Here is a 57,671-nt window from a genome sequence, read left to right on the forward strand (position 1 = left end):
CAGGTACTACATTATATGCGTAGAATGGGCTTATGTGTTGTTTATCCGCGTAAAAAAGTTTGTACTTCTTTTAAGTCTTCTAAAGATAAAGCACATGCTTATTTACTAGGTAAGTATTGGTTTTCCTCTGGTCAGACCAGGCGTCTTTATGGGTTCTGTCGCATCTGTATTTGATTTTGTATAGTTCTCCCCGTTGTCTTCAAATTTGGATATTATGCGGCCATAAGTTTAGAAAAGTTTTCAAAAGTAGATGCTTGTTTTTTAGATCCGATTAATTGTCCTTTTTGGATTATTCTGATATTTTCTATCTAAGGTAATGTTAGACGAGATGGAAACTCTTAAATCCCAACCATGAGGTTTTTATCCGTTTTTTGATAAATCGTATGATCTTTGTTCAAACTCTATTATTACAAGTATTGTTTTGAAATATTTTGAATCTTGTGATCTTGATCTAGTTCTTGTATTTTAGTACATCAAGTGCCGCTTTATTACTACTGATTTTTGTGTCAACTACATGGATGGAGTGTTATTTATATTGATAGCTTACGAAACAAAATAAAGAGCTGGCAGACTTGTCTCTACGTGCGACTAGAAAAAAATCAACTGTAATCTCCATAGTATCTACCTGCTCTATATAAATAAATCCACTTACCATGTTAATTTGACGTAAGTTTCATCCATCCTCCAGCTACTACCAACTGAGCGTTTTCTTTTTCTTACTTCTTGATCTATAAGGGGAATGAACTTAATCACCCACCTTTGTAAAGTAGAATGATCAATATTTGCGCCTCTCATATGCATCATCTCTTCCAAGTCTCTATAGCTTAAAGAAAAACGACATTTCATGTAGACAAATAACAAGATTAACTCCGGTGATGAACAAAATCCTTTAAAATAGCGCAATAATCTACGGGTAATAGTAAACATTTTAGTCAATTTTTGACTAAAATTAATAAAATAACCGCTCCCTTAAAACAAAGGCGACAGAACCCAATAATCTATGGGTAATAGTAAACATTTTGGTCAATTTTTGACTAAAATTAATAAATTAACTGACGCCTTAAAACAAATGCAACAGAACCCATAGAGGAATCAGCTATAGATTGGTTAGCTCCAGATGATCCATATTATGCATTGTTTGCCTACTATTTGTAGTCCCGTATGATCCAATATTGCGTCACTAAATACTATATTTGTAGCAGCTGTAACGGCTTTTAGCTCTTTCTTTAAATCTTCTTCTAAAGCCATACCCCGAATGGTTAGTAACTGGATCGGCGCTTTTATAGAAAGCTTACCATCTGCTTTGGCTTTGCGCACCAATCTAATGATTTCTCTAAGGTGCGCTACTTGATCCAACTGCATTTGACTTAAAGAAAGCCCTAATGCCCATTTAGGCCAATTGCCCCTTTGGTGTATAGAGCCTTTATGTGGATAAAGTCCATGGGAAAGTTCTTCCGTAATGTGGGGCAAAATAGGTGCAAAAAGTTGTAATAGAGCATAAAAGACATGGTAAAGCGTTATAATGGCACTAGTCTGACCTTGATTATCTTGCTCCATGGTATTGTAGACCCTAGTTTTACTAATTTCGATATAATCATCACAAAAAACAGACCAAAAGAATTTTTCTACATACTCTAAAGCCTCTGTATACCCATAGGACAGCCAATGTAGATAGACCTTTTCAGTCAAGGCGGCTAGTGACTGCAAGAGCCATTTATCTAAGGTATGGGTAATCTTTAATAGATTAAACGGCAGTGGCTGATGTAATGCACCTACTTTATCAAAATGACTCAAGAGAAATTTACCAGCATTCCACAATTTAGTAACCAACCGTTTCCCATTTTTCGTCACATGCTCAGAATAGCAAGTATCTACTCCCAAACGGGCATTGGCGGCCCAATAGCGGATTACATCAGCCCCATATGTTTCCAACAACTTTTCAGGAAGGAGCACGTTGCCTTTAGATTTAGACATTTTTTGTTTGTCTGGCGCCAGGCACCATCCATTGATCATAATATTCTTCCAAGGAATACTGTCTTCATGCAAATGAGACTTGAGTAAAGTATAAAAAGCCCAAGTACGTATAATTTCATGGGCTTGCGGCCGCAAATCCATTGGAAACAACTGCTGGTGCCTCTTATAGTCTACACTGAAGTCTTTATGAATCGCATGGGAAGAAAGTTGTGGCGAAATACTACTGGTTGCCCAAGTATCCATTACATCATAGTCTGGTTCTACCTCTTCCCTTGTATAGCCTATGGGTAGATTATGAAGTGGATCTACAGGCAATTCGTCTAATCTGGGTAGCAATATTTTCCCTTCTTCACCAGGTCTTTTAGAATACCAAACAGGAAAAGGAACGCCAAAATAGCGTTGACGGCTAATGCACCAATCCCAAGCAATACCATTGACCCACTCTTCCAGTCTATGCTGCATCGCAGTAGGATGCCATTTTAGTTGATTGATTTTAGCTAAAAGGGCTGCTTTATGCTCAATGGTTCGTACAAACCATTGGGGGGTAGTAAGGATTTCTAAAGCTGCACCAGAGCGTTCTGCGCATTTTACAGATTGATGTATGGCAGTTTGTTTGACCAACAGTGCCTGTTCTTTTAAGATTTGAACAATTTTTTCACGCGCTGTTGTTACCTTTAATCCTTCTAATGGACCAGCATGGGTTATCCTACCTTGTTTATTCAAAATAATGGCAGTAGGAAGTTGATGTTTTTTCCACCATACTACATCTGTTTGGTCTCCAAAGGTGCAGCACATTACCAAACCTGTTCCCTTATTGGGTTGTACCAGTTCATCTGATAAAATAGGGACTCTGATATTAAATATAGGCGTAATCGCATAGGTATGGGCCAAATGTTGATAACGCAAGTCATCCGGATGATAGAATACAGCAACACAAGCTGGCAACAATTCTGGTCGAGTAGTAGCAATAGGAAGGGGTGTTTGCGTTGTTTCATGGAAAAATAGAATGTCATTCATATAGGCCACGCGCGTTTTGTCTTCCATATCGGCTTGTGCCAAAGCGGTACCATCTACTGGATCCCACCACATAGGCTGTGCCCTACGGTATAGCGCACCTTTTTCAAAAAGTGCTAAAAAAGAAAGCTGTGCAAGCTTACGAGAAAGTGGACTAATGGTCTGATATTCTAAGCTCCAGTCAACAGAAAGGGCTATGGATTTAAAAACATGTCTAAACTTTTCTTCCTCCGCAACCACAACTTCCTCACATAATTTTATAAAAGCGGTTCTATCCATATGCGCTGCACGGACCCCTTTTTGTTTTTCTACCAATCGTTCGGTAGGTAACCCGTTGTCATCAAATCCCATGGGATAAAAAATATTTTTACCCAACATGCGTTGAAATCGCACAATAAAATCTGCTTGTGTATAGCTACAAATATGGCCTACATGCAGCTGTCCAGAAATGGTAGGGGGGGGAGTGTCTACGACAAAAGTATCTGCACGGGGTGATGTAGGGTCCCAGCTATATAAGGCTTCTGTTTCCCAAAAGCGCTGCCAATGTTTTTCTCGTTCTAAAAAATTATAATTCTTAGGTAAGGAAGCTATCTTCATTGGTTTTTGGTTGAAAAAAGGTTTATATAGTGGACCGAAAAAACTGGACAATATTTTATAAATTTTGTTTCCGTGTTATTTCTGCTTTATCGTATTGATTTTTTAGATGTGTAAGATAGACGTTCATAGGTTTCTGATATTTAATGCTAGAATGAAACCTGTTGTAATTATATTTATGCATGTAATCGTTAATGCCCTGTTTAATTTCTTTAATATTTTTAAAATCATTTATAAACAAGCAATTATATTTTATTGTTCTAAAAAAACGCTCTATAACTACATTATCAATACTTCTACCTTTCCCATTCATTGATATTTTAATACCATACTTTTTTAACAATTGTATGTGACTATGACTGGTATATTGACTTCCGTGATCGCTATTAAAGTACTCTGGAGCAGGATATTTACCAAGAGCTTCTTCTAAGATATCTGTTACAAGGGTTGTATCCATACTATTGGAGACTTTATAGCTCCATATAGCCTTACTATGCCAGTCTATTATAGCTGCAAAATAGATAAATCCATTGTTAGTTTTAATATAAGTTATATCCCCGCTCCAAACCTGGTTTGATTTAGGTACATAAAGACGCCTGGTCTGACCAGAGGAAAACCAATACTTACCTAGTAAATAACCATGTGCTTTATCTTTAGAAGACTTAAAAGAAGTACAAAATTTTTTACGCGGATAAACAACACATAAGCCCATTCTACGCATATAATGTAGTACCTGGTTTTTACCTATAGACAAACCATCTTCTAATAACTGGTTATATATATAACGGTATCCGTATTCTGGATGATGGCTATAAATATCAGCTATTTTATTGATAAGATCCTTATTAAAACTATCTTCTATAGTAGATTTATAATATAAAAAAGAACGATTAATCGATAATAATTTACATTGTCTTGCCTTAGGTAAATGAGCAAGCTTGGATTCTACAAGACCTTTTTTACTTAATAAGTCCAAGCTCTTTAGCTTTCCCACTGCCCAGTCCCGTTCAACTGTAGTTTTACCTAATGCTTTGGCTAAAGCATCATTTTCATCCTTTAGATGAGCTATTTCATCTTTGTATACACTAACAACTTTAGATGGATCAAAGGCCAAATAGGCATTCTCCATAAACTGATGTTTCCAATTTTGAAGGGTTTTGGTAGTTACTACATACTTAGACGATAACTCTACTAACGTCAATTCTTCTTTTAATAAGTCTAATACTATTTTAGTCTTCTCTACTGAAATAAACTTTCTAACCTTTTTTCTTCCCATTTGATAAACTCGTTTGTGAAACAATAAAACTAGTACAATATGAAACAAAGTATCTAATTTTCTGTCCAGTTTTTTCGGTCCACTATAATCACAAGATTCAAATATTTCAAAACAAATACTTAAATTATAGAGTCGAACAAGATCATAGATTCATTAAAAAACGGATAAAACCTATGTTAGGATTTAAGAGTTTCCATTCGGCTAACATTACCATTACAGGAATAGAAAATATTAGAATCATTCAAAAAGGACAACTAATCGGAGCTAAAAAACAAGCATCTACTTTTGATAACTTTGCTAAACTTATGGCCGCATAATATCCAAATTTGAAGACAAAGGAGAGAACTATACAAAATTAAATACAGATGCGACAGCGCCTGCGACAGAACCATAGTTCAACCCTCGGGGCTCTGTCCATTTAAGTGTGTAAAATATTTTTATGTGTTTTAAATTCTATTTTCGAATTTAATTAAAAAATGTGCTATAGCCTCACTCCAATTGTGAATAGGCATGGTCCACTTTCTGCTCATATAGTTAATAGTTAAATATAAGGTTTTAAAAACAGCTAAATCGTTAGGAAACACTCTTTTATTTTTAGTAACTCTACAGAATTGACTATTTACAGATTCAACAATATTTGTTGTATAAATAACTTACGTATTGCATTAGGGTATTGTAAAAATAGCATCAGATTATTCCAATTAGCATACAAGACTTGGCTATTTGTGGGTACTGTTTATCCCATTTGTTGCCAAAAGTTTCTAATGCCATTAGTGCTTCTTCTTCATTACTGATGTATAAATTGGCTTTAAATCAGAAGATAATGCTTTCCTATCTTTATAGGATACATACTTCAAGCTATTCCTAATTTGGTGAACGATACAGAGTTGGTGATCTGTTTTAGGATATACAGCACCGATTGCATCAGACATACCTGATAAATTATCTGTACAAGCAATGAGCATATCCTGCATACCACGATTTTTGAGCTCTGTCAAATTACCTAACCAAAACTTAGATCCTTCATTTTCACTCATCCATAGTCCTAAAACATCTTTTATCCCTAGTCGATCTATACCTAACGCAACATAGACTGACTTATTTATGATGCGTTTGTCTTGTCTAACCTTAACTACAAAACAATCAAAAAAACAATTGGATAGACTGTTTCTAAGGGACGATTTTGCCATATCTTAACATCTTCAATAACAGAATCTGTGATGTTACTTATCAGGCTTTCACTAACTTCTGCACCATACAATTCTTGTATTTGAAGCTGAATATCTGATAGACTCATCCCTTTAGCATATAAAGATAAGATCTTATCATCTAAACCAGGGATTCTTGTTTGACGTTTAGGTAATAAAACAGGTTCAAAACTGGATGATCTATCTCGGGGGACTTCAACCGATATAACAGCATTATCAGTTATAACTCGCTTACTAGACAGGCCATTATGGGAATTTTCTGAAGCACTACGTCCATACTTGCTATAACCTAGATGGGAATCCATTTCTGATTCTAACGCTTTTTCTACAAGACGTTTGCTTAATTGTTTCAGTAAACCGCCTTGATCAAACAGAGTCGATAGGTCTACCCCTGAGTCTATAAGGACTTCTATAGCCTTGCTTATTCCGTCTTTACATATATCTTTTTTTTCATCGATTTAAGTGTCATTGTTTAGGTAAATATAAACCCTAAAAAATATTTACACACTTACAAATACAGACTGACCCTCGGTGTTATCGATTTTTACAGAAAATAAAGAATACATATCAGTATATTTACCATTTAATTCTAATGCATAGTCGAAAGCAGACTTTCCGTATTCATCTTTTATATCTTTATCTATTCTGTTTTCCTGTAGCAAGCGTTTTACAACATTTATGTTACCTTGCAATGTTGCATGTATCAAAGCAGTCCTTCCTTTGTTATCTATTTCATTCAAACTAGCATTATTCTCTACCAATAAGTTAAGAATATATAATTTATTTTGTTCTGCTGCATAGATTAAAGCAGTTTTTTTATCTTTGTCTTTCAAATTCAAATCTACCCTGTTATTTATCAATAAAGTGGCAATATCTGTTCTTTCATATGTTGGTGCGATTGTATACATCAAAGCAGTCTGATCTGTAAAAGTATTTTTTGAATTCAGATCCGCATTACTATTTATCAACAATTGGACAAAATTTTTATTATTCTGTATTACTGCATGCATCAAAGCAGTTAGTCCTGTAAAAGTATCTTTTATTTCTATATTTGCATGGTTTTTTATCAATAAATTTCCAACATCTACACTGTTATATCTTGCTGCATGTATTAAAGCAGTTCTTCCTCCTGTGTAATCTTTTATATTTATACTTGTTTTATGTTTTATCAACAAACTAGCTGAATCTGTACTATTATGTATTGCTGTATGCATCAAAGCAGTCTTTCCTTTTTTATCCTGTATATCGAGATCTACGTGATGATCTATCAATAGGTTCATAACGTCTATTGCACCTGTCATTGCTGCACACATCAAAATAGTTTTTCCTTCTTTATCTTGATCCTGTTTATTCAAATTTTTATTATTACTTATTAAGCATTTAACATAATCTATATTAGCGCAGGAGCTTTCTGGTTTTACATTTTCTGTCTCTAACGTTCTATCCATTGAAATGATACTACTTATTTCATTTATAGTGTATACATCTGATCTTAATGATCTGTATGGTAATTCTGTACCTATATATGGATGATTATACAGATCGGTTAGATTGTTAAAATTCGTTGTTGACAAATTGGATACTGATCTATTGGTAAAGTTGATACAATTATCTTCAGTTGTATAGGGTACTGATGGCATGTTTGCATATAGTAGTCCAAAACCAGAAATTGCAGCCGTTGCCAACAATCCGGCACCTATAAGTATTTTTTTTTGGTTCCTATTATAGCTTCTTTTTACGTTACCTACAGTAGTTCTATTCATTTCTTGATTGGTCTTTACACAAGAAGAAAAGGTACTTAAACTTAATAGACCAATAGATAAAAATACTTTAGCGTTTATTTTTTTCATATAAATTATAGTTGAATAATTATTTTAAGTAGAATCATTTATTGATATAAATATTTATTTATAATTAATTATGTTATATAACATATTATATTTATTTTTAAATTTTTTATTTCTCTCTATTTTACTTTTAATAATAGCATTTCTCAAATCGTTACTTAACTTTTTATTGTATACTTTTGGAACAGCATCCTTATCTTCTTTAGAAACCTATTCTGAGGCAGCTTCAATCCTACTAATCCGCTCTACCAATTTGCCCATATCTAAAATGTTTTTATTTTTAATGGACTCTAGTTGGAAATACTTTACTGGATCATCTTTGTATAACTTAGATGATAGGAATCTTATCGATATTTTTATTTTGAACTTCTAAGCTTTTGATTTGGGATTGATAGGGGCCAATTAGCTTATTGTTCCTTTACTTAGCAGCCGTTTTAATCTGATCTGAACGACGTAATTATTGATCTATTTCTTTACAACGGCTATTTAAACTTTTAGAAATATTAGCACCTATCAATTTACTACTTTTATTGGTGAAATCATATATGTTTCCCAACAATACTTTTTCTCTATAGCATAAAAAAGTTCTGTCGAGCTCTGTCGCAGGTTCTGTAGCGCTTGTAAAGTATGTCAAAAGATCTTAAAAACCTATTTTTGATATAAATTTTTAGTAAAAAATTATGTAATTTACTTTCAGTATAAAAAATTATAATTCTCAAAAGATAATTTAGGGTGAAAAATAAAATTTTTAGCCTAAATCTTAACAGATGCGACAAACGCGACAGAACTTAAAGGATTTTGTTCTTCACCAGAGTTAATCCTTTTATTTGTGTATATGAAATGTCGTTTTTCTTTAAGCTATAGAGACTTAGAAGAGATAATGCGCATGAGAGGCGCAAAGATTGATCATTCTACTTTACAAAGATGGGTCATAAAGTTTATTCCACTCATAGATCAAGAAGTAAGAAAAAGAAAACGCCCAGTTGGTAGTAGCTGGAGAATGGATGAAACTTACGTCAAACTAAATGGTAAGTGGATTTATTTATATAGAGTAGTAGATCGTTATGGAGATACAGTTGATTTTTTTCTAAGTGCACGTAGAGACAAATCTTCAGCTCTTTATTTTTTTTGTAAGGCTATCACATATAATAACACTCCATCCAAAGTGGTAGTTGACAAAAGCGGTAGTAGTTAACTTACTCTGCATTTCAAATACAGGGCTTAAGATTACGGAATGAATTCCTTAGCTACAGCTAGTTTTCAACTTGAAAGTCTCCAAGTTTATCCTCTATAGATTCATGTTTATCAATATAATCTTTGATCATTTGATCAGTAACATTACCTGAATTTCTTACAAAATATCCAACACTCCATAGGTGTCTTACCCAGTACCGCTTCCTTAATTCTGGAAACTCTTGCTGAATCTTCCTTGATATTTTTCCCTTTAGATACTCAACTACCTTGCTAATACTTTGATAAGGAGGAACCGAAATATAGATATGTACATGATTTGAAGCTATTTTACCTCGTAATATTTCTACTCCATTATCTTTATATATTTCCTGAGTTAAGTTTTTTACTCTTCTACCAATATCACCAACTAATACTTTATAGCGATACTTGGTTACCCATACTATATGGTAAGTACAATCGTAAACTGTATGGCTTGTTTTCTTATAATAATCCATCTTTACAGCCTAAATATGTTCAAACGACGCACTGCAAGTGCGGGGTTTTTCTCCCAAAGTGGGACAATAAAGCTGCACTTGATGCATTAAATACAGAACTAGATCAAGATCACAAGATTCAAATATTTCAAAACAAATACTTTAATAATAGAGTTGAACAAGATCATAGGTTTATCAAAAAACGGATCAAACCCATGCTAGGGTTTAAGAGTTTCCATTTGGCTAACATTACCATTACAGGAATAGAAAATATTAGAATCATTCAAAAAGGACAACTAATCGAAGCTAAAAAACAGGTATCTACTTTTGAGAATTTTGCTAAACTTATGGCCGCATAATATCCAAAATTCAAGACAAGGGAGAAGACTATACAAAATTAAATACAAAGGACGTTTTCTAATACAGAACAAAAATCTATATAGTAGACTGAATATCAGAAGAATGCAGTCCGGTAATAAGCATTATATCTTCCATAGAGTAGCCTTTGGAAAGCATAGACTTAGCTATTTCTAACTTACCCTCTAACTTACCCTCTAGTTTACCTTTTTCTTCTCCTATTCGGATTCCCTCTTCTCTACCTTCTTCTTTAGCTGCTTGTTTCATATAATCTTCTACCGCTTGATTATCCATGATTCGTTTGATCTCTTGTTCATAGATAAACAATTCTTTTTCTGACCAGTTGAATCTATTTAACGCTTCATAGGCGCGTTGGATAACTAAATCAGAGCCTATTAGTTTTTTTAGGTCTTCTTCGCTTGTAGAAGGAGCATGCTTGAAAAAGTAACACCACTTTTCTATAATAGTAGAGAGTGCTTCTATACAACTGATATTAAATTTGGGTAACTCTATAAAGTGAATGAAAAGTCTTTTAATCTCTTTCATAGGTCTTTGCGTCTAGAATAACATGATTAGATAAGTTATCTTTTTTATTCAGGAAATATAACATAATCCGTAATAGCTATAAAGATAACTGCTTTAAGATCTTGGTATCTAGCACCTAATTCCTGACCTGAGTGTGAGTTGCCTGGAATAAGGCCTTAGAGGCATAATACTGCGCTCTTTTTTCAAAACCTTGTTGGGGGGCAACCTTGCATCTCTACTATTATTTTGCTTCCCATATTGGTCTGTGCATAAGACATCTACTACGCTTTCTTTCTTACAGGCAATATCTGGATCTTGAATCGTGGATAGAAAGTAACTTTTTCAACCTTATCTGAGTCCTTAGATTTAGGACATCATTGATAAAGTGAATAAGAATATCTTTATGGTTTTTCGCTACCAAATATTCTTACGAAAGGCTACGTCGTTCTTAGGACTTAAAAAACTTTGAAGTTACCATAGGGATACAGAAGAGATATCAATTATAACATCCAATATAATAACTTTTAGGATTATAGTATAGTGGCCTGAAAAAACTGGACAATAATTTTATAAATTTTGTTTCCGTTTTATTTCTCTTTTATCGTATTGATTTTTTAGATGTATAAGATAGACGTTCATAGGGTTTCTGATATTTAATGCTAGAATAAACCTGTTGTAATTATATTTATGCATGTAATCGTTAATTGCCCTGTTTAATTTCTTTAAATATTTTTAAAATCATTTATAAACAAGCAATTATATTTTATTGTTCTAAAAAAACGCTCTATAACTACTTATCAATACTTCTACTACCTTTCCCATTCATTGATATTTTAATACCATACCTTTTTTAACAATTGTATGTGACTAATGACTGGTATATTTGACTTCCGTGATCGCTATTAAAGTACTCTGGAGCAGGATTTTACCAAGAGCTTCTTCTAAGATATCTGTTACAAGGGTTGTATCCATACTATTGGAGACTTTATAGCTCCATATAGCCTTACTATGCCAGTCTATTATAGCTGCAAAAATAGATAAATCCATTGTTAGTTTTAATATAGTTATATCCCCGCTCCAAACCTGGTTTTTGATTTAGGTACATAAAGACGCGCTGGTCTGACCAGAGGAAAACAATACTTACCTAGTTAAATAACCATGTGCTTTATCTTTAGAAGACTTAAAAGAAGTACAAAATTTTTTTACGCGGATAAACAACACATAAGCCCATTCTTACGCATATAATGTAGTAACCTGGTTTTTACCCTATAGACAAACCATCTTCTAATAACTGGTTTATATATATAACGGTATCCGTATTCTGGATGATGGCTATAAATATCAGCTATTTTATTGATAAGATCCTTATTAAAACTATCTTCTATAGTTAGATTTATAATATAAAAAAAGAACGATTAATCGATAATAATTTACATTGTCTTGCCTTAGGTTAAATGAGCAAGCTTGGATTCTACAAGACCTTTTTTACTTAATTAAGTCCAAGCTCTTTAGCTTTCCACTGCCTAGTCCCGTTCAACTGGTAGTTTTACCTAATGCTTTGGCTAAAGCATCATTTTCATCCTTTAGATGAGCTATTTCATCTTTGTATACACTAACAACTTTAGATGGATCAAAGGCCAAAGAGGCATTTTCCATAAACAGAATCAATTGGTTAACAAGGAATTAATAACTAAAATCAGACAAACCGGGCTTTTAGTCAAATGACCCCTGATTGTTCTATCTTAGGATCTACTCTATTAGGTAATATAGGCTTCTTGCGACTTATCTCATGTAGGGCATCCTGACCACCTAGTTCATATAAGGACTTAAAACGGTAATAGCTATCTCTGCTATAACCCATGCTTTTACACGCTGATGAGATATTACCCAACGTTTTGGCTAACTCTAATAAACCTAGTTTAGGTTTAATTATTTTTTGATGTAAGTTCATAATAGTAGTCTTTGTTTATATCAACACAATTTAACAATTGTCAGATTAAATCCTGACTACTACACAATTTTACAGATGCACATGTTATGGAGGAATATGCCACTAAGTGGTAAGCGCTTAGCGTGCATTTGCGCACGATTTTGCCTAGTATCCTAACTACAACTAAAATTACCAAAATAACTGACGACTTAAAACAAATGCGACAGAACCCTAATAACTTATTCGAAGTTTATGCGACAGAATCCTTTCAGGTTGTACAACAGAATGTATATTAAGCACATACACGAGAGAATGCATACAACGGACTGTAGTAAAGTGAATTCATTGTATAACCTGGCAATTTTTTGATATAGGTAAATAATATTAGAATAATGCATTGTATGAAATATGGTATTGTATAAAAAATGCACCCACATTACTACAAACATATTATTATTCGTGATGTAGTAGATATAACCAAAAAACATTCCAGCAAATAAAAAAGGTATGACCTGATTTATATTCAAGTGATATGCAGTAAACAGTATGGATGTAATAATAATAGATAATAGCTGATTTTTAGTATACCTAAAGAAAATATATTGAAAAATTCCTCTGAATATCAACTCTTCAAAAATAGCAACACGTAATGAATGTACGATTATACCGTTCCATAAAAAATGAGAAAAACTACTATAGGAGCTATCTAGTATCTCTGCTGATAAAAAACCTAATTTTAATAATCTTGATTTCATTGCATATTCTGATATAAAGTTGAAATGCTTATATAAACAATTAATATCAAGTCTATTCCAGACAACCAACATATGTAATATGAATAGTACAATAGTAATTAATGTGCTGGTAAACAGTATACGTATAGAAAATTTACAATTATTGATAATAACACTTCCTAATGGTTTAAGAACATACTTTAAGTATACAATAGGTATTGCTAAACTCCATGTACTTACATTAATATTCGGAATCGCATATATCAACTGTTCACTTAACTTTAGTTGCTCATTTAAACTATATATCAGCCTTTTGAGTATAGCATTTGTGTAAAAATTTAAATAATTAAATATAAACCATATACACAGAAGCATAGCAATATCCCAAATCAAGTCAATAAATGGAGTTTTTTTTGCAAATTTGAACCTGTAAACTATTCTGTGTAAGTGCCATTTTTTAGGAGAATCTTCCATAAAATTCTATAGCGAATCGATTCATAGCTGCTCTCGAATCATGTAAAGCCATAGTCTACTTTTGTGATGACTTCTGTATCGCTAAATACAGGGGGCTCCTTGGATATAGGAAATTATTGTACGCTAATCATTTTTTTGTTTCTTGTAATGTGTGATTCGTAGAGCTTGTTACACTAAACATGTAGGAATAAGTATCGACTTATAGTGAGTTAAACGATTTGAATTATTCAATTCAATGTTTGAAAATTTTTATAATTTTAACAATCATATGTATTTCTACATCCTGTTCTGTGCTGGTTGCCTTGTATTGAGAACTCATCTTGATTGACATCTGCATTTATGGATAACTTAATCAAGTTATCCATAAATGCAGATCACAACTATTAAATTTCAAGATTTTATGTTAAAAATTAAACAACTCACAAATAGAAAGTTGTTAGATTTAAACTTAATCGGAAAACAGAGGTGTAACAAGCTCTACGAATCACACAAATAAGCATTTACGCAATTTTATTTACAAACTTTCAAAATTTATGTAGACAACACATACTTACTGTACATACGAATCCTCTATAGAACATTACAACCAGTTAGATCTCCTTCCCTGCTTACAACATCACCAGTAGAATAAGCTTCCAGCATTGCCCTAGCCCTTTTCTCATTCTTGATTTTTTCCTCCATTTCTCTTTCCCTTTCTCTTAGAACCGATTCTGGAGGCGCAGTACTTATATATTCCTTACGGTAACAACTTGTTTGATTCCCACTACCATTAGATGCACTTTTACCTTCTGTAATTCGCTTCATATGGTCTAAATTGGACGCTATCATTTGATTTTGTATTTCTGTTCTTTCTTCATATTCTTTTTTCATCTTGTTATAATCATTATCATTCATATTCCTATGAATGGATTTACATGAACTTAGCAGCAACAATACGCCTGTTAACCTTTTTAACTTAATCATACTATTTTTAGTTTAAAACTTAGATACAAAATCACATAAAAAATACTTATGGAATCAAAATTATAACATATTTATGTAAATAAAGCAAATTTTTAGGAAAAAAATAGAAAAAATATTTACTTAGTCGTCTTTGAAGTATTATATAATTAATTGTTAATCAATGTAAAAAATATTAAAAAATCAGAGGCCTTTGCTGTAGATAGGTATTGTAATTTTTGTTAAGTTTATAGTGGACCGAAAAAACTGGACAGAAAATTAGATACTTTGTTTCGTATTGTATTAGTTTTATTGTTTCACAAACGAGTTTATGAAATGGGAAGAAAAAAGGTTAGAAAGTTTATTTCAGTAGAGAAGACTAAAAATAGTATTAGACTTATTAAAAGAAGAATTTACGTTAGTAGAGTTATCGTCTAAGTATGGAGTAACTAGTAAAACCCTTCAAAATTGGAAACATCAGTTTATGGAGAATGCCTCTTTGGCCTTTGATCCATCCAAAGTTGTTAGTGCATACAAAGATGAAATAGCTCATCTAAAGGATGAAAATGATTCCTTAGCCAAAACATTAGGTAAAACTACAGTTGAACGGGACTGGGCAGTGGGAAAGCTAAAGAGCTTGGACTTATTAAGTAAAAAAGGTCTTGTAGAATCCAAGCTTGCTCATTTACCTAAGGCAAGACAATGTAAATTATTATCGATTAATCGTTCTTTTTATATTATAAATCTACTATAGAAAGATAGTTTTAATAAGGATCTTATCAATAAAATAGCTGATATTTATAGCCATCATCCAGAATACGGATACCGTTATATATATAACCAGTTATTAGAAGATGGTTTGTCTATAGGTAAAAACCAGGTACTAGATTATATGCGTAGAATGGGCTTATGTGCTGTTTATCCGCGTAAAAAAGTTTGTACTTCTTTTAAGTCTTCTAAAGATAAAGCACATGGTTATTTACTAGGTAAGTATTGGTTTTCCTCTGGTCAGACCAGGCGTCTTTATGTACCTAAATCAAATCAGGTTTGGAGCGGGGATATAACTTATATTAAAACTAACAATGGATTTATCTATTTTGCAGCTATAATAGACTGGCATAGTAAGGCTATATGGATGAAACTTACGTAAAACTAAATGGTAAGTGGATTTATTTATATAGAGCAGTAGATCGTTAGGAGATACAGTTGATTTTTTTCTAAGTGCACGTAGAGACAAGTCTGCAGCTCTTTCTTTTTTTCGTAAGGCTATCAAAGATAATAACACTCCATCCAAAGTGGTAGTTGACAAAAGCGGTAGTAATAAAGCTGCACTTGATGTGTTAAATACAGAACTAGATCAAGATCAGAAGATTCAAATATTTCAAAACAAATACTTAAATAATAGAGTTGAACAAGATCATAGATTCATTAAAAAACGGATCAAACCCATGCTAGGGTTTAAAAGTTTCCATGCTGCTGCAATTACTATAAAAGGGATAGAAAATATTAGAATCATTCAAAAAGGACAATTAATCGGAGCTAAAAGACAAACATCTACTTTTGATAACTTTGCTAAACTTATGGCCGCATAATATCCAAATTTCAAGACAAGGGAGAAAACTATACAAAATTAAATACAGATGCGACAGAACCCCCCAAAGGCCCATCACGCCACGCAACCGCGTTATGGTTTTGATTATATAGAAGTGCTAGGTGCAAGGACCCACAATTTAAAAAATATTGACGTTACTTTTCCACGCAATCAATTGGTGATCATTACAGGTGTAAGTGGTAGTGGAAAATCTTCTTTGGCTTTTGATACCATTAATGCAGAAGGTCAGAGACGATATAGGGAAAGTTTTAGTGCCTATGCACGCGGTTTTTTAGGTAGCTTAACCAGGCCGGAAGTAGATAAAATAAATGGACTCAGTCCAGTTATTGCCATTGAACAGAAAACAACCCATTGGAATGCCCGCTCTACAGTAGGAACTACTACGGAAATTTATGACTTTATTCGTTTGCTTTTTGCACGTGTAGCCGATGCCTATGCCCATACGACAGGTAATAAAATGGTCACCCAAGACGAGGAGCAAATCGTTGCCCATTTATTGCGCACTTTTTCTGGGAAAAGGGTTACCTTAATGGCTCCTATCGTTAAAGGAAGAAAAGGCCATCATGCAACACTTTTAAAACGTTTTATTAATCTGGGATTCAATAAAATTAGGGTTAATGGTGTAATCGTTGAGTTGACGGATCGTCTACAATTGGCCCGACATAAAAAACATGATATTGCTTTGATTATAGATCATATGTGCATAGATGTAAAAGTATTGGATCGCATCAACAATGGATTAAAATTGGCCCTCCAACATGGCAAAGGGACATTATTAGTGGTAGATAGTACGCAAAAGGATTATTACTTTTCTACCTACTTAGTAGATGAAGAGACAGGACTTGCCTATGGTCCACCAGAACCTAGTCTTTTTTCTTTTAATACACCCTATGGGGCATGTCTTACTTGCGATGGATTGGGTGAAACTACCCAAATAGATATAGATAGGCTTATTCCAGATAAAAGCTTAAGCATTCAAAATGGCGCCATTCTACCTTTAGGTTCTTATAAAACCTCACTTTTATTTAAAAAAATAGCTGCTTTACTAAAGTTTTTTCAATGTCAAATAACCGATCCGGTTGAAGTACTTCCTACAGCTGTATTAAATTTGTTGTTATTTGGCAACGTTACAAAATATCGTTCTGCGGTGGTTGCAAATTGCGTAGAACCTTTTGAAGGCATCATCACTGCACTCATCAAGAAACAAGAACGAGAAACGGCTACAGGGCATAGTAGTCCAAAAGAAGAATTGATCTATACCGTTATATGCCCAGATTGCAAAGGAACTAGATTAAACCCAACCGCTCGGTCTTTTAAAATTCAAGATAAAAGTATTGCTGATTTGGTTTCCATGGATCTAGATACACTCAAAAAATGGTTTTCCACCTTATCTACTGCATTGACCCACAAACAGCAAATCATTGCCAATGAAATTATAAAAGAAGTTACCAAACGGTTGCAGTTTTTAATAGATGTGGGGGTACATTATTTACATCTTAATAGAAGTTTAAGTACCTTATCAGGAGGAGAAGCACAACGGATTAGGCTGGCTACTCAAATAGGTACCCAACTATTAGGGGTGCTTTATATCCTTGATGAACCAAGTATTGGCCTACATCAACGGGACAATGGGCAGCTTATTCATGCTTTAAAAAGGCTTAGGGATATAGGGAATACCATATTGGTAGTAGAGCATGATAAGGACATCATGTTGGCAGCAGATTATCTGATTGAAATAGGCCCCCTCGCAGGCATTTGTGGAGGCGAAGTAGTAGCAGCAGGTCCCTTAGTGTCGTTCCTAGCACAGCCTAGCGCTACAGCCGAATTTTTAACCAACAAAAAACGTTTTCTCTTTTCATCCGATCGCAAACAAGGTAATGGTAAAACCTTAACCATTACAGGATGCAGTGGGAATAATTTAAAAAATGTAACCTTAACCATTCCATTGGGTTTAATGATTTGTATAACAGGGGTATCAGGAAGTGGAAAGTCTTCGTTGATTCGCAAAACCCTTTTGCCTATTCTTAAAAAACAGCTTTACAATAGTCAGGTTATACCATTACCGTATATAGAAGCGACTGGATTGGTCTACATTAATAAAGTGATAGAGGTCAATCAGTCACCTATAGGTAGAACCCCCCGTTCTAATCCTAGTACCTATACTGGTATGTTTGTAGATATACGCAACTTTTTTGCAATTCTCCCAGAAGCTAAAATAAGAGGTTATAAGCCAAGTAGATTTTCTTTTAATCTAAAAGAAGGACGCTGCAGCACTTGTGAAGGCGCTGGTATTCAGCGTATAGAAATGGGCTTTCTTCCAGAGGTATACGTAACCTGTGACAGCTGTAAAGGCAAGCGATACAATCGTGAAACATTAGAAATACAATATAAAAGCAAATCTATTGCCGATGTTTTGGATATGACGGTATCAAATGCCATTCCTTTTTTTGAAAGCCATCCCTCTATAGTGGTTAAGCTGCGCACCCTAGAAGCAGTAGGGCTGGGCTACATTACCTTGGGGCAACATGCTACTACGTTATCAGGAGGAGAAGCGCAACGGGTGAAATTGGCCACCGAATTAGCCAAAAAAAGCACAGGAGATACCCTATATATTTTAGATGAACCCAGTACCGGGTTGCACTTTCAAGATATTTTAGCGCTATTGTCTGTATTAAAAAAACTAGTAGACCAAGGGAATACAGTACTAATTATAGAACATAATATCGATATCATAAAGGTAGCAGATTATGTAATTGATATTGGACCCGATGGTGGACGAGATGGAGGATATCTAGTGGTAGAAGGTACCCCAGAAACAGTTGCTAGGGTACCCGAGAGTCATACCGGTTATTTTTTAAAAAAAGAGTTGGGACTGTAAAGTCCTACGCCCAATGGTTGGGAAGGCTTGGTTGCTGCATCACCTAAGTTCGAAATTACAACTAGACTATAGGCACTATTATATTTATTCTTTTATAGAAAATTATTTAGATTCATAGATTATAGAACAGGGGAAAATGCATTTGTATATACAAAATTTGAATAAAGACTCCTTATTTGAATAAAGACTCCTTTTTTCAAGGAAATTTTGGCTGTCTGAACCGGTTTACTTAACTTGTAGTTCTTTTTGCATATACACGTATCATTTGTATGATCAATTATTTATTCCAATCTGCTCCTTTTTATGCCACTCTATTGTTCAGGCGAAGCTGTTTATACCTTATGGTTGCTATATTGGGCGGTTTGCATATAATCCCCATCCATGCAAAATCAAAGAGTAAAGTTAGTATAGATCATAACCAAGAAACTATTGCACGCAACACTTCTGCAAAGCGGAAGTCAAAAGCAATCTTACCCACCTATAAAAAGAAAAAATCTAAAAAAGATTCTTTTGTAAAGGAGCAAATAAGTGAATTATTTCGATCTAGTACCCAGTTATGCTTGTCAGCTGGTTTAATCTTTGGTCTACATCAATTCACCAACAAGCCTTTCGAATTATCTACTTTAGTTGCGCCACTTATTAGTAACCTGGCTACTGATCCATTGAAAGCTATAGGGCGTTCTTGCGCTATGTTGTTTTGTCCTGCTTTGTCCCAGCCTAGATTAAATGAAGCTATAAACTTTAAAAAGCAGTATGAAGTGAGAAAACAGACCTTTTCACCAAGTATGCAAAGTTTTATAGAACAAATATTAAGCGAACATATATGGGCTATACAACGATGGGACTATTATGATCATAAAAGAGTAGGTCTTATTAAAGAGGTATTGCAATTTCCTATAGGGCCTAAGCAGGTTGTGCCTGATATAGCGCTCCTCAACCAATTTATGCGTAACTATCCAGACGAGGTTCGTTTGGCTATTGGTGAATGGGTTGCCACTATAATAGAGGATGCTAAAAGCAGTCAATTGACTAAAAAATCAACACCTGTCATCTTTGTAGGGCCGCCTGGAACTGGGAAAACCTATTTGGCTAAGCAGTTGGCCGCTTTGTTGCAGCTCCCACTCCAATCTATTGACATCTCTAAATATAAAAATATATATGGAAATAGATATTATTCTTCTGATCCTGAAAAAGGAATCATAGCAGAGGCATTGATAAAGTCGCCTAGTCAGGGGCAAAATTGGTCTAATAAAATATTTGTACTAGATGAAATTGATAAGGCCCTAGCCATAGATAAAGATGGCAGATTTCTATCCAACAATGGATCAGAAGTATATAGTTTGTTGCATACCCTTTTAGAAACACAAGAGGTAGCCATACCTTTGTCTCGTTATGACAATGCATGTCCTGATATCTCTCAGTTAAAGATTATTTTGATTGCCAATAAAACTTTTACAGAAACCTTGACCCCAGATAGGGCAGCAGCCTTAGAAAGTCGTGTAAAAATCATCCGCTTTGATGAAGGGTTTACCTTTGAAAAGAAACAAGCCATTGCAACGGCTTATGTGGATCAGCTGCTTATAAAAAAAGAGATAGATCGAACGATGCTAGATCAAAAGATAATAGATGCCATTATAGCAGAAGATGGCCGTATAGGTTTGAAAGGGGTACGTATTTTGCTTAGCGTGATCGATCGATACATAGATACCTTAAAGTCTCAAAAGTTGATCCATGAAATTTCAGGTATACAAATCCCTACTTTTGATGTAAAGAAAGCCTATGCGCCTTATCACCCTACAACAGAACCATTAGTTACATTAAGTGACAAAAAGCTGCCTAATAGGGCCACGCCACAATAGGGGTTCACTAAGCTAAAGCGCCATTTCTAATGCCCTTTTACAACCCCTTTCAACTAACGATTTCTAACCATTTTTGTACATGTCTGCTTCTTTTTCGCTTTCTTCTGTTTGGCTCAAATATTTTCGAAAGGGCTTTATGCACTTGTCGCTATTGGGCCTATGGGGCTGTAAAGACTTTAAAAGTTGGGAAAGTAAATATAGCGATGTACTAAACATTAAATTTGAAAAAAAAATGGATGAATGGGCACCGGACATACCAGAAGACTTGGGTAGTGAAAAACTTTCGGAACTGAAGTTTCACACAGAGCCAACTTTTTCAAAATATTTTAAAAAATTAGCTAATAATCTAAAAATACCCCTCGATCTAAATACCAATCAAATCAGCTTTGAGCTTATAGAGGTTACAGATAGGCAAAACCCGTATCATCAAAAAGTTACTATTTACTATGAAACCACTGTTTCGATGATTTCTCCTCAAGCAGGCGGGCTGCAAATAGCATACCGTATTAAAGATATACAGTTTGATAAAAATACTAAAAAGCCTGTTTTTAAGCATTACACAATCGAACATCCAGTACTCCTACACTCAAAAGACGAAGCATCGGAAACGCATGTTACGCTATATTATTAAGCCATTTCTGGCTCTGTTTTTGTTGGCTGCGGTCCCTGGGTATATAGTGGCCAAGGATCAGTTGCCCCCCCATAGAATTTGGCCCACTACCTGCTACCTTGGCATAGATCTAGCAAAAACTTGTGTGGGTTGGTACGAAAAGACAGGTTCTGCCTGTGAAATCAATGGGTCTATTGATTTTAGCCGCATTCTATTGGATCTAGACTATGGCTTTGGGACCATACAGCGTGACCATAGGAAAGATAAAGGCTCCCTTACATTTTCTAGGGGGAACTATTTTAGAATAGGCTTAGGGTATAATTTTCTAGCTCCTACCATGGACCACAATCAATTTTTTATAGGCTTTCGCTATGCTAGAAGTTTCTTTTATTTTCAATTAGAAAGTAATAAATTGCAGTGCAAACATCCGTCAGATAAGCCGTGTATTGAAAAATGTACCCCACCTAATCGCTTATCCGCTTCCTTAAAGAAACGCCAAGCTGCCCAAGTAGCCCACTGGTGGGAATGGGTAGTAGGCGGGAAGGTATATTTAATGCCAATGCTATCGATTGGTTGTACGGCTCGTTACAAATTCAGTAAAAAACTAGAAAAGCCTCTAGCTACTTTGCCATTTGATATTCCAGGGTTTGGATTAGCAGAATCTGACGATGCTTTTGGTTATAGTTTGTATCTTTTAATACGTATTCCACTACAGAAATCAAAAAAAATATGTCATCAAAACTTTCCGAAGAAAAGTACAACTTAAGCAAATGATGGTTCGCTATATAGCATAATTAGACCCTATTGTATCATGAAAAAATATCTAAAATACTTTTTAGTATGGTTGCTGATTATTCTTGTTGATCAAGGATCCAAGCTTTGGGTATATAGCCATATGTCATTGGGGTTAGACCACCATATTAAAATCTTTGGAGACCTATTTAAGTTTACCTATGTATTAAACTATGGTATGGCTTTTGGATGGCAGTTTAGTTTTAAATATGGAAAATTACTGATTACTTTCATCCGTCTTTTTGCCTCTTTTTACATAGCCATCCATATTCTTCGGTTATTGGCACACGCTGCCCCGCCTATTTGGATTTGGGGATGGATATTGCTTTTAGCAGGAGCAATCGGCAATTGCATTGATAGTGTTTTTTATGGTATTTATTTAAACAATGCACCTGATATAGCCCCAATGAAGTGGTTCCATGGTCAAGTAATTGATATGCTCCATATCGATTTTTGGTCTGGTATCCTTCCTGATTGGATACCTATTTGGGGCGGGCAAGAGGTTTGTGTGTTGCCTATTTTCAATATAGCAGATATAGCTATTTTTTTTGGATTGGGGCTTCTATTCTATGCTTTTAGACGATTGCTTAAATCTCAAAAAAAAGAGCAAACAACCAATTTTATCTTATAAAATATTTTATCATGAAACAGTTTGTGAAGTACTTTTTTGTAATATCCTTGATTGTGCTTGTAGACCAAGCCTCTAAACTTTGGGTATATACCCATATGGAAATGGGGACAGACGGACAAATAAATCTTTTGGGAAATTTCTTAAAACTTACCTATACTTTGAATCCAGGCATGGCTTTTAGCATGCATCTTGGTTTCAAGTATGAAAAAGTATTACTTACAACCTTCCGTGTTTTTGCTTCTGTATATATTTTTTGGTATATCATTCAATCCATAAGAAGAAAGGCAGCTGTGCCTTGGATCTTAGGATGGAGTTTGATTTTAGGGGGGGCTATTGGCAATAGTATAGATAGCGTTTTTTATGGTGTTTATTTGAATAACGCCCCTACGGATGCCCCTATGAAGTGGTTATATGGTCAGGTCATTGATATGCTGCATATTGACCTTTGGTCTGGTCTTATGCCTAGTTGGCTACCTATTTGGGGTGGATATTATGTATATTGCCTCCCTATTTTTAACATAGCAGATGTAGCGGTATCCGCTGGATTAGTAGTTGTTTTGTATGCCCTTCATCTAAAAGATGACACAAATTCTTAATGTTGGTTTTGTTGCATTTGTTTTAAAGAAAGCATTAAACAGGTCTTTCCATTTAATACTTATTAAAAACGTTTTCTATTACTCCAAGATTATTACCTTATTTTAAAGGATAATAAATCAAAAAAACAAGCAATAAAAACTCATTGAAAATGATTTTATTTCTAAAAAAGATGGATACAATCATTTGGATTCCATCAGAGATTTACCTACCTTTCCAGGGGAAAATCACTGGCTATTGTAGGCGGGGCACTTTTAAATGGCTGCACAGCCATTTAAAAGTGGTTGTATGCATGCCATAAAACAAATGGATTAAATTTGCTGATTTCTATCTAAGATAAAACTTAATCTATACATAATGTATATTGATTGATTGATTGATTGATAAAAGAGCATATAAAGTAACCATATAAAAAGTAAAAGTTTTATTTATTCTAAAGCTATATTTAAGATTTTAACCAGCTATGAAAAGAACATTTCAACCATCACTTAGAAAACGAAGCAATAAACATGGTTTTAGAGAGCGAATGTCCACAGCCAATGGTCGCGCTGTATTGGCCAGAAGGCGTGCCAAAGGACGATCCAAGTTAACGGTTTCTGATGAGCTCAGGCACAAGCGTTAATATATCCCGCTTCTCCTATTGGCCATGGGAAAAAACAAATTCCCCAAGTACAATAGATTAGTCAGCCGAAGCTATATACGTATGCTTTTTCAGGAGGGTAGCATTCTTAAGCTACATTCCTGTAGTGTGTTTTACCTACAAAAAAAGAAAGAGCTGTTTTTATATAATAAAGTTCTATTTGCGGTCCCTAAACGAAAAATCCGTTCTGCGGTGCAACGTAATAATGTAAAACGGTTGCTTCGGGAAGCTTATCGGATGAATAAATCCATATTAGATGATGTTTTAGACACTACTGGTTCTAAGTTTGTCTTTTTAATAGGATATGTGTATACTGGAAAAGAGGAAAAGATCCACTATCCTATTTTAAATAGGGAAGTTATTAAATCGTTGGAATATTTTAGATTTTTGCTAAATAGAGAGTTACCTGAATAATGTCCGATAGTGGCTGTTAACGGCTTAGTATAACTTTAATAATCAGTTTACGAGTCTCCTATTATTTGTTATCTAAAAATTTTATAGACGGTTGTGGCGTTAAATCCTTATAAAAGCATATTTTTTCAGCAAAACAACAAGAGGCCTCTATATGCATTTCAACAGTTTTATTTTTCTTCTTTTTCTATTGGTTAATTTATTTGTTGGGATCCGGTCAATTAGACGTCCCCGTAGCCAACATACCCAATCTACTACAGCCAATATTATTGGGGCCATCTTGGCCATAACTTATGGGGGAGAAGTGCTCTGTAATTCGCTTAATATAGATGACTTATTACGGTTGGCAGGTAATACCATTAGCTATTTTATAATAGGGAATTTGCTCGCAAATCGTTTATATCTTTTTTTAAGCAATGGTTCATTAGCAGAAACAATGGGTAAGCTCTATGGCGATCTTATTCGAAAAATTGTAGCCATATGTGGTATATTACATAGCGCAAGCGTAGCGGCCATACAATTCAAACTACTCTCGATTGCTATATGCTGGTTTTTTTCTATTCAAGCAAATTATAGTTTGATTATAGCTGCTCTCTTCATAACGTTTAGTGTTGGGTCCAATAACATACAATCCCTAACGTTGGTACGTGTAGTACGTTGTACTACCTTTGGTATATTATTACCCATGATGGCTTGGACGGTATGGAAACATATGGTAAGTCAGCATCATGCCAATCAAATGCATCTTGCTTTAGCCATTAAACGCTCCTGGAATAGCTTAATTGGCGTTCATACTAATCCACTAGACTATATTTCTTATTTTACTGTTTTTGCTATACCCGCTTTCTATCCTGCTCAGGTAGAGCGTATTGTACTTTCTAAAAATGCCACCCAAATCAAACATTCCTTTAATGGAGCTGGTTTTTTTTCCTTAAGCATAAACTTACTTTTACTATGGGTTGCATTATTGGTACAGAAAGACACTTGTAACTTGATGCTATCAACTGTTTCTTGCGGTACCTTTGCTACGTATATGGAATTAAAACCCCTATTTATGCTAGGGGTTGCAGCTTTAACGATCTCTACAGCAAGTGCAAACTTACATGCAGCTACTGGTTTAATGGCTAATGATTTACCCAATTTATTTAAATGGGTCAAACAACCAGTCCTGTATCAGGCTATAATAGGGGTAATGGCTACACTGCTTTCACTATACACTAAGGATCAAGTAATATGGATGTCTATTATGCTGTTTAAAACGGTTATAAGTGTACCATTACTGCTCTCTTTAATTGGAATTTTCTTTCATCCAGATGCAGTCTTAATCGGTATGTTAACAGGTGGTTTGACGACTATAGCATGGTACTGTTTTGAATCTAATCTAGGTATGCATGGTGTACTCTCAGCCATTGGTATGAATCTACTGAGCAGTATTGCTATTCAAATGGTAAAACGCAAACAGCTGTCCAAGTCATATCACAATATATTGGCTCAAACAATAGTATCCAACATACCACCATTATGGAAGCAATTGTGTAAATATGTTTTGAAAAATATTAAGCAATTTAACCTTTGGGACTATCTTCAAAAACAATTGCCAAGAGATCCTTTGTCTTATATACTTTTTAGTTTTTATATTTTGTTGACAGGTTATGGCTCTTTTTATACTTTTTCCAGTAATCCCGAATGGTACACTACATTAGAATCCTTTGTTCTTATACCAAGCCTCTTTGTGGTTACATTTTTCTTAGTCTATCTGTCGATTACTCCTCAATCATATATCCATAAAATTGCATCAGTAGTATGGCCATTGAGTCATATTTATTTTTTTTTCTTAGTAGGAACTGGTATGGCTATACTTAGTAAATTCGCACATATACATAATATCATTTTTATGATTAATCTAGCCTTAGCTATGTTTATAACCCCATCGGTTGTGGTATGGTTTGGATATATGATAAGTGCGATGATGGCCTGGATCATGTTCCACTATATGAGTAGTATTACATTTATAACTTGCTTCTTAGACCTGAATATAAACATTGCATATGGGATATTTATGCTCTTTCTTTTAATTGGTGGCTTGCTCTACCATAATAAAGGCGTAGAGAAACTTTTATCCATCATACGAGCATTAACTCGTGAAAAAGAGGAACAAAATGCAAAACAATTGTTTAATAAACAACAAGTAGAAGCACTTGCTTATGAAAGTAATTGTATTATATCGCAATTGAATAATAAACTCACTCGATTGGAAAAACCGGAAGAGCGCTTTCTTGCTTATTCAGAACAAGCTATTATGTTAAAAAAGTATCGCAACCGTATTTTTAACCACCTGAAACATAATCTCTATTTAACTACCAATTGGATTAGCATTGACCAATTATTGGCCGAATGTTTCGATGCCATAAAAATGAACAATATATATAATGTGCCATATGTAATTATAGATACCAAACATCTCTATATACAATGTGTTATAGAAAGTATAAGAAACTTGATTATCAATAGTTTATACTCTTGTAGTGCATATAATACCCTACATAACGACCAAAAAAAGGATATATATATCTATATAGATGATACAAAATTAGGTTATCGGTTAACACTTTTAGAGGGTAAGTTACAAAAAATAAGTGCGATTAGCTTGATCATCACAACTGATACACGCTTGCCTGCCATACGCCCTTTATACAAAGTAACAGAAATGGCAGATATTCAAATATTAGATGGAAATGAAGAGAAAACTAATTCAGAAAATCAACATATTGTCCATGCACATTATGGTTACTATGAACGCTTCAATTCTGAATCAGCTATTACCCATTTATATGTAATACCTGTAAACGTAAAGGAAATTACTAATGCATTTGCTACGCTTTCACCTGTGGTCCATACAAAAAGAATGGTCTTAGATCCAATAAGCATCCAAGAAGAAGCAGATTTTTTAGAAAAAGTTAAGCAGAAAAAAGAACTGGACATTGATACCGTTGTAGATGCGCTGCAATTGATTAAAGTTTATTATACAATCCAAAGAAGAAAAACAGGTGAGTTATCTTATTTACATCCTATGGCAGTGGCTTCCATCTTACTGAATATAACAGATGATGCCCATGTTATTATTGCTGGCTTAGTCCATGATGTAGTACAAAATACGCCCCTTACAGAAGCAGGCTTAACCACACTATTTGGCCATTCTATTACACAGATTGTACGGGTTGCAGCTCATTTAGAAAAGGAGCTACCAAGCGAAAAAGATAATTATGCTACCTATATTGAAGCTATAATACGTAATAAAAATCATGATGCTATACTGGTCAGGCTAGCAGATGTGTTGCATAACGCAAGAACAATTTCTGGCCATACGGTTGAAAAACAGATAGAAAAGGCAAGGTTAATCCAAAAATTTTACCTGCCATTGGCCATACAAATGCAGCTAGTGCATATAAGTCACGAATTGGAGCTACATATTCAAAATATATTAAATATAGCCATGGTAAAACACTAATAACAGGATTACCTCGGCTGATGAACAAAATCCTTCTATTTGTGTATATGAAATGTCGTTTTTCTTTAAGCTATAGAGACTTGGAAGAGATGATGCATATGAGAGGCGCAAATATTGATCATTCTACTTTACAAAGGTGGGTCATTAAGTTCATTCCCCTCATAGATCAAGAAGTAAGAAAAAGAAAACGTCCAGTTGGTAGTAGCTGGAGAATGGATGAAACTTACGTCAAACTAAATGGTAAGTGGATTTATTTATATAGAGCAGTAGATCGTTATGGAGATACAGTTGATTTTTTTCTAAGTGCACGTAGAGACAAGTCTGCAGCTCTTTCTTTTTTTCGTAAGGCTATCAAAGATAATAACACTCCATCCAAAGTAGTAGTTGACAAAAGCGGTAGTAATAAGGCTGCTCTTGATACGTTAAATACAGAACTAGATCAAGATCACAAGATTCAAATATTTCAAAACAAATACTTAAATAATAGAGTCGAACAAGATCATAGATTTATTAAAAAACGGATAAAACCTATGTTAGGATTTAAGAGTTTCCATTCGGCTAACATTACCATTACAGGGATAGAAAATATTAGAATCATTCAAAAAGGACAATTAATCGGAGGTAAAAAACAGGTATCTACTTTTGAGAACTTTGCTAAACTTATGGCCGGATAATATCCAAATTTCAATACAAGGGATAGAACTATACAAAATTAAATACAGATGCGACAGAACCATTTTTTCTACATTTTTCAGTTCAGTATTGCGCTCACATTAATGGATAGGTAGTGTTTTCTGACGCACGCATTAGATAGGAAACCCCTTCCTTCAATGGAAGTTCCTCAAAAAGGATGCGATAGATCAGTGCCGTAATAGGCGCTTCCACTTTGTAAAACTGCATAAGTTGGTGGATGACTTTAACCGTTTGGACCCCCTCGGAGACCTCTTTTGCGCCATACAAAATGGCGTTTAGCTTTTCACCTTTTGCCAGACGATAGCCAAGCATATAATTTCTACTAGCTGTACTGCCACAAGTAGCCACAAGATCCCCTAGACCAGCTGGTCCGAACAAAGCAGTTGTGCCGATGCCCATAGTGGTCATAATATAATGCATTTCTGAAATGGACATGGTAAGAAAAAAGGCATATGTATTACATTGGTACCCCATGCCTTGTAGTATACCCGCACCAATAGCAAAAATATTTTTAAGCACACTACACATTTCTACACTAAGGAGATCATGGCTTGTATAGACATGAAACCAATTTTGGCTTAAAAGCTGCTTTCCTATAAATAAGACCTTTTTAGCACCACTGGCAACGACGGTAACGGCTGGATCTTTTTTAACTAAATATCCAGACAAATTGGGACCAGCTAAACAACCAACTTGTCGAACTTTTGTTTCTTGCATGATGACTTCACTCATAGTAGCCAGATGGTTTCTGGTCAATACGCCATCATATCGGACCAAATCTAACCCTTTGGTGCCATGTATGCATATGTGTTCTGGTCTAAGATGTACAGCAATTTCTTGGATTAATCCACGAAATTTAACCGCAGGAACTATTGGAAAAATAACGGAACAAGAACGCAAAACCGTTATCAAATCATCTGTGACCACAATATTAGCTGCCAATGGTTGCGCTGCCATGGTGCGACTTATTTGTCCAGCAGCAGCATGCGCTGCTTTATGCGTATAAAGCAATACTTGGTCTACATTAGCAGCGATTAAGTTTGCAACAGCCGTACCAAATTTCCCGGCCCCTAAAACGGCTACTGGATTACTAAGAGAAAACTGCTTGGAGCCCATAACCAGTAAGTCTATTGTGATAATAAAATAATGTTAAAAGATCTTCAATAAGTAGATTCCCTTCTTTTGTTGCCACTAAAGGTCGTTGGCCATGATAGATCCCCAATTTAGCCAATCCATCTTCGACAATAGCATCCAATGAAGCATTCTTTACAATAGGGGTAAAATCTATTTTTTTTTCTCTATAAAGCCGTTCTAACGCTTGATAGGTATGGCCAAATGCTACCATAAAATCGGTATACTGGATTACAATACGGGGCAGATCCATGGCAAAATTTTGGCTTTTTTGCGCCAGTTCATAGGCTACAAAGGCTACTAGATGACTACTTAGGACGGTATTCATAGCGTAGTACGTTGCTACGATTTTATCGCTCACCAATTTAACATAGCCATCTGACCGCTTTCTAGCAGCCGTTTTGATGGGAAGAGCTAGAAACTGTTGATATAAATCTATTGCTTGACCTTGATGGTCGTAACTATGTCCCTCTATATCTACCCTATTCCCCATTACATCTAATGGTGCGCCTATATTAACGAATATTTCTGACCCTTTAAATAATATATTTTTACTGAACAACAGATTCGTACAACAATCATCTTGTGGACGCATAGAAGGCTCCCCCTCTTTAATTTGGACAGATTCACCTATCAATTGGCAGGCTTCTAAGACACAGTGGTAATTAAGTACTATAGGAAAAATAAAAACTTTCTTCGCACTTGCTCCTTTATTTTGGAAGTTACGTTCCTGCGCCTCAAAAGGGGTACCTAATAACCCTAATTTTAAATCGGATTCTATTGCACCTAAGCGACTACGGGTTCCACCCGGATAAAATAAGGTATGACAGCCCCATTCCAGTATGAGTGAGGCATAATCTTTCTGTACTTGTAAGTAGGGTATGGTCTTTTTACGCCGATCTACCTTATAGGTACCTAGTTTATTAAAAATATAACGAAACCCTTTATGATTAAACAAATTCAACCCTGCTCCCCAGGTTAAAGGAGGTAGTCCCAATTGTTGCATAGCCAACCCTATCACCACAGAATCCCAATTGCTGACATGGGTAGGTACTAAAACAATAGTCCCTATTTGAGCCAACGCCCGAATGGTATCCGTTTGCCCCATCAAATGAAATTTCTCTTGGAACCTTTTGTGTGGAAAGGTGCAACGATCTGCCCCAAAGCGAAAACAATGCGGCTTAAGCAAATAAACAAAGGTATGATGCACACCTTTGGCTATACACTGATAATGGCGGACACTAAAATAACTACAAATTTCCTTTACATAACGTTCTATAACACTTTTTAAAAGCTTCATTGCTTCCATTTTGTTTGCAATGGCAGCTTCCATTCCTTCCCAAAAAGAGCGATCATCTTTAGGATCACAATGCCATGGATCTGAAGCGATTCTGGCTAACTCTCTAGAGGTTGTTTGCGTCAATATCCGGTAAACTACTGTGTCCATTGGATAACGTGCAGACAAAGAGGTAAGACTTTTATCCACTACTTCCCTTAAAAAGTTTTTTTGGTTTTTATGGAGCATGGTAATGGGCCAACGATTGGATTTAGGCTCAACAGCCACAAACTGATCTTGTGTAGACATCCTATATCTTTTTAAGAGAATAAGTCGTAATTTACTGCCCAACCGGCTGGACTAAAAGTTTACTTGATCGTTCCGCATGGTAAGATAATAAGATCAAAATGAATATTTATTATTTTTCAGAAGAAATTAGTTTTAGATTACGACAGAAAAAAAAAATTTCTGCTTGGCTCCAAATGGTTATCCAACAAGAAGGCTACACCCTAATCCAGCTGAACTTTATTTTTTGTCCGGATGGCTATTTACATGCTAAAAATATCAGCTATCTGGGGCATGATACTTTAACAGATGTGATCACATTCAACTATGCCACCGATACAAAAACCATTTTGGGAGATGTGTACATAAGTATTGAACGGGTCAGGGAAAATGCGAAGGCCTATAAACGCCAAATGGCAGCCGAGCTTTATATGGTAATGGTACATGGTCTATTACATTTATTGTCTTATAATGATCAAAAACCAGACGAACAATTGATTATAAGGGAAAAAGAAATTTTTTACCTTATGCAACTATGTCCGAATTTGGCCTTACCACTCTCCATACAGACTACTGTGTAAAGATAGAATCTAGCGCAAAATCTAGTAATCTGATTTTTATCCTAGTATTTAAAAGTTTTAGGGAACAACTTTCTTATTTTTCGTTCTATTTTTTTAGTCCAGGATAAAGGCATATTTTTTTAATTTTTATTAAAATTTAAAAATAGCACTTAAAAAAACAAAAAATAACTTGTAGATTTAAGTGTTAGATAAAAAAGAATCTATACAGACGGAAAATATTACAAATCCGATACCTATAACATAAGGCTTAGTAATCTTTTTGCCTTAAAATAGGCAAAAAACCTATAATCTAGTACCTTTAAGTTTATTTTAAAGAGAATATTTGCTTAATATATTTTTATAAAATATTTCAATCTATATATATGATCGACTATATAAATAACCCTAAAGCAGGTTTTTTATTTTTTATAAATCAGGTTGTCCTACTATTTAGTATTCTATTTTTTGGTAGTAGTTGTTTTGAAGGTATTATTAAAGATAAAGGCAAAAAACCCTATGAATACAACAAAGCAATAGTTTTCGAGAGTTTAAAAAGCAACAATAATCATTTCATCGATCATCTGGATGAAGCAAGAGCCAAACTAGAAGCGAATCGTTTTCAAAAACATGTTGAAAATCAAAAAGAAAATATAAAAAAAAGAAGCAGAAAAGTGTATAACAACAGTATTCCAAGAGGAGGCCATAAGAGAAGGAATTGATCTGCTTTCTTTAAGTGAAGAAGAAGATCTACAAAAAGCGATAGAAGAATCTATAACAACAGTATTCCAAGAGGCCATAAGACAGCAATCTTTCATGATAAAACCCCTTAACATGCCACTTGAATCGTACGGATTCGAGTACTACGACTACCTATCAGGATTAGCAGAAGAAATGGAAGGATCAGGCAACCCTACTAAAATTGAACAGGCAAAAAAATTAGAGTACGGTTAGCACAAATGGATGGCCAACTGCTAGACCAGCATGAAGCAATGGAAAGGTCTGGACGCCCATCGCCCATTTCCAAAGATGAAGCTGTAAATAAGCTAAAAAAAATGGTAAGGCCGGTTAAATCTGACGAGTTAGAGGAATGGAAAAAAGATTGCCGAGATAAGCAATGTGCAATGTGCAAGGAGGAATGTATAGTATGCAGATCTGAATTTAATGAAGATGATTGCTATGCACTAACTACCGGTTGTGAGTGTAAGCAAACAGCATTTCATATAGATTGTATGGCAAATGCTCTCGTTTCTTCATACGATAACATGGCAGGAAAATGCAAAAATCCTGAATACAAATGCCCTTTTTGTAAAAAATGCTTATTCTAAAGAATAAAAAATGCTTATTCTAAAGAATTTACATAACCTGAATTCAGGTTATGATACTTAAAGTAGAGATCGGACCTAAATAGATACTTGCTCACCTCCAACTCTTCCATTTCATTTGTATCAAACGAAAAAAACTTTCTCCTGCCATGATTAAACCCATTTTAGACTTTCCTCGTACTCTATTGATAAAGGTGATAGGCAACTCTACCATATTGGCCCCATATTGATAAGCTAGAAATTTTATTTCTACTTGAAAACTATATCCTACAGAAGCTATGTTTAAAATCTGTTTGAGTAGGGTCTGCCGATAACAGATAAATCCAGCAGTCGTATCTTTAACAGGTATGCCTGTAATAGACCGAGCGAACCAGTTGGCCATGTAGGACGATACCCTTCTCATCACTGGCCAATTGACCACATGCCCACCTGTAATGTACCGCGAGCCAATCACCATATCAATGGTAGGATCGGAGCACATGGTTAAAAGTCGAGGCAAATCAGTAGGTGCATGGGAAAAGTCCGCATCCATGCTGCAAATATAGTCATAAGGATAAGCCAGTGCCCAAGCAAATCCGGCCAAATAGGCACGGCCTAACCCCTCTTTTTTAGATCGATTTAAAAGATGTAATGCATGCGGGTAATGGGATTGTAGTCCTATGACAGCTTCAGCTGTACCATCAGGAGAGTGGTCATCTACAACTAGGACATGTAACCCTATGTTTAATCCAAAAATAGCTCCCAATAACTGTTCAATATTTTCTTGTTCATTGTAAGTGGGTATAACTACTACCGCACGAAGTAAGGCTGCCATTTATAAAATATTTGAACTATCTTTAGCTAGATTAGATTGGTCTAAAAAATAGTCATGCAATCGTTTCGCTTTTGATGCCCCAATTATGCCAGCTAAGGTCGATAAAGAACTAGATTCAACCGTTTTGGGACTACCCAATTTTTCTAATAGTGCAGCTAATGTTTGGGGACCAATACCGGGAATAGCCTTCCATGTAGACTGGAATGTGCTTTTGCTACGTTGTTTTCTATGAAAGGTAATGGCAAAACGATGGGCTTCATTTCTAAGCTGTTGGAGCAGTTTCAGTGCAGGAGACTGTTTGTTCAAATATAAGGGAAAGGGATCATTGGGAAAGTAGAGTTCTTCCAATCGTTTGGCAATGCTGATAATGGCTACTTTGCCATATATACCTAATTCCTGTAGCGCCAGAATAGCAGCATTAAGCTGCCCTTTTCCACCATCTATTACAATAAGATTGGGCAATACCGATGGCTCTTTTGGTTGATAACGGCGCTTGACGATTTCATACATAGAGGCAAAATCGTTGGGCCCTACTACTGTTTTGATATGATAATGCCGATAGTCTTTTTTAGAAGGTTTCCCATCCTTAAAGCAAACCATAGCCGCTACTGGATGGGCGCCTTGAATATTGGAATTGTCAAAACATTCTATCCAATAAGGTAGCTCTTTTAACTTTAAATCATCTTGTAATTTTACAAGTGTTAGATTGGGTTTTTCTTGAAAATTAGATTTTTTATATAAAAAGTCTTTTTTGCATAACAATGCATTTTGAAGTGCCAAATCTACCAGTTTGCGCTTGTCACCCATTTTGGGCATGCTGATGGCAAAGGGGGCTAGGGTTAGGTTCAGGGGCAAATTTACTAAAACTTCTGGGGCATTACTATGGCTGTAAGAACGGAGTGTACAGATCACCAAAGGCAATAGCTCTTCCATTTTTTCTTCCAATTTTTTGGTCAGCACACGATGTTGGGTAAAAGAAATGGCGCCTTGCTTAATATGCAAGTAACCTACAAAAGCATGGGTATCATCTGAAAGAATAGCCACTACATCTAAGTCGCCCACTAGTGGATTGATCACTAAAGACTTTGCTTGGTATTGATCCAATACCATTAATTTTTCCTTAAACTGTTGGGCTTGTTTATAATCAAGTAGGTCTGCAGCTGCGCGCATTTGTTCTTTAAATGCCTTCTTCACAGAAGCAAAATTTTTTTTAAGTAACGCCTCTATTTGCGCTATTTCTTTTTGATAATCGGATTCATCTTGATAATTCTCGCAAGGCCCTTTGCAGTGGCCCAAATGGTAATCCAAACAAACTTTAAACTTATTTTTGGTTATATTTGCAAGGTTATAGTTGCAGGTACGAAAGGTAAATAATTTTTTAATGACCTCTAAGGTTTGTTTAATGCTGTAGGCGCTGGTAAAGGGGCCGTAGTATTTTCCCAAAGGAGGGACTGTTTTACGGGTGATCATCAGTTTAGGAAAGCGATCGTTTGTAATACATAAGTAAGGATACGTTTTTCCATCCTTTAGCAAAATATTATACCGTGGTTGTAGCGCTTTGATAAGGTTATTTTCTAAAAGTAGCGCTTCATACTCGGAATTTAAAGCCGTATAGGCAATAGAGGCGATATGGCCAACCATCCGCTCTGTTTTTAAGTTATGTACCTTGCTAGCCGCAAAATAATCACCCACCCTTTTTTTTATATTCTTTGCTTTACCTACATAGATAACCTCTTCTTTTTGGTTATAGAATAGATAAATACCCGGCAAGCTGGGTAAATGTTGTATATCATTTGGGGTATAGCGTGGCGTTTCCATACTCTAAAACTACAAAATCCTTTTATTGCGCTACAAGATTTAATTGGTCTATTAGAGCAGTCACACGTGCACCTTGCCCAACTGAATGATCGAGTATAAACTTTAAATGCGGTATTTTATATATTTTACCAGCCATTCTTTTTCCCAATAATCTTTTAATGGTATGCTTATGGTCATTTATCTTTTTTAACAACCTTTCCTGATCCGCATTAAGGGAAAAGCTTAGGTAAACCTTTGCCAGACTTAAATCGCCGCTTACGTTGACCGTTGTAACCGATATAAACACATCGCCCAACCACCTCCTAACTTCTGTTAAAAAGAGCATACCTAGCTCTTTGTGTACCATTTTAGCGATTTGCTGTACTCTAATTACAGTTTGTACCATCTTTTTGTTCAAGTAATGCAGTAACGATTTTTATAAAATCATCTACCCGCAAAGAAGCACCCCCGATAAGGCCACCCGCTACATTGGGACAGTTAAATATTGCTTTGGCGTTTTGTGGATTACAACTGCCACCATATAGAATCGGGAGATTTCTACTCCCATATTGCTGCCATAAGATTTCTTTTATAAAGCTGTGCATTGCTTCAATCATTTCTAAAGAGGCTACTTCTCCTGTACCAATGGCCCAAACAGGTTCGTATGCAATAGCTACTTTTTCTATTTCTGTAATGCCATCTAAACTTTCCTGTATCTGTTGTTGCACCACTGCTTTATGTCTGCCATTTTTACGGTCCTCCAAACTTTCCCCACAGCAAATAAATGGTTGCATACCCCTTTCCAACACCCTTTTAACTTTTTTAGCCAAAAGTAGAGGATCTTCTTTTTGGTACATTCTTCGTTCACTATGGCCAATCAGTACGCCACCTACCCCTATATCCGCCAGCATGGCCGCAGATACTTCTCCAGTAAAAGCACCTTCTGGTTTGTGGTGACAATTTTGGGCGGCCAATTGAATAAAGGTTGAACCATTTAGCAAGCCCCCTATAGCCGGTAAGTGCACAAAAGCAGGCGCAATAAATAATGCCAATGAACCGCTATCTATGGCCTCTAATTGAGGCAACAAATGTTGCATAAAAGAAGTAGCTTCTTGTATGGTTTTGTACATTTTCCAATTGCCTATAAGATATTTTTTGTCCATTTTTTATCCATTAGGTTAAATATAAAACTTGCTTTAGTGCCGCCACTGTTTTGGCTACATTGGGTAAAATTGCCTCTATTAATGTAGGCGCATAGGGCAACGGTACATCCAGACTATTTACTTTTTGAATAGGTGCATCTAGATAGTCAAAAGCATGTTTTTGTACCTGGTAAGCTATTTCAGAGGAAATAGAGGCCAGTGGCCAGGCTTCTTCTAAAACTACCAAGCGGTTGGTTTTTTTTACGGATTGAATAATAGTAGATAAGTCCAATGGGCGGACGGTACGTAAATCAATTAATTCTACCGATATACCTTGCCTTTTCATCACAGCTGTCGCTTCATGGGCTACTTTTATCATTTTACCAAAAGAGACCAAAGTTACGTCATTTCCTATTTCTATTAGATGGGCTTTACCGATTGGTAGCAAATAGGTTTCTGTAGGCAACGCTCCTAAGTCACCATACATTAACTCTGATTCCATGAATATAACTGGATCATCATCTCTAATGGCACTTTTAAGCAACCCTTTTGCATCATAAGGATTAGACGGCACTATTACTTTTAGTCCTGGACAGTTTGCATACCAATTTTCAAAATTTTGAGAATGTTGGACACTTAACATCCCAGCATTACCGGTTGGTCCTCTGAATACAATGGGTACATGGTATTGACCACCAGACATCGCATACATCTTAGCAGCTCCGTTTACAATTTGATCTATGGCTACTAACGAAAAATTAAAAGTCATAAATTCTATAATGGGACGCAAGCCATTCATAGCCGCACCAATACCTAGTCCTGTAAAACCTAATTCGCTAATAGGGGTATCTACAACCCTTGTGGGGCCAAAATGTTCCAACATACCTTGGCTGACTTTATAGGCTCCATTATAGGAGGCTACTTCTTCACCCATTAAAAAGATCATTTCATCTCTTTCCATTTCTTCTATCATTGCTTCTCGCAATGCTTCTCTAAATTGTATGCTCCGCATCTGCTGGTATTTTATAAATCAAATCATTTTTATCAAAGATAGGGCGCGTCTAGTAAAAAACAGTACATCTTTCATCTGTGTCAAGGATTTCAATCTTTACTGATATAATCCTTTAGCGTACTTCTAATTTCTTGGGCAGATAGGTTGTTTTCCATTGTCCCCTTTCTAGCTATGGATATTTGACCCGATTCTTCTGAAACAATTAAAACCAAGGCGTCTGTGATTTCACTAAGCCCAACGGCTGCTTTATGGCGCAATCCAAAACAAGCAGCGATATTTCCATTTTCAGTCACGGGTAAAATGCATCTTGCTGCTACAATCTTATTGCTATGAATAATAACCGCGCCATCATGCAATGGACTATCTTTGTTAAAGATCGCAATCAATAATCGAGCAGAAACTACAGCGTTAATCAAATCTCCAGACTCTTCATAGTATCTAAGATCTCCATCTTTTGTAAAAACGATTAGCGCACCTGTGTTGCTTCCACCTAATGTTTGAACCGCTTTTACCACTGGTGTTACATCTACTTCTGTCTTTTTATTCGTCCACCACGGAATCATTTGTATGATAATGGCTTTGCTACCCAAAAGACTTTTTCCCATACTAAATAAAAAATGGCGAATCTCTCTTTGAAATAAAATAATCGGAACAATTGGGCTTGTAAATATGCTTAAAATAGATGCCAACAGTTTAATATGTAGTGTTTGAGCCAAACGACAAAAGAGATGTACCATACATAACCCTAACATACTCTTTTCCGCTACACTACCCTTAAAAAATGTATATACCCAATAGATGAAACAACCCACTAGTACCATATCCATCAGAAAGGTAAAACGGATGTCCCTGATTTCAAAATATAATGGGTTAAATAGCATGCGTTAAATATTTTTTAAATTTAAAGTTAAAATAATTTACATAGATATAGAATGAGGTATAAAAATATACAAGCCAGTATGATTCGTAAGTTTTTTTTAACTAACTTTATACTAAAAAGATAGGTTTTTTACTTTAAACGGAATCTTAAAATAAACTAAAAACATATAAAAATGCATTAATTATAAATTATTGGCCTAGATATTGGCGGCCTTTGTGCCCTATAATAGGTTTGGTTCTGTTACTTTTGTTTTACTGGATTTGTAACCGCTATTGTTTTCTAGCATCCAATCCCCAATACAGCTTTTCACGCAATACATCAAAAATAGTTGCATCACTAAACTGGACCAGTTTTAATAAAAAAGGAGCTTTTTTAACCACAAATTCTTCTTGCATAGTGATTGGGATAGTTCTTCCATCTATGGCCACCAGCATATCTTTATTATCGCGTTTTACTACGAAACTCAATAGGGCGGTATCAGGCACAACCAATGCCCGTAGGGCCAAATTATGAGGACTGATAGGTGTAATCACTAAGCTATTTGAACTAGTCAATACAATAGGGCCTGAGCAACTCAACGAATAGGCGGTAGAACCTGTAGGAGTGGCAATAATCAACCCATCTGCCCGATACGTAGTAATAAATTGTCCATCTATATAGCCATCAATGGTTAGTAAATTAATCTTATCTCGTTTCACCAGTGCTATTTCATTCAATGCAAAAGCAATGGGCACATCTGAACTATATAAGGCCAAAAGTATCCGCTCTTGTAGGGTATACTCCCCTTTAAAGAAAGCTACTAATCCAGCAATCGCCTCTGCTTGGGTAGTCCTAGTTAAAAATCCTAAATTACCTGTATGGATACCCAATAAAGGAATGGCATGCTCTTTAAGATAATGGGTAGTTTCTAGAAAAGTGCCATCGCCCCCTAAACTTATGATCAATTCTAAATCTAGTTGTAGATTTAACTGCTTTAAATCAAAAAGGGGTAGTTGGCAAAGCATAGATGGATGCAATAATTCAGCTAAAGTACTAGAAATTATTACCTGTTTTTGGTACATTTTTGCTAAAGTGACCAGTTTTTTTAAAAAATCTAAGGCAACTGGACAAATTTTTCTGCTATGTATGGCAATTGACATGAAGCTATTATATAAGATTTACATGTTATCAAAAACAGCTAAAAATTTAGCTATTCGTTTCCTCATCGCTATCCTGGTATAATAACGTATAAGTCTTCTTTCTCGCGTTTCATATAGTATTTTTCACGAGCAAGCTGCTCTAAAAAATCAGGATTAGCGGCAAGCTCTTTTTTTTCTTTTTTAATCTTTTGAATCTGAAAAGTGTAGTCAATCGCATCTGTTTGCAATTTTTTCCAACGTTTGTACAAGCTATATTGTACAAATATATTTTGATAATCAAAAAAAAACATCCATATTGTAAAAAATAGGATCGAAATAAAATAAAAATTTAACCATACTTTTTTAGTGGGGCGCATTGTATTTTTATAGTTCATATTAACTGCTACGGTTTAGACCGATGATCCCCTTATTTTTTAGTTTTGTTTGGCTCTATCTATGAGTTTTTGATCTAAGGCTTTGCTAGTGCGTGCGCCTAATTGTTTCATTTTCTCTGCTCTAGATACTAAACTTCCCTTTCCATCATATAGTTTTTTAGTCGCTTCTAGGAAGTTTTTTTGTGTTAAATCTAATTGTCGACCTATGTTTTTTATATCTTCTATAAAGGCAACAAATTTATCATATAAGGCACCACCTTGGGTGGCAATTTCTAAAGCATTTTGATTTTGATAGGCTTGCCTCCATAAATTTGCAATGGTACGGAGGGTGGCTATTAAATTCGATGGTGATACAATAACAATATTGCGTTCATAGGCTTCATTAAATAGCATGACTTCTTCTTGAACCGCTAGTGCAAATGCTGGCTCAATGGGTATAAACATTAAAACAAAGTCTAACCCTTGAAGGTTGTAAAGTGATTGATAGCGCTTCTCGCTTAGTGTTTTAATATGGCGCCTAATAGAGTGAATGTGTTGTTTAAGATGAAAAGCTTGTTCTGAGGGATGCGCATTGTTAAAAAACTGTTCATAATGGTTTAAAGATACTTTTGCATCAATGACAATATTTCGACCTTCTGGTAGATTAATGATTACATCTGGCTGCAATCTTTGTCCATCTTCTGTAGTAATAGAGGGTTGTATTACATATTCTCTATTTTTAACTAGCCCAGATTGGGTAAGAATATTTTCCAAAATAAACTCACCCCATCCTCCTTGTAATTTTGTATTTCCTTTCAGTGCTTTGGTGAGCCCTTCTGCTTCTTTTGTGATTTTTAGATTTAGGTCATGGAGTTGTTTTAGCTCTGTCCGTAAAGCTACATTTCTTTCCAAACTTTCTTGGTTGTATTGCGTTACCTGCTGGGAAAAGCCCTTAATTTTTTCGCTAAGTGGTGTTAATAACTGTTCCATTTGGCGTTGACTATGCTCTGAAAATTTTTTACTTTTTTCTTCTAATAGTTCATGTGCTAAGTTTTTAAAATGAATGGTCAGCTGCCTTTGAAGTTGTTCTAGAGATTGTCCTTGTTCGTCTATTTTTTCCTCTAAATGGTGGGTATGGGCGTGTGAAGCTCCTAATTCTTTAGTAATTTTCAGGTGTTTTTCTTGTAGTGTGTTAGATTGATATTGGCATTCTTCTAAATGCTTTTCCAGATGGGCAATTGTATTTTGTAAAGTTGAAATGGTCGCTTTGCTCAGAATCTTTGCTACCCACCATCCAATGGTTAAACCAATAAGCGCTGTGGTAATAAAGTAGATTAAGAACGGCATAGCGATCAAAAAATAGAAAAAAATAAAAGCATACTATCTATAAAAAGTTGCAAAAAGCCCATTCTCAAAATGGTCAAATAGTGCCCAATTTAGAACTTTTATCTAGCTGATTTGCGGGTTACTTTTAAGAACGGCTTTTTAACAAAACTTTTTCTAAAGTAGATTTTACTTTTGTAGCTTTTTTATATAAAGCTTATGGTTGTTTTATGGCAGCTTTAAACTTTAATTTCAACCTCTACACCACTAGGAAGTTCCAGCTTAGTCAATGCATCTACTGCTTTTGAACTACTAGAGTAAATATCTATCAACCTTTTATGGGTACAAAGTTGAAATTGTTCACGCGACTTTTTATTGACATGTGGCGACCGCAATACAGTGTATATTTCCTTTTTACCTGGAAGTGGAATAGGACCATTCACTACTGTTTTAGTAGCTTTCACAGCTTTAACAATGCTATCTGCTGATTTATCTAAGAGCACAGCATCGAATGATTTAAGTTTGATTCGAATTTTTTGATTCATATGATTGGTGCTTATGCTGCTATAGCGTTATGCCCTTTGCTTTATTAATAATCGCTTCTGCTAAATTTTTAGGAATAGGCTCATAATGGGAAAAAGTTAATGAAGCAGATGCCCTACCTGAGGTAATGGTCCTCAGGTCTGTAACATAACCAAATAGCTCTGCCAATGGTACGTCTGCTTTAACAATTTGTGTGCCCCCTTTACTGTCCATTCCTTTCATAATGCCCCTTCTTCTATTAAGATCTCCGGTTACAGAACCTGTAAACTCATTAGGCGTAGCTACTTCTACAGACATGATAGGTTCTAAAATTACAGGAGAAGCTTTTTGTGCAGCGGCCCTAAATCCAGCTCTAGCGGCCAATTCAAAAGATAGTGCATCTGAATCCACATCATGATAAGAGCCATGAAAGATTTTAACCCGCATGGATTCTACCGGATAGTTTGCCAATGGACCATTCTCCATAGCTGCTGTAAACCCTTTTTGAATAGCTGGAATAAATTCTTTAGGAATAACCCCTCCAATAATTTTATTTACAAATTCTAATCCAGGCTTAATCGATTCCCCTTCAACTATTTCTTTAGGTCCTATCTCAAAAACGATGTCTGCAAATTTACCTCTACCACCTGTTTGTTTTTTATAAACTTCTTTATGCTCTACCGTAGCAGTAAGTGCTTCTTTGTAGGCCACTTGTGGAGCACCTTGGTTGATTTCAAGTTTAAATTCACGCTTAAGCCGATCAATAATAATTTCCAAGTGCAACTCACCCATTCCTTTCAAAATGGTTTGGCCTGTTTCACGATTGGTTTCCATCCGTAAAGTTGGATCCTCTTCCATCAGCTTGGCAATGGATAGCGTCAACTTATCTTGGTCTGCCTGTTTTTTAGGTTCAATAGAATAACCAATTACCGGTTCTGGAAAGGTGATGGCCTCCAATATAGCTTTTTGCTTTTCACCCGTCAGGGTATCTCCTGTTTTAATTTCTTTAAAGCCTACTACTGCACAAATGTCTCCTGCTTGTACCCTATTGATAGGATTTTGTTTATTGGCATGCATTTGCATTAGACGCGCAATCCGTTCTTTTTTTCCTGTTCTATTGTTTTGAACATAGGATCCTGCATCTAGGGTACCAGAATAGACCCGTAAAAAAGCAAGCCTACCTACAAAAGGATCAGTGGCGATTTTAAAAGCCAATGCTGTGAATGGCTCACTATTCTCTGGTTTTCTAAGCATTAATTCTCCCGTATCTGGATGGGTGCAGGCTACTGCAGGTAAATCTAATGGAGACGGCAAGTAGGCACATGCTGCATCCAATAGTGCCTGGACCCCCTTATTCTTAAAGGCAGAACCACAGAGCACAGGGGAAAAAGAGAGGTCAATAACGGCTTTTCGAATGGCTGCCCTGATTTCATCTGGTGTAATCGCATCTGGATGGTCAAAGAATTTTTCCATTAATGCTTCATCATAACTGGCTACACTTTCAATCAGCTTTTGACGCCATTCTTCAGCAGTCTCTACTAAATCATCGGGAATAGATATAACCTGGTATGTCATACCTAAATCATGTTCATTCCAAACGATTGCTTCATTGGTAATCAAATCTACTATCCCTTTAAAGGATGTTTCACTGCCAATAGGAATTTGCAAAGGAACAGGATTGGCTCCTAACTTTTCCTTGATTTCATTCAATGCATTAAAAAAATTTGCACCGGCTCTATCCATTTTGTTTATAAAGCAGATACGGGGCACCTTATATTTATCTGCTTGATGCCAAACCGTTTCAGATTGCGGTTCTACACCAGATACGGCACAAAATAAAGCGACAGCGCCATCTAAAACACGCAAAGAACGCTCTACTTCTACTGTAAAATCTACGTGACCAGGTGTGTCAATAATGTTTACCTTGTAGGTTTGGGTCTTATCAGCTGTTTTGCCCTGTATCGTAGGATATTTCCAAAATGTAGTCGTAGCAGCAGAGGTAATAGTAATGCCACGCTCTTGTTCTTGAGCCATCCAATCCATCACAGCCCCCCCATCATGTACTTCACCTATTTTATGGGTTAGCCCTGTGTAATATAAAATACGTTCTGTAGTAGTCGTTTTACCCGCATCAATATGGGCCATGATGCCTATATTTCTTAAAAAAGTTAGTTCGCCTGCCATTTATCTCAGGTTAAAGTGTGAGTAGGCTCTACTGGAACTTGCCATTTTATGGGTATCTACCTTACGCTTGAAAGCAGCTCCTTCTTCCTTAGCAGCTGCAATGATTTCATTGGTAAGCTTTTCTTTCATAGTCTTTTCTCCGCGCGATCTTGCGTAAGCAATCAACCATTTCATACCTAAAAACACCCTTCTATCTGGCCTTATTTCAACGGGAACTTGAAGCGTAGCCCCACCAACACGTCGACGTTTGACTTCCAAAGTGGGCGTTACGTTTTGGAGCGCTTTGCGCCAAATTTCCAATCCTTCTTCTTTTGTTTTGTAAGAAAGTGCTTCAATGGTATCATAAAAAATGCTAAAAGCAAGACTTTTTTTACCTCGTTCCATTAATCCGTTTACAAACCTAGTTACAAGCGGATCACCATATTTATAGTCGGGTGCCAATACTCTTTTTGTAGCTTGTTTTCTTCTCATATTATTTCTTTCACTGAAACTAATCTTTTTCTGGAGCTATTTAAATGTCACCCTGTTACTTTTTTTGTTTTTTAGCACCATACACAGATCTACCTTGACATCTTCCACTTACACCTGAGGTATCCAACACACCACGAATAATAGAATAGCTGACACCTGATAAATCTTTTACGCCCCCTCCTCTGATCAGAACAATAGAGTGTTCTTGCAAGTTATGACCTTCCCCAGGAATATACGTGTTCACTTCTTTACCCGTTGTGAGACGTACCCTAGCTACTTTTTTCATAGAAGAGTTAGGTTTTCTTGGCTTCATAGTATACACTTTGATGCACACACCCCTTCGCTGCGGACATGATGCAAGCGCTGGAGATTTGGAAGCAGAAGAAATTTTTTTTCTCCCTTTTCTTACGAGCTGTTGTATGGTTAACATGTACTATATTGAATTATTTATAATTTTTGTTTTAATCCTAAAGGTGTGCAAATTTAAGAAAATTATAAGCCTATATCAAAATCTTAAGCAGGCTAACAAATTGCCTATGAAAACTGACCAGCTGAATATACGTATTAATATTAATTATTTCTAATAATTAGCATACTTAAGGTTGCTTGTATGGGTAAAATGTTTAGCGCTACTGAATGGCTCTATCGCAAATGATCGTTCGGTAGGCGCTAGGAAAGCTGTGCTATATCTTATTTCATGGCCAGCGAATGCTTTTTTGGACACCCCTTTATCTCTTAGCTGTAGGGGATAATAGTTAAAATATACAATAAGTTTTTGTAAATTTAGTAGTCTAACTAAAATATATTGTAACCCTTAGCATGGTATTATTTTGTATACTAAATCTAAATAGAAAAACCCAGTAGATGTGGTAAGTATTTTGCAGATAGCATGTATTAAAATAGTCTTTGATTCTGGTAGTTTTTGTTAATTTCTAGTGGTTATGCATATGGTTTACCTCTATTTTCGCAATCAGTTTAAAGCGTCTAAGAATGGGTTGAGACAACTGATTTTAATACATATTTTTAGTTTTCTATTTCTGTTTTTGCTTGATACTGCGTGTTATATCTGCGGTTGTAAAGATTACTTTTTGTGGCTTTATAGACAATTAACTTTTCCTTCTCTCTATCCATTGTTGCTACAGCGACCATGGACCATTATTACCTACTCTTTCATCCATAAAGGTTTTATAGATTTGTTTTGGGACATTTTTATATTATATATCTTTGCGCAAAGCATACCAGCCATTGTACGTTCAAAACATATGTTCCGCCTCTATAGTTTGGGACAAATAGTAGGTGCAGTTGTTTTTGGTATACTATACCACTTTTCGCCACCTTTTAAGGGCATTGCTACTGATCTTACTGGTCCTTCAGCGGCCATTTATGCTATTATGGCCGCTGTTTGTGTATCCATGCCTCATTTAAGGTTGTATTGCTTCTTTTTCTCGTTGCCATTAAGATATATTGCACTTGCTTTGCTGTTGATCCCGCTTTTCCATCTGCGCCATCTGCCCACGCAATATGCAGGTGCTTACTTAGCCCAGTTGGCTGGCGCGCTGGTTGGATATGTTTATGGCAAGCTTTGTAAAAATGATATGGATATGAACCAGTCCTTTTTTAGTACACATACGCATGGTATACATAGGACCCATATGTCTGTTAAGGTTACCAAGCAGTAGGATGGTTAGTATATCGAATAGCCTATATTCTTAACCATGTAAAATCTACTCAACCAAAGTTAATTTTTGTATTTACCTCACTTTAGCAGAATGTTTTTTAGAATTGTAAAAATAGTAAGTAAGCTATTTGGAATGGCTTGTATGGTGGAACTAGTAAGAGAAAAGTTGGTCATATTAATCTATGCATTCCAGGATAGCCTGAAAAAAAAGGCTAAAAAAGTAGGCTGGATCTTGTTGATCTTTTCCACAGCTTTTATCCTATTTGGTTTAGGATTGCGTTTCTTATTACTTGGACTGGCCTGCTGGCTGAATCAAATCTTTGCGAGTAACTACATTGGTTTTTTGATGGTAGCATTTTTTTGTTTTTTAATGCTAGCAGCTGTATTGCTTATGTTGCGCAGCCATATTAATGACCAAGGAGCTGATCAGGAAAGAATTACGAATGGCTAATGGATAGGTCTCTCGCGTCTGTAGTTTATTTTGTATAGCCCCTCTCCCTTATCTTAATTTTTCGGTTTATTATAACACAATCTTTTAGAAAGACCCGGATAACTATACACTACAATTTTTACTGTCTGTACCATCAAATCTTGACTTTCTACAGATTATATGAGTACCTTTCGCAACCTAGCAACTGGTAGGTGCAATTGCTTTCTGTATTTAGTTACGGTACGGCGTGCCACATTGTATCCCTCAGCTGCCAATAACCCTACAATACCTTCATCCGAGTAAGGATTTTCTTTATGCTCACTATTAATTAACTCTAAAATTCTGTTTTTAACAACTTTATTGCTAATATCTTCTCCAGTAGATCTGTTGATGCCTTCAGAGAAAAAAAACTTTAAAGGATATACACCAAACTTACCTTGTACTGACTTTTGGTTGACAATTCTTGAAATAGTAGAAGCATCCATACCAACTTTATCGGCTACATGTTGCAAAACCATCGGCTTTAATTTATCAGTTTCTTCCTCTTCTGAAAAGAAAGCATATTGCAGTTGTAAAATTGCTTCCATGGTCTTTAAAAGTGTTTGACTCCGCTGACTTAGTGCTTCCATAAACCATTTGGCATACTCTAGATTTTTTCTTAAAAAGGCAATCATCTCCTGACTTTCTAGATCTTGTTTACGCTTTTTTTCATACGTTTCCAGTATACTAAGATATCTTTTATTAAAGCGTGGCTTATAAACAGGGTAGTGGACCAGTTCAACGCTAAGCTTGCCTTGATTTTCTAAAATTATAAAGTCTGGAGTAAGATAATCATTGCTATACGTTATTCCATTATTATATTGGCCTGGTCTGGGATTAAGTCGAGCAATATGCACCAGTGCCTTCTTCAAAAGATTTGTGTCAGCAAGTCCTAATTTTTTAACGATGATTTCATAGTGTTTCTTCGTAAAAGCTTCAAAACAACTACTTACCACACGCTGTGACAACTGAATGAGCGGATCTTTCTGATTTTGCCCTTTCAGTTGAATTAATAAACACTCTTGTAGATTTCTAGCTGCAATACCAGGTGGATCTAAATGCTGAATAGCCGTTAATACTTCTTCAACTTCTTCTAAAGAAAGTTCTAAATAATGCATTACATGAAGATCTTGTACAACTGTTTCCAAATCACATGAAAGGTAGCCATCTTGATCTAAACTACCAATTAGATGTTCGCCTATTATATACCCTACTTTATTTAAGTGGAGCAAATGAAGTTGTTCTCTTAACTTTTCTTGTAGTGAAACAATAGATGGAGTCCAAAGGTCACGAGTGGGGTTACCCTCTGTTTTATATATTTTTTTATTTAAATCATTTGAACGATAATCAGAAAAATCCTGAGCAAGTTGTTCGGATATGCAAGATACTTCTTCACTTTCTACCTCTTTTACCTCATCTAATAAAGGATTCGTGGCGACCTCTTTTGAGATGTAGTCGTTAAGTGCTATAGTAGGTACTTGCAATAACTTAACAAATTGAATTTGTTGTCCAGATAATTTCTGCGTTAACCGTTGTTCTAATTGTAACTTCTGCATCTTAGCATTCAGTTGGATTAAATAAAAACTATTTATAGATTAGATTTTGCTCGGTATGTTATATAGCTATACCGGGAAAATATGAATCTTTCTATACTATTCCTATACTAATAAAGAGAATACGTTGTATCGCAAAATTAAAGAACTTTTACAATTTGGCACAGTTGGTTGTGCAATTGAAACAAAAGGTTGGATTCGCACCAAGCGTATCAATAAGAAAGTTATATTTCTTACGATAAATGACGGTTCTTGCCAACAAAACTTACAGGTAGTTATGGCACCATCTGCACTTCCTAAGGCACTGCTGAATCAACTGATTACAGGTGCTAGTATTGCAGTATCTGGCAATCTTGTGGCCTCAAAAGGAAGCAATCAATTGGTGGAATTACATGGTTGCCAACTGACCCTACTGGGTAATGCTCCAGGTTACCCCTTACAACCCAAAGCCCATTCGTTAGAATTTCTACGCACATGGCCACATCTTCGTTTTCGCACCAATACTTTTGGTGCGGTGTTTCGCATTAGACATGCCGTTAGTTATGCCATTCACCATTTTTTTCACGATCGTGGTTTTTTTTATCTGCACACGCCTATTATTACTGCAGCTGATGCAGAAGGTGCAGGAGAATTATTTCGTGTAACCAGTCTGAATATTGCCCATTTACCTAAAAATCTAGATGGTAGTATTGATTTTAGAGAAGATTTTTTTAATCACCCTACCAACTTAACCGTCTCTGGACAACTTGCTGCAGAAGCAGCTGCGATGGGACTAGGAGCAGTCTATACTTTTGGTCCTACTTTTAGGGCAGAAAATTCTAATACAACCAGACACTTAGCGGAATTTTGGATGGTTGAACCAGAGGTAGCTTTTAATAACCTGGAAGATACTATTGCGCTTGCAGAAGCGTTGTTAAAATTCGTATTAGACTATGTACTAAAACAGTGTCCCACAGAACTAGATTTTTTGAACCAACGGTCGCTTAGCTGTAGAAGTGAACAAGATAGAGCTGGGGTTTCCCTGTTAGAACGGTTACGATTCGTATTGGCAGAGCCTTTCGCTTGTATTACCTACACCGAAGCCATTGCCCTTTTAAAGGAATCTGAATCAAACAAGCATGGCAAATTTGTCTATCCTGTTACCGATTGGGGTATGGATCTTCAATCAGAACATGAACGATATTTGGTAGAACATTTTTTTAAAAGACCTGTAGTAGTAACCGATTATCCAAAAGATATTAAGCCATTTTACATGCGACAAAATGATGATGGCAAAACAGTAGCAGCTATGGATCTGCTTTTCCCTGGTATAGGAGAAATTATTGGGGGGGGGCAAAGAGAAGAGCGCATAGATTATTTAGAAAAATCAATGCAGTGTATCTCTATTCAAGATTTAAACTGGTATTTGGATACCAGACGTTTTGGTACCATACCCCATAGCGGATTTGGTTTAGGGCTTGACCGATTGATATTGTTTATAACGGGTATGGAAAACATACGTGATGTTATTCCATTTCCACGTACACCAGGTCATGTACCTTGTTAAGTGGCTTTATCACATCTATATTTGATTGCATATAGCTTGGTTCTGTCGCGTTTGTTTTAAGGAGGCAGTTATTTTAGTATTTTTAGTTAAAAAGTAACTAAGATGTTGTCTATTATACCCAAATTATTGCCTTACTTTAAAGGATTTTGTTCATCAGGTGAGGTAATCCTGTTGTTTGTATGAAATGTCGTTTTTCTATAATCTATAGAGATTTGGAAGAGGTGATGCATATGAGAGACGCAAAGATTGATCACTCTACTTTACAAAGATGGGTTATAAAATTTGTTTCCCTGATAGATCAAGCAGTAAGAAAAAGAAAACGCGTAGTTGGTAATAGTTGGAGAATGGATGAAACGTATGTTAAACTAAAAGGGAAGTGGATCTATTTATATAGAGCAGTAGATCGTTATGGAAATACAGTTGAGTTTTTTCTATGTGAGCGTAGAGATAAATCTGCAGCTCTTTATTTTTTTCGTAAGGCTATCAGAGAGAATAACCTTCTATCCAAAGTGGTAGTTGACAAAAGCGGCAGTAATAAAGCTGCTCTTGATGTGTTAAATACAGAATTAGATGAAGATTATAACATTCAAATACTTCAAAACAAATACTTTAATAATAGAGTTGAGCAAGATCATAGGTTTATCAAAAAACGGATAAAACCCATGCTAGGGTTTAAGAGTTTCCATACTGCTTCCATTACTATAAAAGGAATAGAAAATATTAGAATCATTCAAAAAGGACAATTAATCGGAGCTAAAAAACAGCTATCTACTTTTGAGAACTTCACTAAACTTATGGGCGAATAATAATTAAAATTCAAGATAAGCGGAAGATCCAGGAAAAATTAAACATAGATGCGACAGAGCCCTCTATGAGTCCATCAAATTGTATTTTATATAAATCCAATGAATCGATTTTGTAACAATTCATCTTCTGTAGTTGAAATGCCTCTTCGCACATTATCAGATCTATTGTCCCAGTCATTAGCCTTGGCTATACCTAACCAACTAGAATGTCGTGCTATAGTACAACAATTATTGAACTATTATTTACAAGTTGATCTAACAGATTATATACTCAATCCACTGTGTACCATTTCACCTGCTGTTCAAGAAAATATTTTGGATGGGTTAGGTAGATTAAAAAAGTATGAGCCAATTCAATATGTTATTGGCGCTACCTATTTTTTGGGTAATCTCTTTAAGGTAACGCCTGCTGTATTGATTCCACGACCAGAAACAGAAGAATGGGTAGCATTTTTAATGCGTCATCTTTCACCTCCCACCTCTATCCTAGATATAGGAACCGGTAGTGGTTGTATTGCTATTACGCTTAAGAAGCAATTTCCAGAGGCTTTAGTAGATGCGCTTGATATAAGTAAAGAAGCGTTAGAAGTTGCTGCTTATAATGCAATGCAGTTAGGTGTAGCCGTTCGTTTTATAGAAGCAGATATTTTAACAGATCCACTTCCTTCATGTAATTGGTCCTTAATCGTTAGCAATCCCCCCTATGTGTCCATACAGGAAAAGTCTCTTATGCATCCAAATGTGCTAGACTATGAACCTCATTTGGCTTTATTTGTCCATGATGATCCACTTCTATTCTATAGACAAATTATTCAATGCGCGGTTCGTCATTTGTGCCGTAACGGTATACTTTGTTTAGAGATTAATGAAACATTAGGTGAAAAGATTGTAGATTTATTGCGTTGCGCGAATTTTAAGCAAATAGCTTTATATAAGGATATACGTCAAAAAGACAGATGGATTATGGCTGTATTAAAGCATAAGCCTAGTATCTGAGTGGTAGATTTAATTTAAATATTGGTATTTTAACTATGGAGTGTGCATTAGCGATAAAGATCTTACGTATTGCCGTTCTCTATACATTTTTTAGTATTAGAGTCTTTGGAGCTAATCCAGAAAATATCTCTATGGTTGATACCCATGGCTTGCGCTTTCAGCAAGCGCAAGCAGATGCTGATTTAGAAATATCCAACAGGTTTTCAAAAAAAGAGGGTACCCAGATAGAAAAAGGGGAATATCCATTGGTAAAGGTGGCACATAGAAATGTTATGGATCTTTTACGGCTCTCTTTGGTCGCTAAAACTATGCACGTGGCTAATTATACGCCTATTTTACAGGATGTTGGAATAAGGGTAGATTGGGTTAAGTTTCTACAAAATGTGTGGAAAAGTGGACAAGAAAGCTATGGAGTAGGGATTGACTGCCATTCGATTGGTCCAATACAGTTCTCCATTGATGCAGTCTACGGATCTTATCAGCTGCAAGAAAAAGATTGTAATCGTAACTCAAAGGGATACTATGGTTTAGTAGCTCTACTATATGTCATCCACCCCAATCCGCTTACCAATGCTTATTATGGTATCGCTTATGGGCATAGCCGATTTGACCTTATTACCTCTTATAATAACGCTCTAACTTCTGCGGTCGAGCCCCTTATAGCAGGTTGGATTCAGTTGGTTGGAGGCTCTGAGTATAGATTGGTATCTCAACTTTATGGAGGGATGCGGCTTGGAATAGCCCATCGTTTGCATTGGACCAAAAATAATAATGATCATCAGGTATTGAACTATTATGTTCCAGGTTATGGTAGAATAGTAAACAAACTAATGTCCGATCTAACATTGTATCTAAAATGGAGTATCTCATTCCTTGAAAAGAAAGTAGTTATTTAGTTTTATGGTATTTAATAAAATAAGCAGTAAAACAGCTTTTTAATGGTAATTATTATGTCGAAATTAGCTGTTATTGATTTGGGTACTAATGTTATAAATGTTTTAGTAGGGGAAATTGATCGAGAAAAGTATACCGTACTTTACGAAGAAAAAATTATAAGAGCTATGGCTCAAGAGCCCCTAGATTCTACTCATATCTCATTAGAAGAACAAAAAAATATTGTAAATACAATGGTAACCATTAGAAAAAAGTTAGATGCAGAGGGTGTCCGCTTTATGGTTGCCAAGGCTACAAGCCTCCTACGTGATGCATCTAATGCAGCTGAAGTCATTAAAGCAATTTGTTCTGAAACCGATATTCGAGTAGAAATTATTTCTGGTATAGACGAAGCTATGTTAATTTATCAGGGTGTTGCTTCTTCTTTTGGATTAACAGATAGGGATGGCTTAATTGTTGATATAGGTGGCGGCAGTGTAGAGTGTATTATCTTTGACCATCTACAATCTTTGTGGGCAGGAAGTTTTAAACTAGGTATACGTCGTGTTGCTGCTCAATTTCCCTATAATGCGCCTATTACGCCTCTTCAAGTAGCGCTTTTAGAAGACTATTATCGTACTGCTTTGGCACCGCTTTTTGTTGAAACTAAGCTATATAGACCCAGTCAACTTGTTGGAAGTTCTGGTGCTTTTCGTACATTACTAATGTTATATAAATCTTACTATGGTGCTTCAGCTATTGAAACAAATAGTAGTATAAAAAGAGTCTCTGCAGAGCAGTTTTTTAAAATTTATGAAATTATACGAACCACTCCTGTAGATATTTGGCAAAAACAGCTTGCTATTGAACCTGTTTTTTTAAAGCTAATTCCATTATCTGCTGTTCTTATTAAAGTAATTATTAAAGCATGTCATCTAAAAGAAATTATTATTTCAGATAATGCGCTAAGAACCGGATTATTTATTCAAGAATGGAATCGTTTAAAACAAAAAAATTTATTTAGTGGCGCCTGAAGGGTTCTGTCGCATTTGTTTTAAGGCGTCAGTTAATTTATTAATTTTAGTCAAAAATTGACCAAAATGTTTACTATTACCCATAGATTATTGCCCTATTTTAAAGGATTTTGTTCTTCACCGGAGTTAATCTTGTTATTTGTCTACATGAAATGTCGTTTTTCTTTAAGCTATAGAGATATAGAAGAAATGATGCATATAAGAGGTGCAAAGATTGATCACTCTACCTTACAAAGGTGGGTCATTAAATTCATTCCACTCATAGATCAAGAAGTAAGAAAAAGAAAACGCCCAGTTGGTAGTAGCTGGAGGATGGATGAAACTTACGTCAAATTAAATGGTAAGTGGATTTATTTATATAGAGCAGTAGATCGTTATGGAGATACAGTTGATTTTTTTCTAAGTGCACGTAGAGACAAGTCTGCAGCTCTTTCTTTTTTTCGTAAGGCTATCAAAGATAATAACACTCCATCCAAAGTAGTAGTTGACAAAAGCGGTAGTAATAAGGCTGCTCTTGATACGTTAAATACAGAACTAGATCAAGATCACAAGATTCAAATATTTCAAAACAAATACTTGAATAATAGAGTTGAACAAGATCATAGATTCATTAAAAAAACGGATCAAACCCATGCTAGGGTTTAAAAGTTTCCATGCTGCTGCAATTACTATAAAAGGGATAGAAAATATTAGAATCATTCAAAAAGGACAATTAATCGGAGCTAAAAGACAAGCATCTACTTTTGATAACTTTGCTAAACTTATGGCCGCATAATATCCAAATTTCAAGACAAGGGAGAAAACTATACAAAATTAAATACAGATGCGACAGAGCCCTGCAACCAACCTATACCATTGATCTCAATACAAGAAAACAGTCATGCAGCTATCTATCTGCATATTCCATTTTGCAAACAAGCATGCCACTATTGTGCCTTTCACTTTAGCACAAATTTAAAGCTTAAATCATTGGTAATCAAAAGTATGCTTAAAGAAATTAAGCTACGTCAGAATGATTTAAAAGGTATGCCGATTACCAGCATTTATTTTGGGGGAGGTACGCCTTCTTTATTATCCCTTTCAGAAATAGACCAACTATTGAATCAAGTGGTACGATATTTTCCTATAGCGCCATCAGCAGAGGTTACTTTAGAGGCAAATCCTGATGACATCACCTTAGAAAAATTGCAAGGATGGCATCATATGGGTATCAATAGACTTAGCATAGGGATACAGTCCTTTAATGATACTGTATTGCGTTATATGAATAGAGCCCATACGGGTGCAATGGCACAAAGAAGTATAGCGTGGGCACGTGCTGCTGGTTTTAATAATTTAAACATAGACCTTATGTATGGGCTTTCTGTTACTACTACACAGGATTGGTCTGCCGACTTAACGCAAGTCCTATTGCTGGCACCAGAGCATATTTCTGCCTATTGTTTAACCATTAAACCCAAAACCGTATTGGGTTATTGGCATCAAAAAGGCATCATGGTTGAAGCAGATGAAACACTAACGGTAGAACAGTTTGAATGGGCAGTAGAAACTTTCTGTAAACAGGGATATGTCCACTATGAAATTTCTAATTTCTGCAAGCCGGAAAAATATTCTAGACATAATACCAACTACTGGAAATCAGGTCCATATATAGGTATAGGACCCGGTGCACATAGCTACAATCGGTTACAAAGACAATCGAATATTGACCATAACGGAATTTATGTTAAGGCGATTCAATATGGCAAGCTTCCCTATACCGAGGAAATATTAACAATTGCCAATCATGTAAATGAATACATTATGACCAATATTAGAACCTGCTGGGGATGTGATTTTGATTGGATTTATAAAAAATATGCTATTGACCTGATGTATATACAAAAAGATTATTTAAAAAAAATTATACTACGTGGATTGGGCTATATGAACGATCATACACTTTATTTAACAAATAGTGGTAAATTACTAGCGGATCAAATAGCTAGTGATCTTTTTGTGGAGGATTAATAGTTGAGATAGCATCATCAATCTAATTTTTATCGTTAGATCAATAAGGGTAATATTCATTTTCAATGCGCACTTATTCTAGAATTTTAGATTACGCAGGGCCTTGGAGAAGATGCGCTTTGTATTATTTTTTTGCCATCTTGCTGTCCATTTTTTTTGGATTGGCCACCTATGGTTTGGTGATTCCTTTGCTTAAAATACTATTTAACCAAGAAGAGTTAAACCGTCTATTGTTGGATCAGCAATGTTTTCCAAAACCACACCTCGATATACATTATTTAACCAAATTATTTAATTATTGCTTTATAAGCATCATTATACATCAAGGTAAAATACATGCACTTTTTTGGTTGGCATTTTTATTTATGTTGTCTAACGCAATTAGTGTATTTTTCAGGTATATAGCAGATGTTACCATGGCTAAAGTACGCATAAATCTAGTGCATAATTTACGTTTGGCACTTTTTAAACACATCTTAGCCCTTCCTACACAATACTTTACCCGTCAAAAAAAAGGAGATATAATAGCACGTATTACTGTTGATATTCAAGAAATCGAACATGCAATATCAGATACTTTACGGGTATTTTTAAAAGAACCGACTCAACTCTTTTGTTACATAGCTGTGCTATTTTACATGTCGCCAAAACTTAGTCTATTTACCCTACTGTTTTTACCGATTGCTGGATGGGCTATAGCTAAAATTATACAATCCTTGCGTAAATGGACCGATCAAACCCAAAAGTCACTGGGCAACTTAATGAATGTAACTGAAGAGACGATAAGTGGTATGCAAGTTATAAAAAATTTTGGGGCCCAGAAATATGCTATTGATCAGTTTAAAAAAGAAGCAAAGTGGTATATCGGTACCCATATGGGAGTAGCTAAAAAAAGCTATATGATTGTTCCTATATCTGCATCATTGAGTGTGGGAGCAGTTTCCATTATACTTGCCTACGGTGGCCATTTGCTTCTTTTAGATCGTAGCATGCTTACACCCAGTACTTTTATTGCATACATTATTATTTGTTCCCAAACACTTATACCGATTAAAATGATGGCAAGATGTATCGGCCATATTCAAAGAGGTACGGCTGCTGGAAGACGTATTTTCGATTTATTAGATGAAAAATCTGAGTCGAAAAAAAATTTAAGAACCCATACCGCTACCACATTCAAAAGTACGATCATTTTTAAGGATGTTTCTTTTGCTTATGAGGATACAAAAAAGGTTTTACATCGGGTCAATTTTACGATTCAAAAAGGTGAAACAGTTGCATTAGTTGGTGCTTCTGGATCGGGGAAATCCACTCTTTTATCCCTTCTATCGGGGCTTTATCAGCCAAATGATGGAGCCATTGAAATAGACCATCTACCTATTTCCCATATTAATGAAGCATCGTTACATCGTTTAATAGGCATTGTTGCGCAAGAATCTATTTTATTTCACGATACAATCTTTAATAATATTACCCTCAATAGACCAAGATTTAGCAAGACAGAGGTGATAGAAGCGGCTCGAATAGCTTGTGCACATCATTTTATTATGAACTTACCCCAAGCATATGATACCATCATTGGAGAAAATGGAAATAAACTCTCTGGTGGTCAAAAACAATGTATTTGTATTGCAAGAGCCATATTAGGCCATCCACCTATCTTAGTTTTAGATGAAGCAACTTCAGCTTTAGATACTGCTTCTGAACGAAGGCTACAAAAAAGTCTTG

General features: G+C 35.5%; 49 protein-coding genes and 8 pseudogenes (1 of these 57 running past the window's edge). 29 read left to right on the top strand and 28 right to left on the bottom strand.

The genetic code is table 11. From position 1 onward, the window contains the following. Positions 1 to 212 precede the first annotated feature (212 nt). From ACRRVD_RS03795 to ACRRVD_RS03805, 3 genes and pseudogenes are all read right to left on the bottom strand, one after another. Positions 213 to 927, bottom strand: a pseudogene (locus ACRRVD_RS03795) (IS6 family transposase). A 180-nt stretch (positions 928 to 1,107) separates the two neighbouring features. Continuing rightward, entirely contained in the window at positions 1,108 to 3,585 is a 2,478-nt protein-coding gene (locus ACRRVD_RS03800) for a valine--tRNA ligase (RefSeq protein WP_432461802.1), read from the bottom strand. 55 nt (positions 3,586 to 3,640) lie between these two features. Continuing rightward, positions 3,641 to 4,858, bottom strand: a complete 1,218-nt coding sequence (locus tag ACRRVD_RS03805; RefSeq protein ID WP_432461803.1) for an IS3 family transposase — start codon at positions 4,856 to 4,858, stop codon at positions 3,641 to 3,643. Between the two features lie 89 nt (positions 4,859 to 4,947). Between ACRRVD_RS03805 and ACRRVD_RS03810 the strand changes: the two are divergent. Then, positions 4,948 to 5,175 (top strand): annotated as a pseudogene (locus ACRRVD_RS03810) (DDE-type integrase/transposase/recombinase); the annotation flags it as partial. Positions 5,176 to 5,304: 129 nt separating this feature from the next. Here the strand turns inward: ACRRVD_RS03810 and ACRRVD_RS03815 are convergent. Together ACRRVD_RS03815 and ACRRVD_RS03820 are read right to left on the bottom strand one after the other, a co-directional pair. After that, a pseudogene (locus ACRRVD_RS03815) lies at positions 5,305 to 6,524 on the bottom strand (IS256 family transposase). A 42-nt stretch (positions 6,525 to 6,566) separates the two neighbouring features. Continuing rightward, positions 6,567 to 7,916, bottom strand: a complete 1,350-nt coding sequence (locus tag ACRRVD_RS03820; RefSeq protein ID WP_432461804.1) for an ankyrin repeat domain-containing protein — start codon at positions 7,914 to 7,916, stop codon at positions 6,567 to 6,569. A 754-nt stretch (positions 7,917 to 8,670) separates the two neighbouring features. Here ACRRVD_RS03820 and ACRRVD_RS03825 point away from each other — a divergent pair. Continuing rightward, positions 8,671 to 9,105 (top strand): annotated as a pseudogene (locus ACRRVD_RS03825) (IS6 family transposase); the annotation flags it as partial. A 61-nt stretch (positions 9,106 to 9,166) separates the two neighbouring features. On the opposite strand, the gene tnpA reads toward ACRRVD_RS03825, so the two are convergent. Beyond that, complete coding sequence (gene tnpA / locus ACRRVD_RS03830) at positions 9,167 to 9,601, bottom strand: IS200/IS605 family transposase (RefSeq protein ID WP_432461805.1); 435 nt, start codon at positions 9,599 to 9,601, stop codon at positions 9,167 to 9,169. A gap of 65 nt (positions 9,602 to 9,666) precedes the next feature. Between tnpA and ACRRVD_RS03835 the strand changes: the two are divergent. Then, a pseudogene (locus ACRRVD_RS03835) lies at positions 9,667 to 9,939 on the top strand (DDE-type integrase/transposase/recombinase); the annotation flags it as partial. A gap of 76 nt (positions 9,940 to 10,015) precedes the next feature. Here the strand turns inward: ACRRVD_RS03835 and ACRRVD_RS03840 are convergent. From ACRRVD_RS03840 to ACRRVD_RS03865, 6 genes and pseudogenes are all read right to left on the bottom strand, one after another. Further along, entirely contained in the window at positions 10,016 to 10,483 is a 468-nt protein-coding gene (locus ACRRVD_RS03840) for an Rpn family recombination-promoting nuclease/putative transposase (RefSeq protein ID WP_432461806.1), read from the bottom strand. Positions 10,484 to 11,329: 846 nt separating this feature from the next. Next, positions 11,330 to 11,557 (bottom strand): DDE-type integrase/transposase/recombinase, encoded by a 228-nt coding sequence (locus ACRRVD_RS03845; RefSeq protein WP_432461847.1) that lies wholly within the window; start codon positions 11,555 to 11,557, stop codon positions 11,330 to 11,332. Positions 11,558 to 11,995: 438 nt separating this feature from the next. Continuing rightward, positions 11,996 to 12,118 carry a hypothetical protein gene (locus ACRRVD_RS03850; protein WP_432461807.1) on the bottom strand — a complete coding sequence of 41 codons (123 nt, stop codon included), beginning with the start codon at positions 12,116 to 12,118 and terminating at the stop codon, positions 11,996 to 11,998. Between the two features lie 73 nt (positions 12,119 to 12,191). Then, positions 12,192 to 12,413: pseudogene (locus ACRRVD_RS03855) on the bottom strand (helix-turn-helix domain-containing protein); the annotation flags it as partial. 218 nt (positions 12,414 to 12,631) lie between these two features. Next, entirely contained in the window at positions 12,632 to 13,600 is a 969-nt protein-coding gene (locus tag ACRRVD_RS03860; protein WP_432461808.1) for a CPBP family intramembrane glutamic endopeptidase, read from the bottom strand. Between the two features lie 570 nt (positions 13,601 to 14,170). Then, on the bottom strand, positions 14,171 to 14,563 hold the full coding sequence (locus tag ACRRVD_RS03865; protein WP_432461809.1) for a hypothetical protein: 393 nt from the start codon (positions 14,561 to 14,563) through the stop codon (positions 14,171 to 14,173). Positions 14,564 to 14,924: 361 nt separating this feature from the next. Here ACRRVD_RS03865 and ACRRVD_RS03870 point away from each other — a divergent pair, with 361 nt between their 5' ends. From ACRRVD_RS03870 to ACRRVD_RS03930, 13 genes and pseudogenes are all read left to right on the top strand, one after another. Continuing rightward, complete coding sequence (locus ACRRVD_RS03870) at positions 14,925 to 15,293, top strand: transposase (RefSeq protein ID WP_432461848.1); 369 nt, start codon at positions 14,925 to 14,927, stop codon at positions 15,291 to 15,293. A 78-nt stretch (positions 15,294 to 15,371) separates the two neighbouring features. Next, on the top strand, positions 15,372 to 15,689 hold the full coding sequence (locus ACRRVD_RS03875; protein WP_432461849.1) for a DDE-type integrase/transposase/recombinase: 318 nt from the start codon (positions 15,372 to 15,374) through the stop codon (positions 15,687 to 15,689). Continuing rightward, a pseudogene (locus ACRRVD_RS03880) lies at positions 15,671 to 16,131 on the top strand (IS6 family transposase); the annotation flags it as partial. The gene ACRRVD_RS03875 and the pseudogene ACRRVD_RS03880, both read left to right, overlap by 19 nt. Positions 16,132 to 16,179: 48 nt before the next feature. Beyond that, complete coding sequence (uvrA, locus tag ACRRVD_RS03885; protein WP_432461810.1) at positions 16,180 to 19,029, top strand: excinuclease ABC subunit UvrA; 2,850 nt, start codon at positions 16,180 to 16,182, stop codon at positions 19,027 to 19,029. A 269-nt stretch (positions 19,030 to 19,298) separates the two neighbouring features. Further along, positions 19,299 to 20,888, top strand: coding sequence for an AAA family ATPase (locus ACRRVD_RS03890; protein ID WP_432461811.1), 1,590 nt, complete (start codon positions 19,299 to 19,301; stop codon positions 20,886 to 20,888). A gap of 79 nt (positions 20,889 to 20,967) precedes the next feature. Continuing rightward, positions 20,968 to 21,519: a hypothetical protein gene (locus ACRRVD_RS03895; protein WP_432461812.1), complete on the top strand. Its 552-nt coding sequence runs from the start codon at positions 20,968 to 20,970 to the stop codon at positions 21,517 to 21,519. Further along, positions 21,500 to 22,264, top strand: coding sequence for a DUF6048 family protein (locus tag ACRRVD_RS03900; protein WP_432461813.1), 765 nt, complete (start codon positions 21,500 to 21,502; stop codon positions 22,262 to 22,264). Before ACRRVD_RS03895 ends, ACRRVD_RS03900 begins: the two co-directional genes overlap by 20 nt. A gap of 45 nt (positions 22,265 to 22,309) precedes the next feature. Then, the gene (locus ACRRVD_RS03905) at positions 22,310 to 22,921 is read left to right on the top strand and encodes a signal peptidase II (RefSeq protein ID WP_432461814.1); all 612 of its coding nucleotides are present in this window, start codon (positions 22,310 to 22,312) and stop codon (positions 22,919 to 22,921) included. An 11-nt stretch (positions 22,922 to 22,932) separates the two neighbouring features. Beyond that, the gene (locus tag ACRRVD_RS03910; protein ID WP_432461815.1) at positions 22,933 to 23,517 is read left to right on the top strand and encodes a lipoprotein signal peptidase; all 585 of its coding nucleotides are present in this window, start codon (positions 22,933 to 22,935) and stop codon (positions 23,515 to 23,517) included. Between the two features lie 461 nt (positions 23,518 to 23,978). Beyond that, complete coding sequence (gene rpmH / locus ACRRVD_RS03915; RefSeq protein WP_034577341.1) at positions 23,979 to 24,137, top strand: 50S ribosomal protein L34; 159 nt, start codon at positions 23,979 to 23,981, stop codon at positions 24,135 to 24,137. A 24-nt stretch (positions 24,138 to 24,161) separates the two neighbouring features. Next, a complete protein-coding gene (locus ACRRVD_RS03920) occupies positions 24,162 to 24,569 on the top strand; it encodes a ribonuclease P protein component (protein WP_432461816.1) in 408 nt (135 codons plus the stop codon). Between the two features lie 151 nt (positions 24,570 to 24,720). Continuing rightward, the gene (locus tag ACRRVD_RS03925) at positions 24,721 to 28,074 is read left to right on the top strand and encodes an HD domain-containing protein (RefSeq protein WP_432461817.1); all 3,354 of its coding nucleotides are present in this window, start codon (positions 24,721 to 24,723) and stop codon (positions 28,072 to 28,074) included. A gap of 20 nt (positions 28,075 to 28,094) precedes the next feature. Next, positions 28,095 to 28,748: an IS6 family transposase gene (locus ACRRVD_RS03930; RefSeq protein ID WP_432461818.1), complete on the top strand. Its 654-nt coding sequence runs from the start codon at positions 28,095 to 28,097 to the stop codon at positions 28,746 to 28,748. A 94-nt stretch (positions 28,749 to 28,842) separates the two neighbouring features. On the opposite strand, the gene ACRRVD_RS03935 is transcribed toward ACRRVD_RS03930, so the two are convergent. Both ACRRVD_RS03935 and ACRRVD_RS03940 read right to left on the bottom strand, forming a co-directional pair. Then, entirely contained in the window at positions 28,843 to 29,883 is a 1,041-nt protein-coding gene (locus ACRRVD_RS03935; protein WP_432461819.1) for an NAD(P)H-dependent glycerol-3-phosphate dehydrogenase, read from the bottom strand. Then, positions 29,858 to 31,483 (bottom strand): 1-acyl-sn-glycerol-3-phosphate acyltransferase, encoded by a 1,626-nt coding sequence (locus ACRRVD_RS03940; RefSeq protein ID WP_432461820.1) that lies wholly within the window; start codon positions 31,481 to 31,483, stop codon positions 29,858 to 29,860. The genes ACRRVD_RS03935 and ACRRVD_RS03940 overlap by 26 nt, the downstream gene beginning before the upstream one ends. Before the next feature lie 98 nt (positions 31,484 to 31,581). Here ACRRVD_RS03940 and ybeY point away from each other — a divergent pair, with 98 nt between their 5' ends. The 3 genes from ybeY to ACRRVD_RS03955 all read left to right on the top strand — a co-directional run bounded on the left by ybeY (position 31,582) and on the right by ACRRVD_RS03955 (position 33,344). Next, positions 31,582 to 32,040 (top strand): rRNA maturation RNase YbeY, encoded by a 459-nt coding sequence (gene ybeY, locus ACRRVD_RS03945; protein ID WP_432461821.1) that lies wholly within the window; start codon positions 31,582 to 31,584, stop codon positions 32,038 to 32,040. 362 nt (positions 32,041 to 32,402) lie between these two features. Beyond that, positions 32,403 to 32,738: a hypothetical protein gene (locus ACRRVD_RS03950; protein ID WP_432461822.1), complete on the top strand. Its 336-nt coding sequence runs from the start codon at positions 32,403 to 32,405 to the stop codon at positions 32,736 to 32,738. A 237-nt stretch (positions 32,739 to 32,975) separates the two neighbouring features. Continuing rightward, entirely contained in the window at positions 32,976 to 33,344 is a 369-nt protein-coding gene (locus ACRRVD_RS03955; RefSeq protein WP_432461823.1) for a hypothetical protein, read from the top strand. 91 nt (positions 33,345 to 33,435) lie between these two features. On the opposite strand, the gene ACRRVD_RS03960 is transcribed toward ACRRVD_RS03955, so the two are convergent. The 13 genes from ACRRVD_RS03960 to rpsL all read right to left on the bottom strand — a co-directional run bounded on the left by ACRRVD_RS03960 (position 33,436) and on the right by rpsL (position 45,408). Next, positions 33,436 to 34,155, bottom strand: coding sequence for a polyprenol monophosphomannose synthase (locus ACRRVD_RS03960; RefSeq protein WP_432461824.1), 720 nt, complete (start codon positions 34,153 to 34,155; stop codon positions 33,436 to 33,438). Further along, positions 34,156 to 35,973: an excinuclease ABC subunit UvrC gene (uvrC, locus tag ACRRVD_RS03965; protein WP_432461825.1), complete on the bottom strand. Its 1,818-nt coding sequence runs from the start codon at positions 35,971 to 35,973 to the stop codon at positions 34,156 to 34,158. It lies immediately after the preceding gene. A 22-nt stretch (positions 35,974 to 35,995) separates the two neighbouring features. Continuing rightward, complete coding sequence (gene rbfA, locus ACRRVD_RS03970) at positions 35,996 to 36,358, bottom strand: 30S ribosome-binding factor RbfA (RefSeq protein ID WP_432461826.1); 363 nt, start codon at positions 36,356 to 36,358, stop codon at positions 35,996 to 35,998. After that, positions 36,339 to 37,115, bottom strand: a complete 777-nt coding sequence (gene tpiA, locus ACRRVD_RS03975) for a triose-phosphate isomerase (RefSeq protein ID WP_432461827.1) — start codon at positions 37,113 to 37,115, stop codon at positions 36,339 to 36,341. Before tpiA ends, rbfA begins: the two co-directional genes overlap by 20 nt. Before the next feature lie 10 nt (positions 37,116 to 37,125). Beyond that, positions 37,126 to 38,106: a pyruvate dehydrogenase complex E1 component subunit beta gene (locus ACRRVD_RS03980; RefSeq protein ID WP_432461828.1), complete on the bottom strand. Its 981-nt coding sequence runs from the start codon at positions 38,104 to 38,106 to the stop codon at positions 37,126 to 37,128. 89 nt (positions 38,107 to 38,195) lie between these two features. Further along, positions 38,196 to 38,933, bottom strand: coding sequence for a diadenylate cyclase (locus ACRRVD_RS03985; RefSeq protein ID WP_490036323.1), 738 nt, complete (start codon positions 38,931 to 38,933; stop codon positions 38,196 to 38,198). A 322-nt stretch (positions 38,934 to 39,255) separates the two neighbouring features. Beyond that, positions 39,256 to 40,125 carry an NAD(+)/NADH kinase gene (locus ACRRVD_RS03990; RefSeq protein ID WP_432461830.1) on the bottom strand — a complete coding sequence of 290 codons (870 nt, stop codon included), beginning with the start codon at positions 40,123 to 40,125 and terminating at the stop codon, positions 39,256 to 39,258. 68 nt (positions 40,126 to 40,193) lie between these two features. Beyond that, positions 40,194 to 40,499 (bottom strand): septum formation initiator family protein, encoded by a 306-nt coding sequence (locus ACRRVD_RS03995; RefSeq protein ID WP_432461831.1) that lies wholly within the window; start codon positions 40,497 to 40,499, stop codon positions 40,194 to 40,196. Between the two features lie 39 nt (positions 40,500 to 40,538). Further along, positions 40,539 to 41,825: a DNA recombination protein RmuC gene (locus ACRRVD_RS04000; RefSeq protein WP_432461832.1), complete on the bottom strand. Its 1,287-nt coding sequence runs from the start codon at positions 41,823 to 41,825 to the stop codon at positions 40,539 to 40,541. Between the two features lie 215 nt (positions 41,826 to 42,040). Beyond that, the gene (rpsJ, locus tag ACRRVD_RS04005) at positions 42,041 to 42,346 is read right to left on the bottom strand and encodes a 30S ribosomal protein S10 (protein ID WP_034576608.1); all 306 of its coding nucleotides are present in this window, start codon (positions 42,344 to 42,346) and stop codon (positions 42,041 to 42,043) included. 19 nt (positions 42,347 to 42,365) lie between these two features. After that, positions 42,366 to 44,507, bottom strand: a complete 2,142-nt coding sequence (gene fusA / locus ACRRVD_RS04010) for an elongation factor G (RefSeq protein WP_432461833.1) — start codon at positions 44,505 to 44,507, stop codon at positions 42,366 to 42,368. Beyond that, positions 44,508 to 44,978 (bottom strand): 30S ribosomal protein S7, encoded by a 471-nt coding sequence (gene rpsG / locus ACRRVD_RS04015; RefSeq protein WP_432461834.1) that lies wholly within the window; start codon positions 44,976 to 44,978, stop codon positions 44,508 to 44,510. 55 nt (positions 44,979 to 45,033) lie between these two features. Continuing rightward, a complete protein-coding gene (gene rpsL / locus ACRRVD_RS04020; RefSeq protein WP_432461835.1) occupies positions 45,034 to 45,408 on the bottom strand; it encodes a 30S ribosomal protein S12 in 375 nt (124 codons plus the stop codon). 511 nt (positions 45,409 to 45,919) lie between these two features. Between rpsL and ACRRVD_RS04025 the strand changes: the two genes are divergently transcribed. Then, positions 45,920 to 46,657: a rhomboid family intramembrane serine protease gene (locus tag ACRRVD_RS04025; protein WP_432461836.1), complete on the top strand. Its 738-nt coding sequence runs from the start codon at positions 45,920 to 45,922 to the stop codon at positions 46,655 to 46,657. A gap of 90 nt (positions 46,658 to 46,747) precedes the next feature. Continuing rightward, a complete protein-coding gene (locus ACRRVD_RS04030) occupies positions 46,748 to 47,107 on the top strand; it encodes a phage holin family protein (RefSeq protein ID WP_432461837.1) in 360 nt (119 codons plus the stop codon). A gap of 155 nt (positions 47,108 to 47,262) precedes the next feature. Here the strand turns inward: ACRRVD_RS04030 and rpoN are convergent, their stop codons facing one another. Further along, positions 47,263 to 48,681 carry an RNA polymerase factor sigma-54 gene (gene rpoN, locus ACRRVD_RS04035; protein WP_432461838.1) on the bottom strand — a complete coding sequence of 473 codons (1,419 nt, stop codon included), beginning with the start codon at positions 48,679 to 48,681 and terminating at the stop codon, positions 47,263 to 47,265. A 124-nt stretch (positions 48,682 to 48,805) separates the two neighbouring features. Between rpoN and asnS the strand changes: the two genes are divergently transcribed. The 8 genes and pseudogenes from asnS to ACRRVD_RS04075 all read left to right on the top strand — a co-directional run. After that, the gene (gene asnS / locus ACRRVD_RS04040) at positions 48,806 to 50,224 is read left to right on the top strand and encodes an asparagine--tRNA ligase (protein WP_432461839.1); all 1,419 of its coding nucleotides are present in this window, start codon (positions 48,806 to 48,808) and stop codon (positions 50,222 to 50,224) included. 102 nt (positions 50,225 to 50,326) lie between these two features. Next, positions 50,327 to 51,030: pseudogene (locus ACRRVD_RS04045) on the top strand (IS6 family transposase). Positions 51,031 to 51,129: 99 nt separating this feature from the next. Then, positions 51,130 to 52,026, top strand: a complete 897-nt coding sequence (gene prmC, locus ACRRVD_RS04050; protein WP_432461840.1) for a peptide chain release factor N(5)-glutamine methyltransferase — start codon at positions 51,130 to 51,132, stop codon at positions 52,024 to 52,026. A gap of 35 nt (positions 52,027 to 52,061) precedes the next feature. Next, positions 52,062 to 52,922, top strand: a complete 861-nt coding sequence (locus ACRRVD_RS04055) for a hypothetical protein (protein ID WP_432461841.1) — start codon at positions 52,062 to 52,064, stop codon at positions 52,920 to 52,922. Between the two features lie 54 nt (positions 52,923 to 52,976). Further along, positions 52,977 to 53,933: a Ppx/GppA phosphatase family protein gene (locus tag ACRRVD_RS04060; protein ID WP_432461842.1), complete on the top strand. Its 957-nt coding sequence runs from the start codon at positions 52,977 to 52,979 to the stop codon at positions 53,931 to 53,933. A 66-nt stretch (positions 53,934 to 53,999) separates the two neighbouring features. Beyond that, positions 54,000 to 54,708, top strand: a protein-coding gene (locus ACRRVD_RS04065) for an IS6 family transposase (protein ID WP_432461843.1) whose coding sequence is annotated in 2 segments (ribosomal slippage) — positions 54,000 to 54,539 and positions 54,541 to 54,708 — 708 coding nt in all. Because the reading frame shifts where the segments join, the coding sequence is not laid out codon by codon here. An 80-nt stretch (positions 54,709 to 54,788) separates the two neighbouring features. Next, positions 54,789 to 55,943 carry a radical SAM family heme chaperone HemW gene (gene hemW / locus ACRRVD_RS04070; RefSeq protein WP_432461844.1) on the top strand — a complete coding sequence of 385 codons (1,155 nt, stop codon included), beginning with the start codon at positions 54,789 to 54,791 and terminating at the stop codon, positions 55,941 to 55,943. Positions 55,944 to 56,008: 65 nt separating this feature from the next. Next, positions 56,009 to 57,671: the 5' portion of an ABC transporter ATP-binding protein gene (locus ACRRVD_RS04075; protein ID WP_432461845.1), read on the top strand. Its footprint extends 176 nt past the window's final position; only the first 1,663 of its 1,839 coding nucleotides appear in the window; the start codon lies at positions 56,009 to 56,011; its stop codon lies beyond the right edge, outside the window.

The sequence above is a fragment of the Candidatus Cardinium hertigii genome (assembly GCF_050864915.1).
GTDB classification, from domain to species: domain Bacteria; phylum Bacteroidota; class Bacteroidia; order Cytophagales; family Amoebophilaceae; genus Cardinium; species Cardinium hertigii_D.

Coding starts and splice junctions, on each gene's coding strand:
- ACRRVD_RS03990 (WP_432461830.1), bottom strand. CDS start 40,125: ATGTCAATTGCCATACATAGCAGAAAAATTTGTCCAGTTGCCTTAGAT.
- ACRRVD_RS03995 (WP_432461831.1), bottom strand. CDS start 40,499: ATGAACTATAAAAATACAATGCGCCCCACTAAAAAAGTATGGTTAAAT.
- ACRRVD_RS03860 (WP_432461808.1), bottom strand. CDS start 13,600: ATGGAAGATTCTCCTAAAAAATGGCACTTACACAGAATAGTTTACAGG.
- ACRRVD_RS03905 (WP_432461814.1), top strand. CDS start 22,310: ATGAAAAAATATCTAAAATACTTTTTAGTATGGTTGCTGATTATTCTT.
- ACRRVD_RS03820 (WP_432461804.1), bottom strand. CDS start 7,916: ATGAAAAAAATAAACGCTAAAGTATTTTTATCTATTGGTCTATTAAGT.
- rpsJ (WP_034576608.1), bottom strand. CDS start 42,346: ATGAATCAAAAAATTCGAATCAAACTTAAATCATTCGATGCTGTGCTC.
- ACRRVD_RS04055 (WP_432461841.1), top strand. CDS start 52,062: ATGGAGTGTGCATTAGCGATAAAGATCTTACGTATTGCCGTTCTCTAT.
- ACRRVD_RS03960 (WP_432461824.1), bottom strand. CDS start 34,155: ATGGCAGCCTTACTTCGTGCGGTAGTAGTTATACCCACTTACAATGAA.
- ACRRVD_RS03865 (WP_432461809.1), bottom strand. CDS start 14,563: ATGATTAAGTTAAAAAGGTTAACAGGCGTATTGTTGCTGCTAAGTTCA.
- rpsL (WP_432461835.1), bottom strand. CDS start 45,408: ATGTTAACCATACAACAGCTCGTAAGAAAAGGGAGAAAAAAAATTTCT.
- tpiA (WP_432461827.1), bottom strand. CDS start 37,115: ATGGACAAAAAATATCTTATAGGCAATTGGAAAATGTACAAAACCATA.
- ACRRVD_RS03940 (WP_432461820.1), bottom strand. CDS start 31,483: ATGTCTACACAAGATCAGTTTGTGGCTGTTGAGCCTAAATCCAATCGT.
- ACRRVD_RS03910 (WP_432461815.1), top strand. CDS start 22,933: ATGAAACAGTTTGTGAAGTACTTTTTTGTAATATCCTTGATTGTGCTT.
- rbfA (WP_432461826.1), bottom strand. CDS start 36,358: ATGGTACAAACTGTAATTAGAGTACAGCAAATCGCTAAAATGGTACAC.
- ACRRVD_RS04030 (WP_432461837.1), top strand. CDS start 46,748: ATGTTTTTTAGAATTGTAAAAATAGTAAGTAAGCTATTTGGAATGGCT.
- ACRRVD_RS04060 (WP_432461842.1), top strand. CDS start 52,977: ATGTCGAAATTAGCTGTTATTGATTTGGGTACTAATGTTATAAATGTT.
- ACRRVD_RS03935 (WP_432461819.1), bottom strand. CDS start 29,883: ATGGGCTCCAAGCAGTTTTCTCTTAGTAATCCAGTAGCCGTTTTAGGG.
- ACRRVD_RS03985 (WP_490036323.1), bottom strand. CDS start 38,933: ATGGATATGGTACTAGTGGGTTGTTTCATCTATTGGGTATATACATTT.
- ACRRVD_RS03890 (WP_432461811.1), top strand. CDS start 19,299: ATGATCAATTATTTATTCCAATCTGCTCCTTTTTATGCCACTCTATTG.
- prmC (WP_432461840.1), top strand. CDS start 51,130: ATGAATCGATTTTGTAACAATTCATCTTCTGTAGTTGAAATGCCTCTT.
- ACRRVD_RS03920 (WP_432461816.1), top strand. CDS start 24,162: ATGGGAAAAAACAAATTCCCCAAGTACAATAGATTAGTCAGCCGAAGC.
- ACRRVD_RS03850 (WP_432461807.1), bottom strand. CDS start 12,118: ATGGAAAATGCCTCTTTGGCCTTTGATCCATCTAAAGTTGTTAGTGTA.
- ybeY (WP_432461821.1), top strand. CDS start 31,582: ATGAATATTTATTATTTTTCAGAAGAAATTAGTTTTAGATTACGACAG.
- rpsG (WP_432461834.1), bottom strand. CDS start 44,978: ATGAGAAGAAAACAAGCTACAAAAAGAGTATTGGCACCCGACTATAAA.
- ACRRVD_RS04025 (WP_432461836.1), top strand. CDS start 45,920: ATGCATATGGTTTACCTCTATTTTCGCAATCAGTTTAAAGCGTCTAAG.
- ACRRVD_RS03800 (WP_432461802.1), bottom strand. CDS start 3,585: ATGAAGATAGCTTCCTTACCTAAGAATTATAATTTTTTAGAACGAGAA.
- ACRRVD_RS03900 (WP_432461813.1), top strand. CDS start 21,500: ATGTTACGCTATATTATTAAGCCATTTCTGGCTCTGTTTTTGTTGGCT.
- ACRRVD_RS03950 (WP_432461822.1), top strand. CDS start 32,403: ATGATCGACTATATAAATAACCCTAAAGCAGGTTTTTTATTTTTTATA.
- ACRRVD_RS04000 (WP_432461832.1), bottom strand. CDS start 41,825: ATGCCGTTCTTAATCTACTTTATTACCACAGCGCTTATTGGTTTAACC.
- rpoN (WP_432461838.1), bottom strand. CDS start 48,681: ATGCAGAAGTTACAATTAGAACAACGGTTAACGCAGAAATTATCTGGA.
- ACRRVD_RS03930 (WP_432461818.1), top strand. CDS start 28,095: ATGAACAAAATCCTTCTATTTGTGTATATGAAATGTCGTTTTTCTTTA.
- uvrC (WP_432461825.1), bottom strand. CDS start 35,973: ATGGAAACGCCACGCTATACCCCAAATGATATACAACATTTACCCAGC.
- ACRRVD_RS03980 (WP_432461828.1), bottom strand. CDS start 38,106: ATGCGGAGCATACAATTTAGAGAAGCATTGCGAGAAGCAATGATAGAA.
- uvrA (WP_432461810.1), top strand. CDS start 16,180: ATGCGACAGAACCCCCCAAAGGCCCATCACGCCACGCAACCGCGTTAT.
- ACRRVD_RS03895 (WP_432461812.1), top strand. CDS start 20,968: ATGTCTGCTTCTTTTTCGCTTTCTTCTGTTTGGCTCAAATATTTTCGA.
- fusA (WP_432461833.1), bottom strand. CDS start 44,507: ATGGCAGGCGAACTAACTTTTTTAAGAAATATAGGCATCATGGCCCAT.
- ACRRVD_RS03805 (WP_432461803.1), bottom strand. CDS start 4,858: ATGGGAAGAAAAAAGGTTAGAAAGTTTATTTCAGTAGAGAAGACTAAA.
- ACRRVD_RS03925 (WP_432461817.1), top strand. CDS start 24,721: ATGCATTTCAACAGTTTTATTTTTCTTCTTTTTCTATTGGTTAATTTA.
- ACRRVD_RS03840 (WP_432461806.1), bottom strand. CDS start 10,483: ATGAAAGAGATTAAAAGACTTTTCATTCACTTTATAGAGTTACCCAAA.
- tnpA (WP_432461805.1), bottom strand. CDS start 9,601: ATGGATTATTATAAGAAAACAAGCCATACAGTTTACGATTGTACTTAC.
- rpmH (WP_034577341.1), top strand. CDS start 23,979: ATGAAAAGAACATTTCAACCATCACTTAGAAAACGAAGCAATAAACAT.
- ACRRVD_RS03955 (WP_432461823.1), top strand. CDS start 32,976: ATGGATGGCCAACTGCTAGACCAGCATGAAGCAATGGAAAGGTCTGGA.